68 protein-coding genes and 1 tRNA gene (2 of these 69 only partly in view) are annotated in these 51,312 nt (G+C 70.8%); 40 read left to right on the forward strand and 29 right to left on the reverse strand.

Annotation, left to right across the window (positions count from 1 at the left end):
• A protein-coding gene (locus CJZ98_RS01420; RefSeq protein ID WP_094587744.1) for a glycosyltransferase family 2 protein crosses the window boundary here: on the forward strand, positions 1–1,197 show its 3' portion. The gene continues 810 nt to the left of window position 1, outside the view; 1,197 of the gene's 2,007 nt are visible here — the last part of the coding sequence; its start codon lies beyond the left edge, outside the window; it ends in the stop codon at positions 1,195–1,197.
• A gap of 81 nt (positions 1,198–1,278) precedes the next feature.
• Positions 1,279–1,593 (forward strand): DUF805 domain-containing protein, encoded by a 315-nt coding sequence (locus CJZ98_RS01425; RefSeq protein ID WP_094587745.1) that lies wholly within the window; start codon positions 1,279–1,281, stop codon positions 1,591–1,593.
• Positions 1,594–1,623: 30 nt separating this feature from the next.
• Here CJZ98_RS01425 and CJZ98_RS01430 read toward each other — a convergent pair whose 3' ends face one another.
• The 3 genes from CJZ98_RS01430 to CJZ98_RS01440 all read right to left on the reverse strand — a co-directional run bounded on the left by CJZ98_RS01430 (position 1,624) and on the right by CJZ98_RS01440 (position 4,261).
• The gene (locus CJZ98_RS01430) at positions 1,624–2,439 is read right to left on the reverse strand and encodes an ABC transporter permease (protein WP_094587746.1); all 816 of its coding nucleotides are present in this window, start codon (positions 2,437–2,439) and stop codon (positions 1,624–1,626) included.
• Complete coding sequence (locus CJZ98_RS01435) at positions 2,439–3,191, reverse strand: ABC transporter permease (RefSeq protein WP_094587880.1); 753 nt, start codon at positions 3,189–3,191, stop codon at positions 2,439–2,441. The genes CJZ98_RS01430 and CJZ98_RS01435 overlap by 1 nt, the downstream gene beginning before the upstream one ends.
• 68 nt (positions 3,192–3,259) lie before the next feature.
• Entirely contained in the window at positions 3,260–4,261 is a 1,002-nt protein-coding gene (locus CJZ98_RS01440; protein ID WP_390625467.1) for an ABC transporter ATP-binding protein, read from the reverse strand.
• A 141-nt stretch (positions 4,262–4,402) separates the two neighbouring features.
• On the opposite strand from CJZ98_RS01440, the gene CJZ98_RS01445 reads away from it, so the two are divergent.
• Positions 4,403–4,639, forward strand: coding sequence for a hypothetical protein (locus tag CJZ98_RS01445; protein WP_094587747.1), 237 nt, complete (start codon positions 4,403–4,405; stop codon positions 4,637–4,639).
• Positions 4,640–4,660: 21 nt separating this feature from the next.
• Here the strand turns inward: CJZ98_RS01445 and CJZ98_RS01450 are convergent, their stop codons facing one another.
• Positions 4,661–4,861, reverse strand: a complete 201-nt coding sequence (locus CJZ98_RS01450) for a hypothetical protein (protein ID WP_094587748.1) — start codon at positions 4,859–4,861, stop codon at positions 4,661–4,663.
• Between the two features lie 103 nt (positions 4,862–4,964).
• On the opposite strand from CJZ98_RS01450, the gene CJZ98_RS01455 reads away from it, so the two are divergent.
• Genes CJZ98_RS01455 through CJZ98_RS01470 form a run of 4 tightly spaced genes read left to right on the forward strand, consistent with a single transcriptional unit; the run spans position 4,965 to position 7,713 of the window.
• A complete protein-coding gene (locus CJZ98_RS01455; protein ID WP_094587749.1) occupies positions 4,965–5,189 on the forward strand; it encodes a hypothetical protein in 225 nt (74 codons plus the stop codon).
• Between the two features lie 35 nt (positions 5,190–5,224).
• A complete protein-coding gene (locus CJZ98_RS01460) occupies positions 5,225–6,433 on the forward strand; it encodes a phosphotransferase enzyme family protein (RefSeq protein WP_315855780.1) in 1,209 nt (402 codons plus the stop codon).
• Positions 6,430–6,987, forward strand: a complete 558-nt coding sequence (locus tag CJZ98_RS01465; protein WP_094587751.1) for a DOMON-like domain-containing protein — start codon at positions 6,430–6,432, stop codon at positions 6,985–6,987. The genes CJZ98_RS01460 and CJZ98_RS01465 overlap by 4 nt, the downstream gene beginning before the upstream one ends.
• Before the next feature lie 42 nt (positions 6,988–7,029).
• On the forward strand, positions 7,030–7,713 hold the full coding sequence (locus CJZ98_RS01470) for a hypothetical protein (RefSeq protein WP_094587752.1): 684 nt from the start codon (positions 7,030–7,032) through the stop codon (positions 7,711–7,713).
• 66 nt (positions 7,714–7,779) lie between these two features.
• Here the strand turns inward: CJZ98_RS01470 and CJZ98_RS01475 are convergent, their stop codons facing one another.
• Positions 7,780–8,217 carry a hypothetical protein gene (locus CJZ98_RS01475; protein ID WP_094587753.1) on the reverse strand — a complete coding sequence of 146 codons (438 nt, stop codon included), beginning with the start codon at positions 8,215–8,217 and terminating at the stop codon, positions 7,780–7,782.
• A 97-nt stretch (positions 8,218–8,314) separates the two neighbouring features.
• On the opposite strand from CJZ98_RS01475, the gene CJZ98_RS01480 reads away from it, so the two are divergent.
• The 3 genes from CJZ98_RS01480 to CJZ98_RS01490 all read left to right on the forward strand — a co-directional run bounded on the left by CJZ98_RS01480 (position 8,315) and on the right by CJZ98_RS01490 (position 10,137).
• Positions 8,315–8,749, forward strand: coding sequence for an EamA family transporter (locus CJZ98_RS01480; protein WP_094587754.1), 435 nt, complete (start codon positions 8,315–8,317; stop codon positions 8,747–8,749).
• 183 nt (positions 8,750–8,932) lie between these two features.
• Positions 8,933–9,301 (forward strand): AbrB family transcriptional regulator, encoded by a 369-nt coding sequence (locus CJZ98_RS01485; protein ID WP_094587755.1) that lies wholly within the window; start codon positions 8,933–8,935, stop codon positions 9,299–9,301.
• A gap of 95 nt (positions 9,302–9,396) precedes the next feature.
• Positions 9,397–10,137 (forward strand): DUF6629 family protein, encoded by a 741-nt coding sequence (locus tag CJZ98_RS01490; protein ID WP_094587756.1) that lies wholly within the window; start codon positions 9,397–9,399, stop codon positions 10,135–10,137.
• Here the strand turns inward: CJZ98_RS01490 and CJZ98_RS01495 are convergent.
• On the reverse strand, positions 10,097–10,837 hold the full coding sequence (locus CJZ98_RS01495) for a VIT1/CCC1 transporter family protein (RefSeq protein ID WP_094587757.1): 741 nt from the start codon (positions 10,835–10,837) through the stop codon (positions 10,097–10,099). The two genes, CJZ98_RS01490 and CJZ98_RS01495, sit on opposite strands and share 41 nt — an antisense overlap.
• Positions 10,838–10,952: 115 nt before the next feature.
• On the opposite strand from CJZ98_RS01495, the gene CJZ98_RS01500 reads away from it, so the two are divergent.
• From CJZ98_RS01500 to CJZ98_RS01535, 8 genes are all read left to right on the forward strand, one after another.
• Positions 10,953–12,308, forward strand: a complete 1,356-nt coding sequence (locus tag CJZ98_RS01500; RefSeq protein ID WP_094587758.1) for a type 2 periplasmic-binding domain-containing protein — start codon at positions 10,953–10,955, stop codon at positions 12,306–12,308.
• Complete coding sequence (locus CJZ98_RS01505; protein ID WP_094587759.1) at positions 12,305–13,501, forward strand: mechanosensitive ion channel family protein; 1,197 nt, start codon at positions 12,305–12,307, stop codon at positions 13,499–13,501. The genes CJZ98_RS01500 and CJZ98_RS01505 overlap by 4 nt, the downstream gene beginning before the upstream one ends.
• A gap of 14 nt (positions 13,502–13,515) precedes the next feature.
• On the forward strand, positions 13,516–14,445 hold the full coding sequence (locus tag CJZ98_RS01510; RefSeq protein ID WP_094587760.1) for a PfkB family carbohydrate kinase: 930 nt from the start codon (positions 13,516–13,518) through the stop codon (positions 14,443–14,445).
• 80 nt (positions 14,446–14,525) lie between these two features.
• A complete protein-coding gene (locus tag CJZ98_RS01515) occupies positions 14,526–15,386 on the forward strand; it encodes an acyl-CoA desaturase (RefSeq protein WP_094587761.1) in 861 nt (286 codons plus the stop codon).
• A 50-nt stretch (positions 15,387–15,436) separates the two neighbouring features.
• Positions 15,437–17,047, forward strand: coding sequence for a bifunctional aminoglycoside phosphotransferase/ATP-binding protein (locus CJZ98_RS01520; RefSeq protein ID WP_094587762.1), 1,611 nt, complete (start codon positions 15,437–15,439; stop codon positions 17,045–17,047).
• Positions 17,048–17,067: 20 nt separating this feature from the next.
• Complete coding sequence (locus tag CJZ98_RS01525) at positions 17,068–17,586, forward strand: phycocyanin subunit beta (protein WP_094587763.1); 519 nt, start codon at positions 17,068–17,070, stop codon at positions 17,584–17,586.
• A 99-nt stretch (positions 17,587–17,685) separates the two neighbouring features.
• Entirely contained in the window at positions 17,686–18,063 is a 378-nt protein-coding gene (locus CJZ98_RS01530; protein WP_094587764.1) for a hypothetical protein, read from the forward strand.
• Positions 18,060–18,641: a pyridoxamine 5'-phosphate oxidase family protein gene (locus tag CJZ98_RS01535; protein ID WP_094587765.1), complete on the forward strand. Its 582-nt coding sequence runs from the start codon at positions 18,060–18,062 to the stop codon at positions 18,639–18,641. Before CJZ98_RS01530 ends, CJZ98_RS01535 begins: the two co-directional genes overlap by 4 nt.
• Here the strand turns inward: CJZ98_RS01535 and CJZ98_RS01540 are convergent.
• On the reverse strand, positions 18,631–19,077 hold the full coding sequence (locus CJZ98_RS01540; protein ID WP_094587766.1) for a DUF1499 domain-containing protein: 447 nt from the start codon (positions 19,075–19,077) through the stop codon (positions 18,631–18,633). The genes CJZ98_RS01535 and CJZ98_RS01540 overlap by 11 nt on opposite strands.
• Before the next feature lie 109 nt (positions 19,078–19,186).
• Positions 19,187–19,330, reverse strand: coding sequence for a chlorophyll a/b-binding protein (locus CJZ98_RS01545; protein ID WP_094587767.1), 144 nt, complete (start codon positions 19,328–19,330; stop codon positions 19,187–19,189).
• Between the two features lie 205 nt (positions 19,331–19,535).
• Between CJZ98_RS01545 and CJZ98_RS01550 the strand changes: the two genes are divergently transcribed.
• Together CJZ98_RS01550 and CJZ98_RS01555 are read left to right on the forward strand one after the other, a co-directional pair.
• Positions 19,536–20,090, forward strand: coding sequence for an HPP family protein (locus CJZ98_RS01550; RefSeq protein ID WP_094587768.1), 555 nt, complete (start codon positions 19,536–19,538; stop codon positions 20,088–20,090).
• Between the two features lie 97 nt (positions 20,091–20,187).
• Positions 20,188–20,403 carry a Nif11-like leader peptide family natural product precursor gene (locus CJZ98_RS01555; RefSeq protein ID WP_094587769.1) on the forward strand — a complete coding sequence of 72 codons (216 nt, stop codon included), beginning with the start codon at positions 20,188–20,190 and terminating at the stop codon, positions 20,401–20,403.
• Positions 20,404–20,421: 18 nt separating this feature from the next.
• On the opposite strand, the gene thiD is transcribed toward CJZ98_RS01555, so the two are convergent.
• The 4 genes from thiD to CJZ98_RS18115 form a co-directional block, all read right to left on the reverse strand.
• Positions 20,422–21,291 carry a bifunctional hydroxymethylpyrimidine kinase/phosphomethylpyrimidine kinase gene (thiD, locus tag CJZ98_RS01560; RefSeq protein ID WP_094587770.1) on the reverse strand — a complete coding sequence of 290 codons (870 nt, stop codon included), beginning with the start codon at positions 21,289–21,291 and terminating at the stop codon, positions 20,422–20,424.
• A 71-nt stretch (positions 21,292–21,362) separates the two neighbouring features.
• Positions 21,363–21,680 (reverse strand): TFIIB-type zinc ribbon-containing protein, encoded by a 318-nt coding sequence (locus tag CJZ98_RS01565; protein ID WP_094587771.1) that lies wholly within the window; start codon positions 21,678–21,680, stop codon positions 21,363–21,365.
• A 40-nt stretch (positions 21,681–21,720) separates the two neighbouring features.
• Positions 21,721–22,296, reverse strand: coding sequence for a 2'-5' RNA ligase family protein (locus tag CJZ98_RS01570; protein ID WP_094587772.1), 576 nt, complete (start codon positions 22,294–22,296; stop codon positions 21,721–21,723).
• Entirely contained in the window at positions 22,293–22,469 is a 177-nt protein-coding gene (locus tag CJZ98_RS18115) for a hypothetical protein (RefSeq protein WP_198537411.1), read from the reverse strand. The genes CJZ98_RS01570 and CJZ98_RS18115 overlap by 4 nt, the downstream gene beginning before the upstream one ends.
• Positions 22,470–22,560: 91 nt before the next feature.
• Here CJZ98_RS18115 and CJZ98_RS01575 point away from each other — a divergent pair, with 91 nt between their 5' ends.
• Positions 22,561–23,220, forward strand: coding sequence for a class I SAM-dependent methyltransferase (locus CJZ98_RS01575; protein WP_094587773.1), 660 nt, complete (start codon positions 22,561–22,563; stop codon positions 23,218–23,220).
• 93 nt (positions 23,221–23,313) lie between these two features.
• On the opposite strand, the gene CJZ98_RS01580 is transcribed toward CJZ98_RS01575, so the two are convergent.
• The 4 genes from CJZ98_RS01580 to CJZ98_RS01595 all read right to left on the reverse strand — a co-directional run bounded on the left by CJZ98_RS01580 (position 23,314) and on the right by CJZ98_RS01595 (position 25,762).
• Positions 23,314–23,895 carry a hypothetical protein gene (locus tag CJZ98_RS01580; protein WP_232756100.1) on the reverse strand — a complete coding sequence of 194 codons (582 nt, stop codon included), beginning with the start codon at positions 23,893–23,895 and terminating at the stop codon, positions 23,314–23,316.
• A gap of 89 nt (positions 23,896–23,984) precedes the next feature.
• Positions 23,985–24,650 (reverse strand): PAP/fibrillin family protein, encoded by a 666-nt coding sequence (locus CJZ98_RS01585; RefSeq protein ID WP_094587774.1) that lies wholly within the window; start codon positions 24,648–24,650, stop codon positions 23,985–23,987.
• Positions 24,651–24,813: 163 nt separating this feature from the next.
• Positions 24,814–25,374 carry a DUF924 family protein gene (locus CJZ98_RS01590; protein ID WP_232756101.1) on the reverse strand — a complete coding sequence of 187 codons (561 nt, stop codon included), beginning with the start codon at positions 25,372–25,374 and terminating at the stop codon, positions 24,814–24,816.
• Between the two features lie 85 nt (positions 25,375–25,459).
• Positions 25,460–25,762, reverse strand: a complete 303-nt coding sequence (locus tag CJZ98_RS01595) for a SemiSWEET transporter (protein WP_094587775.1) — start codon at positions 25,760–25,762, stop codon at positions 25,460–25,462.
• Positions 25,763–25,805: 43 nt separating this feature from the next.
• Between CJZ98_RS01595 and CJZ98_RS01600 the strand changes: the two genes are divergently transcribed.
• Positions 25,806–26,102, forward strand: coding sequence for a hypothetical protein (locus CJZ98_RS01600; RefSeq protein ID WP_094587776.1), 297 nt, complete (start codon positions 25,806–25,808; stop codon positions 26,100–26,102).
• A gap of 21 nt (positions 26,103–26,123) precedes the next feature.
• Here the strand turns inward: CJZ98_RS01600 and CJZ98_RS01605 are convergent, their stop codons facing one another.
• The gene (locus CJZ98_RS01605) at positions 26,124–26,339 is read right to left on the reverse strand and encodes a chlorophyll a/b-binding protein (RefSeq protein WP_094587777.1); all 216 of its coding nucleotides are present in this window, start codon (positions 26,337–26,339) and stop codon (positions 26,124–26,126) included.
• A 639-nt stretch (positions 26,340–26,978) separates the two neighbouring features.
• Here CJZ98_RS01605 and CJZ98_RS18680 point away from each other — a divergent pair.
• Positions 26,979–27,128: a tRNA-specific adenosine deaminase gene (locus CJZ98_RS18680; RefSeq protein ID WP_198537412.1), complete on the forward strand. Its 150-nt coding sequence runs from the start codon at positions 26,979–26,981 to the stop codon at positions 27,126–27,128.
• Positions 27,129–27,155: 27 nt separating this feature from the next.
• Positions 27,156–27,428, forward strand: a complete 273-nt coding sequence (locus tag CJZ98_RS19500; RefSeq protein WP_255082212.1) for a hypothetical protein — start codon at positions 27,156–27,158, stop codon at positions 27,426–27,428.
• 496 nt (positions 27,429–27,924) lie between these two features.
• Here the strand turns inward: CJZ98_RS19500 and CJZ98_RS01615 are convergent, their stop codons facing one another.
• Complete coding sequence (locus tag CJZ98_RS01615; protein ID WP_198537414.1) at positions 27,925–28,449, reverse strand: hypothetical protein; 525 nt, start codon at positions 28,447–28,449, stop codon at positions 27,925–27,927.
• Positions 28,450–28,565: 116 nt separating this feature from the next.
• Between CJZ98_RS01615 and CJZ98_RS01620 the strand changes: the two genes are divergently transcribed.
• Genes CJZ98_RS01620 through CJZ98_RS01635 form a run of 4 tightly spaced genes read left to right on the forward strand, consistent with a single transcriptional unit; the run spans position 28,566 to position 31,757 of the window.
• Positions 28,566–29,252 (forward strand): response regulator transcription factor, encoded by a 687-nt coding sequence (locus CJZ98_RS01620; protein WP_094587779.1) that lies wholly within the window; start codon positions 28,566–28,568, stop codon positions 29,250–29,252.
• Positions 29,212–30,540 (forward strand): sensor histidine kinase, encoded by a 1,329-nt coding sequence (locus CJZ98_RS01625; protein WP_094587780.1) that lies wholly within the window; start codon positions 29,212–29,214, stop codon positions 30,538–30,540. The genes CJZ98_RS01620 and CJZ98_RS01625 overlap by 41 nt, the downstream gene beginning before the upstream one ends.
• Positions 30,541–30,561: 21 nt before the next feature.
• Positions 30,562–31,215: a TMEM165/GDT1 family protein gene (locus CJZ98_RS19300; protein WP_094587781.1), complete on the forward strand. Its 654-nt coding sequence runs from the start codon at positions 30,562–30,564 to the stop codon at positions 31,213–31,215.
• An 11-nt stretch (positions 31,216–31,226) separates the two neighbouring features.
• Positions 31,227–31,757: a cytochrome b/b6 domain-containing protein gene (locus tag CJZ98_RS01635; protein ID WP_094587782.1), complete on the forward strand. Its 531-nt coding sequence runs from the start codon at positions 31,227–31,229 to the stop codon at positions 31,755–31,757.
• Here the strand turns inward: CJZ98_RS01635 and CJZ98_RS01640 are convergent.
• Positions 31,741–33,372 carry a phytoene desaturase family protein gene (locus tag CJZ98_RS01640; protein WP_198537415.1) on the reverse strand — a complete coding sequence of 544 codons (1,632 nt, stop codon included), beginning with the start codon at positions 33,370–33,372 and terminating at the stop codon, positions 31,741–31,743. The two genes, CJZ98_RS01635 and CJZ98_RS01640, sit on opposite strands and share 17 nt — an antisense overlap.
• Positions 33,373–33,511: 139 nt before the next feature.
• Between CJZ98_RS01640 and CJZ98_RS01645 the strand changes: the two genes are divergently transcribed.
• The 3 genes from CJZ98_RS01645 (at position 33,512) to CJZ98_RS01655 (ending at position 38,024) form a co-directional block, all read left to right on the forward strand.
• Positions 33,512–35,050 (forward strand): c-type heme family protein, encoded by a 1,539-nt coding sequence (locus tag CJZ98_RS01645; protein ID WP_094587784.1) that lies wholly within the window; start codon positions 33,512–33,514, stop codon positions 35,048–35,050.
• Positions 35,047–36,435 (forward strand): diguanylate cyclase, encoded by a 1,389-nt coding sequence (locus CJZ98_RS01650; protein ID WP_094587888.1) that lies wholly within the window; start codon positions 35,047–35,049, stop codon positions 36,433–36,435. Before CJZ98_RS01645 ends, CJZ98_RS01650 begins: the two co-directional genes overlap by 4 nt.
• A 140-nt stretch (positions 36,436–36,575) precedes the next feature.
• Positions 36,576–38,024, forward strand: a complete 1,449-nt coding sequence (locus CJZ98_RS01655; protein WP_157910830.1) for a GGDEF domain-containing phosphodiesterase — start codon at positions 36,576–36,578, stop codon at positions 38,022–38,024.
• Positions 38,025–38,035: 11 nt separating this feature from the next.
• Here the strand turns inward: CJZ98_RS01655 and CJZ98_RS01660 are convergent, their stop codons facing one another.
• From CJZ98_RS01660 to CJZ98_RS01685, 6 genes are all read right to left on the reverse strand, one after another.
• On the reverse strand, positions 38,036–39,202 hold the full coding sequence (locus CJZ98_RS01660; protein ID WP_094587786.1) for a pentapeptide repeat-containing protein: 1,167 nt from the start codon (positions 39,200–39,202) through the stop codon (positions 38,036–38,038).
• Positions 39,203–39,206: 4 nt separating this feature from the next.
• Positions 39,207–40,337 (reverse strand): calcium/proton exchanger, encoded by a 1,131-nt coding sequence (gene cax, locus CJZ98_RS01665; RefSeq protein ID WP_094587787.1) that lies wholly within the window; start codon positions 40,335–40,337, stop codon positions 39,207–39,209.
• 83 nt (positions 40,338–40,420) lie between these two features.
• Positions 40,421–41,299 (reverse strand): metallophosphoesterase, encoded by an 879-nt coding sequence (locus CJZ98_RS01670; protein WP_094587788.1) that lies wholly within the window; start codon positions 41,297–41,299, stop codon positions 40,421–40,423.
• Positions 41,300–41,403: 104 nt separating this feature from the next.
• A complete protein-coding gene (locus CJZ98_RS01675) occupies positions 41,404–42,057 on the reverse strand; it encodes a helix-turn-helix domain-containing protein (protein ID WP_094587789.1) in 654 nt (217 codons plus the stop codon).
• A 119-nt stretch (positions 42,058–42,176) separates the two neighbouring features.
• Positions 42,177–43,163, reverse strand: coding sequence for an extracellular solute-binding protein (locus CJZ98_RS01680; RefSeq protein WP_198537426.1), 987 nt, complete (start codon positions 43,161–43,163; stop codon positions 42,177–42,179).
• A 286-nt stretch (positions 43,164–43,449) separates the two neighbouring features.
• Entirely contained in the window at positions 43,450–44,001 is a 552-nt protein-coding gene (locus tag CJZ98_RS01685; RefSeq protein WP_232756102.1) for a L,D-transpeptidase, read from the reverse strand.
• A gap of 333 nt (positions 44,002–44,334) precedes the next feature.
• Here CJZ98_RS01685 and CJZ98_RS19305 point away from each other — a divergent pair, with 333 nt between their 5' ends.
• A complete protein-coding gene (locus CJZ98_RS19305; RefSeq protein WP_255082186.1) occupies positions 44,335–44,469 on the forward strand; it encodes a hypothetical protein in 135 nt (44 codons plus the stop codon).
• Between the two features lie 98 nt (positions 44,470–44,567).
• Positions 44,568–44,930, forward strand: coding sequence for a hypothetical protein (locus tag CJZ98_RS01690; RefSeq protein ID WP_157910831.1), 363 nt, complete (start codon positions 44,568–44,570; stop codon positions 44,928–44,930).
• Between the two features lie 88 nt (positions 44,931–45,018).
• On the opposite strand, the gene CJZ98_RS01695 is transcribed toward CJZ98_RS01690, so the two are convergent.
• Positions 45,019–45,102: transfer RNA gene (locus tag CJZ98_RS01695), tRNA-Leu, on the reverse strand.
• Positions 45,103–45,224: 122 nt separating this feature from the next.
• On the opposite strand from CJZ98_RS01695, the gene CJZ98_RS01700 reads away from it, so the two are divergent.
• From CJZ98_RS01700 to CJZ98_RS18690, 5 genes are all read left to right on the forward strand, one after another.
• Positions 45,225–45,461: an NAD(P)H-quinone oxidoreductase subunit L gene (locus tag CJZ98_RS01700; protein WP_094587892.1), complete on the forward strand. Its 237-nt coding sequence runs from the start codon at positions 45,225–45,227 to the stop codon at positions 45,459–45,461.
• A 17-nt stretch (positions 45,462–45,478) separates the two neighbouring features.
• Entirely contained in the window at positions 45,479–45,814 is a 336-nt protein-coding gene (locus tag CJZ98_RS01705) for a DUF3007 family protein (protein WP_094587894.1), read from the forward strand.
• Between the two features lie 142 nt (positions 45,815–45,956).
• On the forward strand, positions 45,957–46,769 hold the full coding sequence (trpA, locus tag CJZ98_RS01710; RefSeq protein ID WP_094587896.1) for a tryptophan synthase subunit alpha: 813 nt from the start codon (positions 45,957–45,959) through the stop codon (positions 46,767–46,769).
• A gap of 50 nt (positions 46,770–46,819) precedes the next feature.
• The gene (locus CJZ98_RS01715) at positions 46,820–47,548 is read left to right on the forward strand and encodes a class I SAM-dependent methyltransferase (protein WP_108723268.1); all 729 of its coding nucleotides are present in this window, start codon (positions 46,820–46,822) and stop codon (positions 47,546–47,548) included.
• A gap of 47 nt (positions 47,549–47,595) precedes the next feature.
• Positions 47,596–47,757 carry a hypothetical protein gene (locus CJZ98_RS18690; protein ID WP_198537416.1) on the forward strand — a complete coding sequence of 54 codons (162 nt, stop codon included), beginning with the start codon at positions 47,596–47,598 and terminating at the stop codon, positions 47,755–47,757.
• Positions 47,758–47,777: 20 nt separating this feature from the next.
• Here the strand turns inward: CJZ98_RS18690 and CJZ98_RS01720 are convergent, their stop codons facing one another.
• Positions 47,778–48,257 (reverse strand): hypothetical protein, encoded by a 480-nt coding sequence (locus CJZ98_RS01720; RefSeq protein ID WP_232756103.1) that lies wholly within the window; start codon positions 48,255–48,257, stop codon positions 47,778–47,780.
• A gap of 133 nt (positions 48,258–48,390) precedes the next feature.
• Here CJZ98_RS01720 and CJZ98_RS01725 point away from each other — a divergent pair, with 133 nt between their 5' ends.
• A complete protein-coding gene (locus tag CJZ98_RS01725) occupies positions 48,391–48,657 on the forward strand; it encodes a YciI family protein (RefSeq protein WP_094587793.1) in 267 nt (88 codons plus the stop codon).
• A 54-nt stretch (positions 48,658–48,711) separates the two neighbouring features.
• Here the strand turns inward: CJZ98_RS01725 and CJZ98_RS01730 are convergent, their stop codons facing one another.
• Together CJZ98_RS01730 and CJZ98_RS01735 are read right to left on the reverse strand one after the other, a co-directional pair.
• Positions 48,712–49,518, reverse strand: coding sequence for an outer membrane protein (locus tag CJZ98_RS01730; RefSeq protein ID WP_094587794.1), 807 nt, complete (start codon positions 49,516–49,518; stop codon positions 48,712–48,714).
• A 250-nt stretch (positions 49,519–49,768) separates the two neighbouring features.
• Entirely contained in the window at positions 49,769–50,206 is a 438-nt protein-coding gene (locus CJZ98_RS01735; protein WP_094587795.1) for a c-type cytochrome, read from the reverse strand.
• A 98-nt stretch (positions 50,207–50,304) separates the two neighbouring features.
• Between CJZ98_RS01735 and CJZ98_RS01740 the strand changes: the two genes are divergently transcribed.
• A protein-coding gene (locus tag CJZ98_RS01740; RefSeq protein ID WP_094587796.1) for a metallophosphoesterase family protein crosses the window boundary here: on the forward strand, positions 50,305–51,312 show its 5' portion. It continues 222 nt past the right edge of the window; the window shows 1,008 of its 1,230 coding nt (coding positions 1–1,008); it begins with the start codon at positions 50,305–50,307; its stop codon lies off the right edge, out of view.

Raw genomic sequence — 51,312 nt, forward strand, 5'->3', positions numbered from 1 at the left:
GCCACCGGCATCCGCCTGGCTGCCGCCGGCTACCGCAACCTGTTCGTGGGCGAGAAGCTCAGCGCCGGCCTGGCCCCCTTCACCCTGGCGGCGATGGCGCGGCAACGCTGCCGCTGGGCGAGCGGCACCCTGCAGACCCTGCGCACCGGCGCCAGTCCGTTCACGATTCCCGGCCTGAAACCACTGCAGCGGCTGGCCTTCCTGGAGGGGATCCTGCACTGGTGCAACGTGCTGCCCCAGCTGCTGTTGCTGCTGATGCCCCTGAGCATCGGCGTGCTGGGGGTGGCCCCGCTGCGGGTGAGTGGCGACGGGCTGCTGCTCTATGCCCTGCCCTTCTATGGAGTGCAACTTCTGCTGGCCCGCTGGTTCAGCGGCCAGGCCCGCACGGCCCTGCTGCCGGAGCTCTACCGCTGGGTGTTCCTGGTGCCCCTGGCCGCCGCGGTGGTGGGCACGCTGCTGGGCAAGCCCCAGCGCTTCCGCGTCACCCCCAAGGCCCCGACCGCCGGCCGCCGGCTCGGAGCCGAACGGCGCCTGCTCCTGCCCCTGCTGGCCCTGCTCAGCCTGCAGCTGGTGAGTGTCCTGAACCTGCTGCCCCGGGGCGGCCTGGCGCTGGCACCGATCTCTACGGCCACCCTGGCCCTGGGGCTGGTGTGGGCCGGCTTCAACGCCGTGCTGCTGCTGCTGGCAATCCGCACCTGCTGGGACCGGGGCGGCGGCGACGGCACGCCCTGGTTTGCCGTGGATCGGCCCGGCGCGCTGCAGGGAGATGGGGGAGATCGTGAGCTGGCGGTGCGGGTGGGGGCGATCAGCGCGGAGGGGGTGGAGCTGGAGCTGGCAGCGGCGGCAGCAGCCCAAGGGCAGCCTCGATCGGCCGAGGGGATCTCCATTGCGCTGCCGGGCCATGCCACACCCCTGCCCCTGCGCCTGGAGGCCCGCCGGGGCCGACGCCTCGGAGCCCACTGGGGCGAGCTCAGTGCCGAGCAGCGGGATCGGCTGGAGCACCAGCTCTACCGGCAGAGCGGACTGTGGCCCCAGCGCCAGGCCCCGTTCGAGCCGCTGGCCCTGCTGGCGGTGCTGCGGCGGCTGCTGCAGCCGATCGCAGCGGAGGGCTGGTTTGCACGCAGCCTGCTGCCCCAGGCCAGTCCCGCTGACCTCGCCCGATCGCCGCACCCGACCCCGGCCAGCGGCGGCCGATAACAAAGCACTCCAGCTGGGATGACAAGCCCAGCTGTGCTGGCAACAGTGCTGTGTCGCCTTTGCCCCCACGGGGATTGCACCATGAACGCCTACATCGAGGCCTGGAAGCGCTCCTTCGACTACACCGGCCGCAGCAGCCGCCCCGACTACTGGCTGTTCGTGCTGGTGAACATCATCGTGATCGTGGTGCTGGCCTTGATCGGGGGCAAGGTGGAGGCGATCCAGCCCCTGGTCACGCTCTACACGGTGGCCCAGATCGTGCCGCACCTGCCCGTGACCGTGCGGCGCCTGCGCGATGCCGGCAAGGAATGGCCCTGGATCTTCATCGGCCTGGTGCCGGTGATCGGTGGCATCTGGCTGATCGTGCTGCTGGCCCTGCCCACCGTTACAGGTTGAGCGGTGCGAGGCTGAGCGGCCCGTGGCCGCTCAGCTGGACGCCGAGGTGTAGAAGCGCAGGGCAAAGCGCCAGAAGGCCCGGCTGAGCAGCAGAAATCCTGCGGCCACACCCAGGCTGGCCAGGGCCCAGGGGCCGCTGACGCGGCCCAGCACCGCCTCGGCCGGCACCGTGGTGAGGAACGCCACCGGCAGCACCAGGGTGAACAGGGTTCGCAGCCCCGCCGGATAGGCCGTGATCGGGTAGCGCCCCGCCGCCAGGGCTGCCCGCAGCACCTCGGTGGCGTTCCAGGTCTTGACGAACCAGATGCTGGTGGTGGCCAGCAGAAACCACAGGGCGTACAGGATCACCGTGCTTGAGAGCAGCAGCACGGCCACCAGCGCCAGGGTCGCCGCATCGAGGCGCGCCCCGACCTTCAGCCCGGCTCCCAGCATCAGCGCCAGTCCCACGGCGATCTCCGGCAACCCCGCCGGGGACACGGTGCGAGCCGAGAGCCAGAACTGGCTGTCGATGGGCTTGAGCAGCACGAAATCCAGGGTGCCCTCCTGCACGTGGGTCACGATGCGGCTGAGGTTGGGGCGCAACAGGGTGCTGGAGACCCCATCCAGCAGGGTGTAGACCCCAAGCACCACCTGGGCCTCCGGCCAGCTCCAGCCCCCCAGGCCAGGGCCGGAGCCACCACTGCCGTTCCCGTAGAACAGCGACAGCACGAACAGGCTGCCGGCCAGGTTGCCGGCCATGGCCAGCAGCTCGATCAGCAGGTTGAGCTGATACTCCAGCTGGCCGGCCAGGGCCGTGCCCCAGAACCGGCGCAGCGTGCGGGTATAACGGCGCCAGTCGCTCGCCATCAGGCCCCCATCGCCGTGTAGCGACGCACGCCGGCGCGCCAGGCCAGAGCCGTGAGCGGCAGCAGCAGCGCGATCCAGCCCGCCATGGCCGCGAAGCTGGAGGCGATCGACACCTCGAGGCCCGCCAGCAGCTGGGCCGGGAAGCCGATCATGTGGGGGAACGGCGTGAAGAAGGCCACCTGCCGCACGCCCGGCGGGAACGCGGCCAGGGGGGCCACCAGGCCCGAGAGAAACAGGTAGGGGATGAACAGCAGCCGTTCAAGGGCCTGGGCCCGCTCGCTCCAGAAGCAGAGGATCGCGATCAGGCTCTGCAGCAGGAAGTGGATCGCAAATGCCAGCCAGATCGCCAGCACCGCCAGCAGAAACCGTCCCGGCGACGGCAGGGCAAAGGCGGCCGGCTGCAACAGGAAGAACAGGGCCGCAATCACCGCCACGAACGGCAGCCGCGTGGCCTGCTCAGCCAGGTGGGCGGCCACATAGCGCCACAGGGGCTGGAGCGGCTGCAGCAGGTAGGGGGAGAGACGGCCCGCCAGGCTGTCTTCCTCAAAGGCCCACACCACCCACACCACGGTGAACTGACGGGCGATGAAGGCCCCCAGGAAGTAGCGGGCCAGCTCGGCCTGACTCAGGCCCAGCCCCAGGCCGGCGTCGTCACCGCCCGCCGCCAGGGCCGCGCTCCACACGCCCAGCATGATGAAGGGCAGCACCCCCGACAGGGCCCAGAGGGCGATCTCGGCCCGGTACTCGAGCATGTAGGCGTATTGCGTCGAGAGCAGCACCCGGGCAATGCGCAGGCCGCGGGCCAGCGAGAGCCGGGTGCTCACGCCACCACCCCCTGGCGGAACAGCCGGCCGATCAGCTCCTCGATCGGCGGATCGCTCACCTCGAGATCCAGCACGGGCAGCTCGTTGAGCAGGCGGGCCACGACCTCAGTGAGCCGTTGCCGCGGAATCAGCAACCGCACCTCGGCGCCGTCCAGGCTCTCCAGCTCGCCGTAGGAGTGGAACGTCTCAGCCGGCAGGGGCTGGGCCAGCTCCAGCCGCACCTGGCGCCAGGGGGCCAGCCGCTCGCTCAGGCCGGCCAGCCGCCCGTCGTAGAAGAGCCGGCCCCCGTGGATCAGCAGCACCCGCGGGCAGAGGGCCGTGATGTCGGCCATGTAGTGGCTGGTGAGCAGCACGGTGGCGCCGGTGCGACGGTTGTAGTCGACCAGGAACTGGCGCACCCGGGCCTGGGCGTTCACATCCAGACCAAGGCTGGGTTCATCGAGAAACAGCACCGCCGGCCGGTGCAGCAGGGCCGCCATCAGCTCGGCCTTCATCCGCTGGCCCAGCGACAGCTTGCGCACCGGCCGGGTCAGCTCCTCCCCCAGTTCCAGCATCTCGGCCAGCTCGTCGATCCGGCGCCGGGCCTCGGTGTCGTCCAGGCCGTAGACGGCGGCATTGACCCGCAGCGAGTCGAGGGGCGGCAAATCCCAGATCAGCTGCTGCTTCTGTCCCATCACCAGGGTGATCGCCTCGAGGAAACCGCGCTGGCGCCGGTGGGGCGTGTGGCCCGCCACCGTGGCCGATCCGGCCGTGGGGTGGATCAGGCCGGTGAGCATCTTCAGGGTGGTGGTCTTGCCGGCGCCATTGGGCCCGAGGAAGCCCACGATCTCGCCGGGCTGGATCGTGAAGCTCACATCGGTCACCGCGGGCACATCGCGGTGGCGGCGGCGCAGGAAATGGCGCAGGGTGCCGCCCAGGCCCGGCTGCTTTTCAGCCACCCGGAAGGTCTTGCAGAGGCCGCGGGCGACCACGATCGGCTCCGAGGGGGTCTGGGGCACGGGCGGGAGCGGTGCTGACGGCACGGGCACCAGCATCCCGCGCCAGCGGGACGAGCCCACGGGCGCACGCGCTGGCGCAGCGGAGGTTCGGCATGGCCGGGAACCCTGCCTAACGTCCAGAGAAGGAGCCAGAACGAACCGATGGAGATCAACCGCCCCAGTGCCAGGCCCCTGACTCCGGAGGAGCAGGTGGTCTTCGAGAAGTTCCGCCAGAAGCTGCATCAGAAGGCCTTGGCGGGTGGCCTCCACGGCGACGACATCCGCCAGTTGGTGGCCGGCATCCGCGCCCACCCCGACGCCAGCGAAGCGATCGTGGACGCCCTGGCCGAGGAGGTGCGCACCCTTGGTCAGCCGCTGGTGGATCTCCACTGGGACTGAGCGGCAGGAGCCGCCCTGGCCTCAGGGGCCCTGGAAGAAGCCCCGGCTGTTGAGCCACGCCAGCACCAGGGCCCCGGGCAGGAACACCGCCGCCAGGATCTGAAGCCGCACCCGCAGACCCGAGCCCGGATCGGCAGTGCTGCCGGGAGTTGCCCGAGGGGCGGGACCGGGCCCGGCGGCTGGCCGTAACCGGACCTTCTTGCGGCGGGCCTTGGCGGCCATGGGCAGGGGGCGATGGAGGACGGGCGTCCAGTGTCCTCCGCCGCGCGCCATCCTGGAGCCACCGCCGAGGCCCTTGGGCCGAGCTGACGCCACCATCACTGCCATGACCGGAAACTTCGCCGCCATCGGCTTCATGGCCAGCTGGGTGCTGGGCTGGGGCATCGGTGGCTCCCTGATCGATGCAGCTCTGATCCAGGCGGGCGTCTACAGCCTGGAAACGGGCCAGCTGGGCACGGCCGCCACCTTCGGCGCCTGGACCCTGGCCTGGGGCAGCTTCGGCTGGTGGCTGTACAACCGCTTCACCCGGCCCAATCCGCCGAGCGCCTGAACCGCTGCCAACATGCAGGCCCCCGCCGCAGCCCCGTGAGCGAGTCCGCTGCCCCCACCGCTCAGGAGGCCCCCATGGGCGCGGTCAGCGATCTGGTGACCATCGCCGAGGGATTCGCGCTGCCGGCCCCGGTGGCCGCGGTGGAACCGCTGGGGCGGGGGAACGTCAACGACACCTATCTGGTGAGCCTGCGGGGCGAAGACCAGCCGCGCTTCGTGCTGCAACGGCTGAACACGCGGGTGTTCCGCCGGCCCAAGCTGGTGATGGGCAACATCAGCGCGGTGGTCCGACACGTGGAGCGGCGCCTGGCCGAGGAGCCCCCCCAGCCCGGACGGCTCCCCTGGCGGGTGCCCCAGGTGGTGCCGGCCCGAGGCGGCAGCACGCCTTGGCTTGTGCGGGGCGAGGCGTTCTGGCGCACCCTCAGCTTCATCGAGGACAGCCGCAGCCATGAAACGATCACGGATCTGGAGCATGCCCGCGAGATCGGCTACGGCCTGGGCCGCTTCCACAGTCTGATCAGCGACCTGCCCGCCTCCGAGCTGGCCGACACCCTGGAGGGCTTTCACATCACCCCGGGCTATCTGGCCGAGTACCGGCGTGTGCTGGCGGAGAGCACGGTGTCGCCCAGCGCCGAGACGGAGCACTGCCTTGCCTTCGTGCAGCAGCGCCAGGACCTGGCCTCGGTGCTGGAGCAGGCCCGCACCGCCGGGCGGCTGCAGCTGCGGCCGATCCACGGCGACCCCAAGATCAACAACCTGCTGATGGCCAGCGGGTCCGTGATTGGCGACGGGGAAGGCCGTGGCAGCCAGACGGGTTGCGGTCAGGCCATCGCCCTGGTGGATCTCGACACGGTCAAGCCCGGCCTGGTGCATTACGACATCGGCGACTGCCTGCGCTCGGCCTGCAACCGCCTCGGCGAGGAGACCCGCGACTGGCCTGAAGTGCAGTTCGACCTGGAACTGGCCGAAGCCCTGCTGGAGGGCTACCTCGGTCAGGCCCGGGCCTTTCTCACGCCCGACGACTTCGCCCACATCCCCGAGGCGATCCGTCTGATTCCCTTTGAGCTGGGCCTGCGCTTCCTCACCGACCACCTGGCGGGCAACGTCTACTTCAAGGTGAGCCATCCGGGCCACAATCTGGAGCGGGCCCTGGTGCAGTTCCAGCTGACCCGCAGCATCGAAGCGCAACTGCCGGCCATCCGGGCGATCGTGGAGCGGCTGCGGGCCACGGAGGTGGCGCCATGACGGAGAGCTTCCGCCTGGTGCCCTTCGATTCCGCCACCGCCCCGGCCAGGGTGCGGCTGGAGGGCGACCTGAGCAGAACCGACGAGCGGTTGCGGCTCCGCTACCGCCTGGCGGATCCTGGCGGCACCCTCCGGATCCCGCCGGCGGCCCCGGCCCCCCGCCGCCGCGACGAGCTCTGGAGCCGCACCTGCCTGGAGCTGTTTCTGGCCGTGCCCGGCAGCGCGGCCTACTGGGAGGTCAACCTTTCACCCAGCGGCGACTGGAACGTCTATCGGCTCAGCGGCTACCGCCAGGGGCTGGCGCCGGAGCCAGCCGTCACGGCCCTGCCCTTTGCCGTGGAGCGCTGCGGCGATGGCCTGGAGCTGAAGCTGGAGTTCCACCTGGCGCCGCTGGTGGCGACCGGTCAACCGCTGCAGCTGGCCGTCACGGCGGTGCTGGAGCACCACGCCCCGCCTGGTGTCAGCGGTGAGGGGCCACTCTCCTACTGGGCCCTGGGCCATCCGGGCCCCGTGGCCGACTTCCACGACCGGGACGGCTTCCTGCTGCGGATCTGAGCCCCACCCCGTACGCTGCCCCCCGACGCAAGCGGCAGCCCTGTGGCGAACGACGAATCCAGCAGAGCAGAGGAACTGAAGGGCCTGGGCTGGTCCGCCGAGGACGTGCGCCGCTACGAGGAGCTCTGGGAGTACCGCCAACGCTGGGGCGCCATCAACCTGGAGCGGGAGGACCGCCTCTTCCTGCGCAAGGCTGAATCGTCCCTGCCCAAGCGCCTCAGCGGCAAAGCAGCCGCCCGCAAGAGCACCCAGGACAAGTCGTACTACCGCTGGCTGCAGCTGTTCCTGGACGCCATGGTGGCCGGGCCTGAAACAGAGCTGGCCGCCGGTGAGATCGGCGCCTGGCGCCTCGTGCTGGAGGAGGAGCTGCGCGCCCTCGACTACTACGAGCCGGTGCTGGGACTGCCCGACACCCTCAAGGCCAAGGCCTTCGGCCCCAGCCGCGAGGCCTGGATCCAAGAGGCCGCCGCCCAGGGCCGCACGCTCCACTTCGACTTCGCCGCCGTGCTGGAGCAGCACAAGGCCAAGCAGACGAGCAACTGGAAGCCCCTGCGCGAGTCGGCCCCGGATGACACCAGCTATCCGGTGCTGGAGGGTGCCGCAGCCGAAGCCTTCCGCACCAAGGTGCGCCAGGCAGTGCTCGCGCTCACCCGCGGCACCTTCCCCTCCCTGGCGGAGACGGACAAGCCCGCCCCCGCCGATGACTGGCAGCGGGAGCGGGGCTGAGGCCTGACAGCATCAGACCTCCGGCCCCGAGGGCTGGGGTCCAGGGTGCCGATCGCAACGCCGCGTTCAGGCCCCCCGTTCGCCCGCCAGAAGCAGGTCACGGGCGGCATTGATGGCCTGCATGGTGCCGTGGTGGCCGCCGCGGTCGGGATGGTGCTCGGCCGCCGCCTGCTTCCAGGCCCGGTTCACCGCCAGCGGGCTGAGCCGGCCCGCCAGGGCCAGGCCGAGCCGGTGGCGGGCCTGGATCGCCTCCAGGTCGGGGCTGCGGCCCAGGGGCCCGCGATCGGCGGCCGTCAGGCCCGTGCCGCGGCGCTTGCGACCCCGTCCCTGCCCCTTGCCCACGGCCTTGCCGAAGCCGCGGCTGGCAGCTTCGGCCCCGTCCGGCTGGCGGCGGGAGTTCGCGGCGGGTGGCGGAGCCACCAGGCCCGCCACCCGCTCAGGGGCCAGGTCCCTGGGGCAGTCCGCCAGGCGATCGAGGGGGCGGTGCTGGAGGGTCTTGCTCATCACATCGGGGCCGCGGGCATCTCCCCAGCCTCTCCCATGGCCGACAGGGGCCATCACGATGGCGAGGCCCCTCCCCTGGCCTTGCGCCCCTCCACCCATGCCCAACCTCTGGTCCGGCTGGCCGATCTGGGCCGTACTGGCAGCCCTGTTCGCGGCCGTCACCGCCCTATTCGCCAAGCTGGGGGTGGAGGGCATCAACAGCAACCTGGCCACCCTGCTGCGCACCGTGGTGGTGCTGGCGCTGCTGGCCGGCATCGTGGCGGTGCGGGGCGAATGGGAGCCCCTGACGGAATTGCCGCGGCGCAGCCTGGTGTTTCTGCTGCTCTCGGGCCTGGCCACCGGCGTGTCGTGGCTCTGCTACTTCCGGGCCCTGACCCTGGGGCCCGTCTCCCGGGTGGCCCCGATCGACAAGATCAGCGTGGTGATCGTGGCGGTGCTGGGGGTGCTGCTGCTGGGCGAATCCCTGGATCCCCGCCACTGGCTGGGGGTGGCGTTGATGGCGGTGGGGGCTGTGCTGCTGGCGCTGCAATGAGGGCGCCGTGACGGCCATCCCTATCCCCCAGCAACGGCCCAGGTGGGCGAGCATGAGCTACAGAGCAACCCTGGAATCAGGGCAGCCGACAGCAGCCGTTGATTGCTTCTTGCAGCGCCCCGGGTCCTCAGCAATTGGGGGCGATTCGATAGGCTCTGCCAGTCAGTCATTCCACTGCGATCCATGCTCACAGGCTCCGATCTGCTCGCCAAGGTGAAGGATTTGGGCGATGCCAGCAAAAGCGAGCTCGTGCGCAGCTGCGGCTACGTGTCCACCAAGAAAGACGGCAGCGAACGGCTGAACTTCACGGCCTTCTATGAGGCTCTGCTCGAAGCCAAGGGCCTCAGCCTCGGGGGCGATGGCGCCAGCCGCGGCAAGGGCGGCCGCAAGCTCAGCTATGTGGCCACGGTGCAGGGCAACGGCAACCTGCTGATCGGCAAGGCCTACACAGCCCTGCTGGATCTCAAGCCCGGCGATGAATTCGAAATCAAGCTGGGCCGCAAACAGATCCGCCTGATCCCCGCCGGCAGCACCGAAGACGAGGAGGAGTGATCCGCCGCCACGGCGGGCCGTGTCGCCACCGGTGGGGCCACCAGACTGGACGCTGAGCCCGTCGGCACCTCCGGCGCTCCCCAAGGCCACCACCCATGTGCTTCTCCAGCACCGCCAGCTTCACGGCGGCGGTGGCCCTTGTACCCCTGGGCCTGCTGGCCGTCCGCCAGGCCCAGCGCAGCGGCCAGCAGGGGCGCCTGCCCCTGGCCCTGACCCCCTGGCTGTTCGCCCTGCAGCAGGCCAGCGAGGGCGTGGTGTGGCTGGGGCTGGACGACCCCGGCGGCAACGGGACCACCGCACCCCTCACCCGGGCCGCGGCCCTGCTGTTCCTGTTCTTTGCCTGCGCGCTCTGGCCGGCCTGGATGCCCTGGCTGGCCCTGCGCTTCGGCAACACCTTGCTGGCGCCCTGGCGCCGCCGCCTGATTCGGCTACTGGCCCTGCTGGGGCTGGCCTTCGGCCTGGGGCTGTGGCTGCCGTTGCCGTTGGATTCCGATCGACTCCAGATCGTTGTGGTGGGCGGCTCGATCCACTACGCCACAACCTTCCTGGGCAGTGGGGTGATCAACCACACCCTGGGCAGCGGCCTCTACGCCCTGCTGGTGGGTCTGCCGCTGCTGCTGGTGCCCTCAGGACGCCTGCGCCTGTTCGGCCTGCTGATGCTGCTGGCCTTCACTCTGGCCCAGCTCGCCTACCTGCACGCCTTCACCTCCGTGTGGTGCTACTTCGCGGCGGTGCTCTCGGCCCTGACGGTGTGGGTCGTGTCGGAACCGCCCAGACCACCGCTCAGATCACTGCTCAGACCACCGCCCCGAACAGCCGGCCCACCGCCGCCGTGATGCCCATGGCGATCGCGCCCCAGATCAGCAGCCGCAGCGAGGCCCGCAGCACGGAGGCCCCGCCGGCCCGGGCCGAGAGGGCACCGAACAGAGCCAGGGCCAGCAGGGCACTCACGGTGGTGCTGCGAGCCAGGTGCTGGGGGCTGGCCACCAGCAGCGTGGCCAGGGGCACACAGGCCCCCACCGCAAAGCTCGCTGCCGAGGCCAGGGCCGCCTGCACCGGCCGGGCCCGCAGGATCTCGGTGAGGCCCAGTTCATCGCGGGCATGGGCCGCCAGGGCATCGTGCTGGCTGAGCTGCTCGGCCACCGCCACCGCCAGGTCGTGGTCGAGGCCGCGGGCTTCGTAGATCTCCACCAGCTCCGCCAGCTCCCCCGCCGGATCGGTGGCGAGCTCATGCCGTTCCTTGGCCAGGTCTGCCCCCTCCGTGTCGGCCTGCGACTGCACCGACACGTATTCTCCCGCGGCCATCGACAGGGCGCCGGCGACCGTGGCGGCGATAGCCGAGATCAGCACCGCGTCGCGGCTGGCACCGGAGGCGGCGATGCCCACCACCAGGCTGGACACGGAGATGGTGCCATCGTTGGCCCCCAGCACCGCAGCCCGCAGCCAGCCGACCCGGTGGCTGTTGTGACGCTCGGCATGGCGCGCGGCCAGGCGGCGGCGGCGGCGGCGGTCGGGGAGATCGCTGCTCACGGGCATGGCAGGGGTCGGAGGCCTGGCGACCCCATCGTGACGCGACCCAGGGCACCGGCCTCCCCGCGCGGCGCGGCGTCGCCCGCTGGCTGGCGGCCTTGGTCGTCCCTAGCCTGCGGCGGTGAAGTTCCCCGACCGGCCGTCACCGTCGCTGCCGCTCCTGGCCGGCGCCGTGGTCCTGGTGGGCCTGCTGGCCGCGGGGCTGGCGCGCTGCAGGGCTCCTGGTGGCCCCCATGGACAGCCCACCGGGCACCAAATCCAACCGCACACCGCCCTGTCCCCGGCCGCCGATCCGGCGGGCGCCACAGCGCCGCAGGGCGAGCTGCGCGGCACGCTGTTTCTGGCGATCGGCGTCGACACCGCCCAGGGCGTGACCAGCGCGATGCTCCAGGAGCAGAAGCGCCAGAGCACGGCGCTGGTGCAGGCGTTCCGCCAGCTCCATCCGGGCGTCACGGTCACGGTGGCCGTGTACCGGGAGGACCAGCTGGATCGGGAACTGGGCGCGCGCCACGCCGCCGGATTCGGGCCCGATCTGCTGCTGGTGAATGGCAGCACGGCCATCAACCTGGAGAGCCTTGGCCTGGTGCAGCCCATGCGCTTCCCGAGCCCGGTGACGGCCCAGCTGTTCCCGGCGGTGCTGCGGCGGGCCCAGCGGCCGGATGGGTCCCTGGTGGCCATGCCGGTGTTCCTGCAGCCCCAGCTGGCCTGCTTCAACCGCCGCCGCCTACGCACCAGCCCCAGCGATCTGGCCGGACTGCTGCAGGCCAGCACCCAGGACGTGGAAGTGGGCCTGGCCCTGACCCCCGGCGAGCTGTTCTGGACCGCCGGCAGCCTCGGCGCCGCCCAGTCCCTGGCGCGGGCCGCCGAGGGCCAGCCGCTCCGCAGCGACGATCGCCGCGCCATCCTCGGCTGGCTGCGCTGGCTGCAGGCGGCCAACCTGCTGGAACGGGTCAACTTCTTCCCCGACGATGAGACCCTGATCCGGGGCATGGTCGCCGAGCGCCTCGACTGGATCCCCTGCCGCAGCGCCAGCCTGTCGCGGCTGCGCCACAGCCTGGGCGACCAGCTGGGGGTGGCGTCCCTGCCCGGCGGTCCCGGCGGCCCAGCGACGCCGATCAACCGCCTGCGGATGCTGGCCTTCGGGGTGGATTCCAGCCCCGGGCAGCGCCGCCTCGCCGAGGCCCTGGCCCGCTTCAGCATCAACCCCCTGATCCAGCGCAACCTCACGGTCTCCACCCAGGAGCTGTTGCCCGTGAACCGCTACGTGCCGGCACCGGTGGCCAGCTCGGCGGTGCTCGGTGCCCTGGTGGCGGCCCTGCGCCAGGGGGAGTCGAGCAACCGGATCGCCCGCGAGCTGGCGGCCAGTGATCCCCGCTTTCCGCAGCTGCAGCGGGAACTGGTGCGGCTGGTGTTCGGCGAGGTCACCCCCGAGCAGGCCAGCGACGCGCTGATCGCCCTGCTGAGGCCGACGCCATGATCGAGCTGCTGCAACGGATCCTGGGCTGGTTCGGCTACCTGCAGCGGGGGCCGGTGCTGCTGCAGCTGCTGGTGGTGCTCCTGCCGTTGCTGGTGGGCACCCGGCTGCGCCGGCCGAGGAGCCGCTGGGCCGCCCTGCTGCCCCTGGCGGCGATCGGGCTGGGCATCGGCGCCCTGGCCCTGGCGCGCCAGCCGGTGGGGCTGGCGCTGTTCCTGGCGGAGCTGGTGGCCGGCTGGCAGGCCCTGGGGCTGCTGCACCGGCTGCTGGGGCGGGTGATCGAACCGCGGGCGCTGGGGCTGCTGGAGAGCCGTCTGATCCGCCCGGGTTTCCTGCTGGTGGCGGTGCTGGCCCTGATCGAACAGATCGACAACCTCGCCGACCTGGGGGTGATCCCCGTGGGGCGCTGGTTCGGGGCCGAGGTGAACCTGGGCGACCTGGGCGGTGCCCTGCTGATCGTCTACGTGCTGGTGATGGGATCGGGGCCACCGGCGGCGGGGGCGGCCTGGCTGGTGCAGCAGGGCGTGGGCCTGAGCGACGGCAGCCGCCGCGCCCTGCAGCTGATGCTCCGCTACGTGGTGATCGGCCTGGGCATCCTCTGGGCCCTCGATCACATCGGCTTCAACACCACGGCGATCCTGGCGGTGGCCGGCGGCCTGTCGGTGGGCCTGGGCTTCGGCATCAAGGAGGTGTTCTCCAACTTCATCAGCGGCCTGTGGCTGCTGTTCGAGGGCTCGGTGCGACCGGGGGAGGTGCTGTTCATCGACGGCGATCCCTGTGAAGTGCGCAGCCTGGGGCTGCGGGCCGCCGTGCTCTGGCGCGACCGCGACAACGCCGAGCTGGTGATCCCCAACCAGACCTTCTTCACCGCCACCACCACCACCTACACCGGTAGCGACAGGCTGCGGCGCAGCCAGGTCACAGTGGGGGCCTCGTACCGCCACGACCCCAAGCAGGTGATGGCGCTCTTGGAGGCCACGGCGCTGGCCACGCCGCGGGTGCTGGCCGAACCGGCCCCGAAGGCGCTGCTGCTGAGCTATGGCGATTCGGCAGTGGAGTACGCCCTGCGCTTCTGGATCGCCAACCCGATGGACAACGTCTCGATCTGCAGTGACGTGCATGCCGCGGTGTGGCACGCCTTCGCCGAGCAGGACATCGAAATGCCCTACCCCCAGCGGGTGATTCACCAGGCCTGAGCACACCCACGCCGATGCCGCCGAACCCTGACCAAGCCACTCCCGCGCGCAGCGATGGCCAGCGCAGGGATCCCGAGCCGCTGCCCTGCCGGTCCCTGGCGGAGCTGCCGGCCCTGCCGCCCCTGCGGCTGGCGGTGGTGGGACACGTGGAGGTGGTGAGCTTCGTGGGGGTTCCCGCGCTGCCAGCGGCGGGCGAGATCCAGCGGGCCAGCTGGTTTCTGGAGCAGGCGGCCGGCGGCGGGGCCGTGGTGGCGGCCCAGATGGCCAAGCTCACCGGCCAGCGGGTGCCCTTCTTCACCGCCCTGGGCCGCGACGCCCTTGGCGAGCGGGCCGCCGCCGAACTGGAGGCGCTGGGGCTGGAGCTGCATGTGGCCTGGCGCGAGGCCCCCACACGGCGGGGCGTGAGCTTCGTGGACGCGGCCGGGGAGCGCACGATCACGGTGATCGGCGAGCGGCTGGCGCCGGCGGCGGCTGATCCGCTGCCCTGGCAGCGGCTGGCGGACTGCGATGGGGTCTTCGTGACCGCGAGTGATGCCGAGGGCCTGCGCCTGGCCCGGCGGACGCGGCGGCTGGCGGCCACACCGCGGGTGCGCCTGTCGCTACTGCGCGACTCCGGCGTGCGGCTGGATGCCCTGATCGGCAGCGACCTCGATCCTGCGGAGCGGGTGGCGCCGGGCGACCTGACGGTGGCGCCAGCCCTGCGCATCGCCACCGCGGGCGCCGCCGGCGGGCTGGTGGAGCCGGGCGGGCCCTTCCTGGCCCCGGCGCTGACCGCGCCAGCCCTGGATGCCTACGGCGCCGGCGACTCCTTCGCGGCTGGCGTGACCGCCGGGCTCTCCGCCGGCTGGAACCTGGTGGACAGCCTCAGTCTCGGCTGCCATTGCGGCGCCGCCTGCGTGACGGCCCGGGGCGCCTACGCCGGCCAGCTGCGGCTCAACCCGTGAGCGGGCCTTCAATCAGGAGACTGATCGGACGGCTAACCGGCCGGCGCTCGAGCCGCGCCCGATTAGCTTCATAGTTCGAAATGGAGCAGATTCTGCCCGTCCTTCGCCGCTGTCTCTACGCCCTCGGGCCCGTTCTGATCATCCTCAGTCACCTGGGCTGCCTGCTGCTGCTGCGCACCGGCCTGCCGCTCGGCGCCGCCCTCTGGGCCCTGGGCCTCTACCTGGTGCGCATGCTGGCCACCACGGCCATCTACCACCGCCTGATCACCCACGGCAGCTACCAGGCACCGCGGCTGGTGTGGTGGATTGGCTCACTGGTGGGGGCCTCGGCCGGCCAGATGGGCCCGAGCTGGTGGAAGGCACACCACCAGCAGCACCACCGCCACGTGGAGACCGAGCGGGATCCCCACACACCCCTGGCGCCGGTGGGGGGCTGGCGCGGCTTCTGGCGCTCCCAGGCCGGCTGGCTGCTGGCGCCCAGCTTCTATCCCGAAAGCCTGCCGGCCGATGTGGAGGCCGATCCGGTGCTGCGCGCCATCGACCGCCTGCACTTCCTGCCGGTGCTGGCGCTGGCGGCCCTCTCCTGGCAGCTGGGTGGGCTGGCCTGGCTGGGGGCCTTCTGCCTGAGCACCACGCTGCTGTTCCACGGGGTGGCGAGCGTGAACTCGGTGGCCCACCTGCTGGGGGATCAGCCCTTCGCCACGGGCGATGCCAGCCGCAACAACGGCTGGGTGGCCCTGATCACCCTGGGCGAGGGCTGGCACAACCTGCACCACGCCTTCCAGGGCTCGGTGCGCCAGGGCATCACCGTGGAAGGCGGAAGCCTGCGGCTGCTGCCGGATCCCACCTACCGCTTCATCCGGCTGCTGCAGGGGCTGGGCCTGGCCTCCAAGCTGCGGATTCCCTCCCAGCGGGCGCTGCTGGCCCGGGCCGCCTCCTAACGGCCGCCCCACAGTGGGGGTGCCAGCCGTTCCCGCCTGGAGCGCCCGCCATGGACCCGATGATTGCGGCCCTGCTGCGGCCCGAGGCCTACGGCCATCCCGTGGAAGCACTGGAGCTGCTGGAGACCCACGCCTCCTGGGTGATCCTCACCGGTCCCTATGCCTACAAGCTCAAGAAGCCGGTGAACTTCGGCTTCCTCGACTTCTCCAGCTCCGAGCAGCGGCTGCACTGCTGCCGCGAGGAGCTGCGCCTGAACCGGCGCCTCTCGCCGGAGCTCTACCTGGGCCTGGAGCCCGTGCACGGCCCCGCCGAGCGGGCCAGCTTCCAGGGCGATGGGCCGGTGATCGAGCACGCGGTGCGTATGCGCCAGTTCCCCCAATCCGACCTGCTGCCCGCCGCCCTGGCCCGGGGAGCCGTGGGGGCCGCCGCGTTCGACGCCTTCGCCGAGGACCTGGCCCGCTTCCAGGCCAGCGCCGCCGTGGCCCAACCGGGCAGCAGCTTCGGCACGCCCGAGGCGGTGCGGGCCCCCGTGGACGCCAACCTGCGGGCCCTGGCGGCCGTGCCCACGGCCCAGCCGGCCCTGGCACAGCTGGCGCCCTGGGTGGAGGCGGAGTTCGAGCGCTTGACCCCGCTGCTGGCGCAGCGCCTGCGGCAGGGCTGGATCCGCGAGGGCCACGGCGATCTGCACCTGGGCAACCTGCTGCTGGATGGCGGCCGCATCGCCGCCTTCGACTGTCTGGAGTTCAGCCCCCAGCTGCGCTGGATCGACACGATCAGCGAACTGGCCTTCCTGGCCATGGACCTGGCCGAGCGGGGCCGACCGGATCTGGCCCACCGCCTGCGGGATCGCCTGCTGGAGCTCACGGGCGATCGCCAGGGCCTGGAGCTGTGGCGCTGGTACACGGTGTACCGGGCCACCGTGCGCGCCAAGGTGGCGGCCCTGCGCGGCGACCAGCCGGGGCTGGACGCGAGCGAACGGATGGCCCAGCGGAGCGACCTCAAGGCCTACCTGGAGCTGGCCCTGGCGAGCACCCGCACCGGCCCGGTGGCGCTGGTGCTCACCCACGGGCCCTCGGGGTCGGGCAAATCGTGGCTGAGCCAGGAGCTGGTGGAGCGGCTGGGGGCGATCCGGCTGCGCTCGGATGTGGAGCGGAAGCGACCCTTCGGCCTGTGGGGCATCCCGGCGGTGCGCGAACGCCAGGGGGACCCCTACGCCCCGGCCGTGAGTGAGGAGCTGTTCGCCCAGTGGCTCCCTGCCCTGGCCCGCCAGCTGCTGACGGCGGGCTGCCTCACGGTGGTGGACGCCACCTTCGGCCTGCGCCGGGCCCGCAGGCCCTTGGAGGAGCTGGCGCACGAGCTGGGGGTGCCGCTGCTGATCCTGGAGCTGCAGACGCCGCCCGAGCTGGCGCGCTCCCGGATCCAGGCGCGGCGGCGGCGGGGGCTCGATCCCTCCGATGCGGACCTGGCGGTGCTGGAGCAGCAGCTGCGGAACTGGGAGCCCCTGGAGGGGGACGAGCGGGGCTGGACCCTGCGCGTGCCGACCACGGCCGCCGGCGAGAGCGATGGCGCAGCCACCGCGGCCCTGCTTCTTGAGACCCTCAGCGCCGCAGAGCCGGCGGCGCCGCTCGCGCCAGCCCAGGGCAGGCCCCTAGATTTCTGAGGACGCCCTCACACTTCTCAATGTTTGACGCCTTCACCAAGGTCGTGGCCCAGGCCGATGCCCGCGGCGCGTACCTCAACGGCGGCCAGCTCGACGCCCTGGCGGCCCTGGTGGCCGACGGCAACAAGCGGCTGGACACGGTGAACCGCATCACCTCCAATGCCTCGAAGATCGTCACCGGCGCCGCGCGCGACCTGTTCGACCAGCAGCCCGCCCTGATCGCCCCCGGCGGCAACGCCTACACCCATCGCCGCATGGCCGCCTGTCTGCGCGACATGGAGATCGTGCTGCGCTACATCACCTACGCGATCTTCGTGGGCGATGCCTCCGTGCTTGAGGACCGCTGCCTCAACGGCCTGCGCGAGACCTACCTGGCCCTGGGCGTGCCCGGCGCCTCCGTGGCCGAAGGCATCCGCAAGATGAAGGAGAGTGCCCTGGCCATCGCCGGCGACCGCAACGGCATCACCCCCGGCGACTGCTCGGCCTTGCTGAGCGAAGTGGGCACCTACTTCGATCGCGCCGCCGCGGCTGTTGCCTGATCAGCTGCCGGAATCGGTGGCCAGAGCCTCCGCTTTCGTACCCCCGGTCCGCCGGCAGCCCGTCCAGGGCCTGCCGGCGGGTTTTTGTCTGTGAACCCCATGGCAGCCCTGCTGAGCCTGATCACCGCCCTGCTGCTGGGGCTGGCGCCCCTGGCCGCCCAGGCGGCGATGCCCCTGGCGCTGCCCGCGCTCGAGGGCGCGCCGTACCGCTGTGACGGTGAGCCGCTGGTGGCCCTGTACGACAACGGCGCGGTGGATGCTGCAGACATCCCGAACACCAGCGCCGGCACCGTGCCGGGGGCCGTGGTGGTGCTGCAATGGCGCGACCAGACCCTGGCGCTGCCGCGCACCAACAACGCCGGCCCGCCGAGCTACACGGATGGACGCTGGTGGTGGAGCCCGGCCGATCCGGATCACCCGCAGTTCAAGCAGCGCCGTGGCGCCATCGTCAGCTACGCCTGCGAGCGGGAGCCATGAGCCAGCCGGAGGTGTCCCAGGATCTGCCCCCGTGGCGGCCTCTGCTGAAGGCCGCCCGCCAGCGGGAGGGCCGGGCACCCCAGGCCCGCTGGCTGCAGCTGGCCACGGTGGCCACCGATGGCAGCCCTCGGCTGCGCACGCTGGTGTTCCGGGGCTGGGCCGGTCCTGCCCAGCTGGATCTGCTCACCGATGGCCGCAGCAGCAAGGCATCGCAGCTACAGGCGGACCCTCGCGTCGAGCTGTGCTGGTTGCTGCCGAAGGCCCGCAGTCAGTTCCGGCTGCGGGGCCGGCGCCTGGAGCTGGAAGCCAAGGCCCTGGAGGCCGCCCGCCGGCGGCACTGGCAGCAACTGACGCCCAGCGGCCGGGCCCTGTGGGGCTGGCCGGCGCCGGGGACGTCGCTGCAGCCCGAGACGGCCTTCCCGTTGGAACTCGCCGACGACACGCCGATGCCCAAGCACTTCGAGCTGTTGCGGATCGATCTGAGCCAGGTGGAGTTGCTGGAGCTGAGCGGATCCCCCCACCGGCGCCGGCGCTGGCGGGCTGCAGAGGGGTGGATCGGGGAAGAGCTCAATCCCTGAGGGCGGCCTGCAGCATCTCCAGCCGGCGGGCGTTCACCCCCAGATCGGAATCGCCGAGCCGAGACACCGAACGGGCCTGGATCTGCTGGTCACCGGCATCGGCATAGAGCTCCAGGTCATCCACAAAGCCGAACAGGCGGCTGGTGGCGGTGGCATGGAGATAGGTGGGCGTGCGCTCGACGATGCGGGTGCCCTCCAGGGACGCGGCGGCCTGGGCAAGCTGGTCCAGGGCAGCGGCGGGATCGGCACTGGGCCAGTTGGCGCGGGCGCAGTGGGCCGGGGTGGCGCAGGGGGCGAGGGCTCCCTCGCGAACGCCCAGATCCTCGGGAACGGGCCCCTCCAGATGCAGCAGAGAAGCCCGGGCGGGAACCGGCGCGGAGACGAGCACGAGCCAGGCCAGGGCCAGCGACAACAGGAGGCGGCGCAGCGGAATCATGGGGTGCGGGACAGGACGTCGTACAGCAAAGCCGCCCCTGCCGGCAGCTGGGGCCAGGCGGGGGCGGCGAGCGGTTTCAGGCGGGAACGCGACCCCAGGGGGCGCGGACTCAGCCGAGGCCGACCTGGGAGAGGATGCCCTGGCCGGTGAGCAGCTCGGTGGCGAGACCGATCACGAAGCCGAGCATGGCCAGACGGCCATTCCAGGTCTCGGCGAAGGCCACGAAACCAAAGCGGGAATCGGAGGAAGCCATGGGTGGCGAAAGCTGGTGGACTGCAGGAGTGTAACGAGTTCTGAAGGGATCTTGCGGAATCTTGCGACACCGCGGCGCCGGGCTTGACCGGGGATCTGGGGCTGTCGGCAGCTCCAGAACCTGACGACGGCTCCTGGGGCGGGATCCAAGGGTTGATTTCGGCGGCAGCGCGGCAGCGCACTGTTCGAATTGATACAGTTTTGCCATGGCCTGGCCCCGGCGCTGCCGACGCTTCGTCTCCCGTCTGCGGCGGCGCATCCAGCGGGAGCGGGCCCGGGGCCGCGCCTACCAGCCCCGGTTCCACCCCGCGCAGACCCTGGCCTCCTGGGCCAGCGCACTCGTGGCCATCGCCAGCATGGCGCTGATCAGCGGCTGGAGCCACTACCCCCTGGTGACGGCGCCGTTCGGGGCCTCGGCCGTGCTGCTGTTCGGGCACCCCACCAGCCCCCTGGCCCAGCCCCGCAACATCGTGGCGGGCAACACCCTGGCGGCGTTGGTGAGCGTGGCCTGTGTCGCCGCCCTGGGGAAAACGCCCTGGGCGATGGGCCTGGCGGTCGGGGTCACGATCGGCCTGGGCCAGCGGCTGCGCTGCCTGCATCCACCCTCCGGAGCCGTGGCCCTGCTCGGGGTGCTGCTGGGCGCCAATCCGTCCTTTGTACTGACGCCGATCCTGACGGGCTCGCTGCTGCTCGTGGCGATGGCCTCCCTGTTCAGTCGCCAGGGACCCTGGCCGACGGCCTACCCCCAGCACTGGCTCTGACGCCGCAGGAGCGCGGGACGGGCGGCGAACGACGGGGCCGCGGCAGCAGGGGCCTGGGAGACTGGCGCCACGTCCCCGTGGTTCGCCGCTTCAGCCCATGTCCCGCGAACAACTCCACGCCTTCCTGGCCCGGGTGCAGGATGACCCGGCCCTGCGCCTCACGGTGCAGGCGGCCGCCACCGCCGACGACGTGGCCCAGCTGGCGCTGGCGATGGGCTTTGAATTCTCCGGAGACGAACTGCTGCGGGCCTCCGGCCAGCGCATCGGCCGGGTGACCGTGACCAAGAACGACATCCCCGGGGAATACAACTGAGCCAGGCCACGGGCCGCCTCAGCCGGGCGGATCGTCCGGCTCCAGCTGCTGACTCCAATGGCACAGGGGCCCCTGGCCTCCGCCGATCGCCAGCGCATGGCGCAGGCTTCGCTCCACGTAGGTCTTGGCGGCTCCGACGGCCTCCAGCAGGCCCTTGCCCCTGGCCAGCTCCGCCGTGATCGCCGCCCCCAGGGTGCAGCCACTGCCGTGGCTGTGGGGCGTGTCGACCCAGGCACCCCGGAGCCAGTGCAGCTCCGTGCCGTCCCAGAGCAGGTCGACGCCCTGGAACCCCGGCAGGCCGCCACCCTTGAGCAGCACCGCCCGGGGCCCCAGGGCCGCCAGGGCCAGAACCGCCGCCTCCATGCCAGTCGCATCCGCCACCGCCAGGCCGGAGAGCAGGCGGGCCTCGTGGATGTTGGGGGTGAGCAGGTCGGCGGCGGGCAGCAGCAGCTCGACGTAGGCCGCCACCGCCTCAGGCTCGAGCAGCACCGCCCCGGCCCGCGACACCATCACCGGATCGATCAGCCGGGGCACGGCGGCCGGCAGCTGGGCCAGGGCGCCGGCGGTGGCGACGATCAGCGACCGGTTGAGCAGCATGCCGCTCTTGAGGGCCGCCACCGGCAGATCGTCCAGCACCGCCGCCACCTGGGCGGCCACGGCCTCGGGCGGCAGGGCATCGACCCGCTCCACACCGCGGGTGTTCTGGGCCGTGACGCAGGTGATCGCCGAGCAGCCGTGCACCTGCAGGGCTGCGAAGGTCTTGAGGTCGGCCTGGATGCCGGCGCCTCCACCCGAATCGCTGCCGCCGATCGTGAGGGCCACCGGGGGCGTGAGCGGCCGGGCAGGCCATGGCTCCCGGGCCGGGGATGCGGGAAAAGACGGGGCCATGGCGGGGAGCGAAGGGGATCCAGCCTGAACAACCGAGGGTGGCCGGCTGACTGGGCCGAGCCTGGCCCGCCTCAGATCCTGGGCAGCCCGGCAGGGGGCTGGGACCAACCCCCAGGGGGCCCCGCTGGAACCGGCGCCTGGCGCTGAACCACCGGCTCCAGCGCCGCCAATGCCGCCCCGAAGCCCAACAGCACCAGCAGCCAGCCCAGGGGCCGACCCGGACGCCAGGCACCCAGCCTCGACAGCCCCAGGGGGCGGCGCCCACCCCGCAGGCGCGAGTTCCCCGGCGGCCGGGTGCCCAGGGGCAACCCACAGCGCCCGCACACCATGCGCCCGCCCAGGCTGCGGTCGGCCTTCACCGACCAGCTACCGCAGTTCGGACAGGCCATGCAGAACGACGCCCAGTGTGAATGGGCATCCTGGCCCCCCTCAGCCCGCCAGGGGACGGCGGGCCTGGATCCGGAACAGGCGCTCGCGGCGATCCAGCGTCCAGGTGTAGAGGGCAATCTCGCTGAAGCTGACGGGCCCGCTGGGCAGGGGCGCGGCCGCCATCCAGCGGGCCAGCGGCTGCCGCAGCCGCTGGCCATCGCGGCGGCGGGGGCGCATCAGGGTCACGTGGGGCAGGGGCGCGCGCCGTTCGGCAGGCCGACCCGCCGCCGCCAGGGCCAGCGGGCCCCAACAGGCCAGCATCACCGCCAGCTCGGCAGCACCCAGGTCCAGGCCCAGGGCATAGGCGGAGGGGGCAGCCGCCGGCCCCATGGCGCGCCAGGCGCCAGCCGTGGCGGTGATCTCCCCATGCCGCAGCGGTGCCACGGCCTCCCAGGCCGCCAGGGCCGCCGCCTCGCCGCAGGGTCCGAGGAAGGCCACCGTGAGATGCAGATCGAGCGGATCGAAGCGGCGCAGCTCCGGCGGAGCGCCAAGGGCCGAGCGCTCCCAGCCGCAGCCCGGCGGCAGGGGCAGCGCCAGGAACCAGTTCGCCGCCGGCTGGGCGGAGCTGGGCGTCACGACGCCAGGCGCCAGAGGGCCAGACCACCCCCACGGCCGCGGGCGGCCAGCCAGGCGACAGCAGGCTCCGCCAGCGGAGTGCCAGCGGCCTGGCCTTCGGAGCGGCAGGCGACCACCAGCACACCCAGGCGCACCGGTTGCGCGAGGCGCAGCGGCCCGGGAGCGGGGGCCAAGGCCGGGCCGGCCGATGGGGGAGACACGGGCATCGGCGCGGTGGCCGCAGCGGCCCTCCAGCATGGGCGCACCGCCGCACCAGTGACAGCCATGGCCCAGTCGCCCTCCACCCTGCGCCTGCTGAGCGAGGAGCAGCGCCGCAAGCGCGACGAGAGCGACGACGCCCTCTTCTACGCCCAGCCCCGCTTCGTGCACCACCTGGACGGCGCCTTCCGCAGCCGTCTCACCCGGCTCTACCGCGAGCGGCTGAAGCCGGGAGCCGTGCTGCTGGATCTGATGAGCAGCTGGGTGAGCCACCTGCCAGGCGACGTGGTCTACGGCGAGGTGATCGGCCATGGGCTCAACGCCGAGGAGCTGGCCGCCAATCCGCGCCTGAATCGCCACTGGGTCCAGAACCTCAACCGCGACCCCCAGCTGCCCCTGGCGGATCGCAGCGTGGACGCCGCCCTGATCGTGGCCGGCTGGCAGTACCTGCAGCAGCCCGAGGCCGTGGCGGCGGAGCTGCGCCGGGTGCTGCGCCCCGAGGGCCAGCTGATCGTGGCCTTCAGCAACCGCATGTTTTCCACCAAGGCCCCGCGCATCTGGCTGGAGGGGTCCGACCGCGACCATCTGGCCTACGTGGCACGGGTGCTGCTCGGCCAGGGCTGGCGCGTGGAGCCCCTGATCGCCGAAGGCACCCGGGCCGAGGGACCCCTGGGCTGGATCGGCGGCCAGGGCGATCCGTTCTTCGCCGTAATCGCCAGGCCCTGATCACCAGGCCGTGGGCGACAGTCCGTGAGCGACAGTCCGGAGCCCAGCGGCCAGCGGCGGCGCCAGCACCCAGCTGGTTGCCGCCGCCGAGGATCATGGCCGGGCCAGACGCCAGAGGGCCAGACCACCACCCCGCCCCCGGGCCGCCAACCAGGCGGCGGCAGGCCCTGGATCGGGGTCAAGGCCAGGCGCCGCAGCGGGGCGGGAGGCGCCGATCAGGGCAAAAAACGGCAGCCGGCGGGGCTCCACAGGCCCCAGCCGCCGCGCCAGCAGCAGGGTCGATCCGAGTCGCAGCTCCAGCTGCTCAAACCAGAACTCCAGCAGCGGCCTTGCTCCCCGCAGCCGACCGGCACCCGTGAAGCGCAACTCCAGGGCGCCCAGGCGCACGCTGTTCTCGATCCGTAGCGGGCCAGCCCCATCGCCCGCGCCAGGCCGGATCGCCAGCTGCGCCCCCAGGCCGCGCAGAAGCACACCGCTGAAGCGCTGGGGCTGGGGACTGCCCTTGGGCCAGACCTGCTCCAGGCGCCACTCCCCCTGCAGCTCCTGGATCGTGAGCCCGCTGCCCAGGCGCCGGGCACGCTGCTCCAGTTGCAGCAGCTCCGGCCCATCCGGTACGGCAGTGGCTGGGGCCGGGACTGGACGATCGGGCTCAGGTGTGAACGCAGGCAAGGCCATCGGCGCGGTGGCCGCAGGGGTCGTCCCAGCATGGTCACGTCCAGCGCCTGGATGCGCTCCGCAATCGGCCGTCTCAGTCCGTGCGGTTGTCAGTCCGTGCCGTTGAGCTGGTCGCTGGCCGGCCTGGGGTCCAGCGCCTGCTCCGCTGGCAGCAGCAGGGCCTGCAGGGAGAGGTCGGGACGGCGGAGCAGGGCGAACAGGGTGCCGGCATTGCCGCGGCAGATCCGCAGCTCGGCATCGAGGACGGTGATGTCCAGCCAGGCGGGAAAGGACTGCCGCACCTTGCGCAGCAGCTGCAGCCGCCCCGTGCCCAGCGCTGGGCCCAGCCAGCCGCCACGCCGAAAGCGCACCTGCACCCGCTGCCGAGGGGCTGGTCCGCTGCTCTCCACCCCGATGGAGGCCTCCACGGCAATGCCGGCCAGGGGTCCCAGGGGCCCGGGCAAGCGCAACAGGTTCATGCCCCGTCCCTGGGACGGCGCCAGCAACTGCAGGTTCTCCAGCCAGGGGCCCACCGCCAGGTAGGGCTGGCGACCGCTGCTCCAACGCAGCTCCCAGACCCCCTCCAGCAGATCCAGGCTCCCCGCTGCCGCGAGATCGGCCGGCATGGACCGCTCCAGGGCGACGATCAGGGCGACGAGCCGCTGCTCCTCCCGCTGGGCTGCACCGCGAGGCTCCAGGCGCAGCAGGTCGAGCAGGGCCTGGCGTTGCCGGCCAGGGTCCTGGGGGATCAGGGTGGCTGGATCAGCCTGGAGCATCGGGGTGGGGGGCGTTGCGGCCAGGCTCTGGGGCCGGACGTTTGAAGAGACCACTGTCGCCGGAGATTGACGCTAGGACCGATGCGGCCGCCATCGACTTCAGCTCCCATGACCGCGCAGCAGCTGCGCGGCAATCGGCCTGCTGCAATGGGATGCCCTCCGATCAGAAGCCCGAGCCGGGTGTCTGCAGGAAGGTCAGTTCCGTGGCGCTGCTGCAACGGCCCAGGGCGGCATTGCGGTGGGGGAAGCGGCCAAAGCGGGCGATCACATCGCGATGGCGCCGGGCGAACTCGGTAATGCGTGGATCGGTGAAGGCCTCAAACAGCGGCAGCGCCGCGTCCTGAATCGCGAGGTCTTCCGCGTGCATCTGGGGCATCAGCCAGAACTGACGGTGCGCCGGATCGGGGTCCGACTCCAGCCAGCCCTGGCGAACCGCCCGCAGACTCAGGGCCAGCGCCGGGCCGTCCCCGGCATAGGCCAGGGCGGTGTCACGCCAGATCTGGCGGGGAAACTGATCCAGCAGCAGCACCAGAGCCAAGGCACTCGACGCGCTCCCATGCCAGGCGGGCAGCTCTGCGGCGATCGCCGCACGGGTCAGGTCGCTGAACCGCTCGCGCACCCGCTGGTCAAAGGCGGGGTCCTTGCCAAACCACTGGCGCGGGCTGGTCTCCTCAAACCAGAAGCGCATCACCGCCCCTGGCTCGGTATCCGCAGCGCTGGTCACGGCAGCCTCCAGGCAGAGCCCCCAGCCTGGCTGACGCAAGGGCGGGGTTCATCCCAGGTCCGGTTCCCAGGGCCAGCCTCCCAGTTCAGGCTCGGGGCGTGATTCCGCGGTGACGATCAGCGCAGTAAGCCCGCCACTTGCGATCCAGGATCAGCCCCGCGCTGACCAGGGTGATCGCATTGGCGACGATCAGGGGGCCATCACCGGTGAGCAGGCCGTAGAGCCCCCAGAGGGCGATGCCGCTGGTGAACAGGGCATACATGCGCAGCGAGATGCCGCTGGTGTCGCCAGTGCGCAGGGTCTTCACCACCTGGGGGATGAAGCTCACCGTGGTGAGGCTGGCGGCCAGGTAGCCGAGGACGGCGATGGAGGACGAGTGGGCGCTCATGGAGAGGATCATCCGCCAGAGTGAACCCCCGTGAAGCGCCCCCATGTCCCCCAGCCGTGAGCAGATCCTGGCCGCCTCCGCCGGCTGGGTGGCGGCGGTGCTGAATGTGGTTCCCGGCCTGGGGGCCGGCTACCTCTACCAGCGGCGCTGGAAGGCCTACTGGATCACCTCGGCCCTGGCCACATCCTGGTTTGTCGTCGGCGCGGTTCTCGCTCAGAACGCCGATGCCCGTGCGGAGGCCCAGAACCAGCTGGTGGGCCTGATCGGGCTGCTGGTGCTGGCGGCGGTGACGGCGACGGAAGCCGGCCTGGCGGTGAAGCGCGTACGGCAGAGCAGCTGAGGCGCAACCCGCCACGCACCATCAGCGCAGATACCACCGCAGCAGCGCCAGCAGCTGACCGGCCGGCCCATGGCCGCTGAACCATTCCCCGACCAGGGCTGCGGCAAAGCCGAGCATGGCGACGCGGCCATTCAGCCGCTCAACCCCGGCCAGCGCGGCGGTATTCCAGGGCCTGCGGGTGGTGAGACCCTCGCCAAAGCGCTCCAGCGGCTCGTACTGAAAGGAATCGTCGGGCACGGGGAAGACGCAGCGGCCCTGAGCCTATGGGGCCCGCAGCGCCGGGGGAGGGCGGGAGCCCCAAACCACCCAGCCTGCTCCGGGTCGGGGGCCGGGGCAATGCGTGGAACGACCGATTGCCCAGACCCGCCAGAGGCCTGATGCTGAACCCATCAACCCAGGAGGCGCCCACGATGGACGACACGCCACCCCGCCAGGCACCGGAAGCACGCTGACTGCCGGCCCCTGCTCCAACAGTCTCCACCCAACCGTGGGCCCATCGTTCCGCTGGGCAAGAGGATCCTCCTCGACCTGTCCGCCTGACGGCTGTCCGCCTGACGATTGACTCTCCACCTGCATCGCCTGAGGTGCCCCTGGAGTGCGCTCGGCCCCACCCCTGGATTGCCTGGCCCCAGGCGCCTGTACCAGCAGCTTCTACCCAACCGTCGATGCCGCGACACCACCAACCCCCGGGGAGTCCCCGGGGGTTGGTCTGTATCAGCTGAGCCCGACCCACGCAGCCGCCCCCGGATCCCTATCGGAGCGGCCTTACGGAATCCTCTGGACTGGTTTGCCACAACAACCAGCCGATCGAGAGCGTTGCAGGACGCGCATAGGCGAGCCCGGGGGCAGTCATGCCGCCCCAGCACTCTTCAAGCCATGACGTCCCCAGATACTGAAAGCGTCGAGTACAAGAAGCAGTTTCTCCACGAAGCCACACGCCTGGCCATTGAATCCATTGACAAGGGGTGGGGCGGTCCCTTCGGCGCCGTCATAGTCAAGGATGGAAAGATCATCGGACGGGGCTAGAATCGCTTTCTACTCACTGGAATACCCATCTATCACGCAGAAGTGACGGCCATCATTGATACCTGCTTCGGGATCAACAGGATGGCCCTTCTTGGTTCGGAGGTCTACGCAGGCAATCTGACAATGATCCCACGCCCCGAAGGCTCTCCCGATCCCGTTCCAGAGAGGGCAAAGATGCTGAAGGGCTGCGATCTCTACGTCAATGGCGCTTCCTGTCCGATGTGCATGAGTGCCATCTACTGGGCTCGCATCAATCGAGTGCCCTTAGGCACACGACTGGAAGACACCATCAAGCAGTGATTCGATAACGAATTCCAGTACGTCGATGTCCGGCTCCCTTGGGAACAGCGCAAGGCGATTCAGTGTTGTCCTGACTTTGCGCGAGACTTTGCTCTGCAGGCCTGTCAGGCCTGGATCAACAAACAGGACCGGCACCCCTATTGATGGCGCTGCGGCTCAATGGGGGGGGGTGGCATGGACGATGGGGATGATCCCGCCCAAGACAGGCCGACCATGGAGTGGCCTGAGGCCTGCATCCAGCGGCTGCAGCCGTTCACGTTAGGCAGCCATATCGGCAAGGCCGATTTCGTACGCCGACCAGCCACGGCGGAGGAAGCCTATCGCCCTGACTGTTGGACTCGCCTGGCCGACTGGCGATCTGTTCATGATTCCAATCGACTCTGCTTCGACTGGTCCGAAGACCTGCTCGATGATGACGGCGCCGCCACCCACGTGGACAGATCGGATAGACCCCGGTGTCGTGCTGAGGATGGGACATCACCGACACGACAGTGGTTCAGGGAGATGGTTGGGCCTGCGGTGACGTGCAGGCGGCGCTGAGCTGGGGCGCCAGATCATCGGCCGCACGCGCCAGCCGCGCACCCTCAGCTGTGTAGAACAAAAACTTCTGCTGGTTCCTGTAGAGAACGGGCCGGGTGCGCCCCAACAGCCGTTCCGCCTGCTCGCGGCAGCGGATGTAAGCCCCGATATCGAGGGGAGCCACCAGGGCGCTGTCCGCGGGGGCCTTGTCGATGGCGTTGGCCTGCTCCGCCAGGGCCTCCTCGCGAGGGCAGAGGCGCCGACGGATCGTCTGCACCAGGGCAATTTCGGCCTGCATCGCCCGGGTGGCGAACTGATCGCGTTGTTCCTGCAGGGCCCGGCAGGCGGGAGCGGCCCGCAGGCTCTGGGGAATCAGCAGGAACGACAGCAGGGCGATGGGCAGCTGTCGGGCCCAGGCCGGCGACGCGACGGCAGGCCGCTTACGGATCCCAGGGCGATCGAGCATCACGACTACATCTCCCACGCCCCCACCCTGGCCCATGCCGATGGAGACGTCAGACTCGGCCCAGCGCAGTGCTGAGCGATGCCGGCCCAAGCGAGACGCCGCACCCAGGAAGACAGCGGCGGGTTGCGACTGGGCTGGGGCGCCGAGCAGCGATGAAGCTCCTGGTGGTGGAGGACGACCCGACCCTGCAGGCGGCGCTGCTACGCCTGCTGGGCCAGTGGGGCTATGGCACCGAAGCGGCGGCGAGCGGCTGGGAGGCCCTGGCCTGGCTGGATCGGGAGGTCTTCGATCTGGTGCTGCTCGATCTCGGCCTGCCCGACACCGATGGCCATGCGGTCTGCCGCCAGCTGCGTCAACGGGCGCACCATCAGCCCCTGGTGCTGATGCTCACGGCACGCGACAGTCGCGGCGACAAATTGCAGGGCTTTGCGGGTGGAGCCGATGACTACGTCGTCAAACCCTTCGATCCCGACCTCCTGCGCGCCCGCCTCGCGGCCCTGCTGCGCCGCGCTGACCGGCCGCTGCAGAACCAGCTGAGCTGGGGACCGCTGCTGCTTCAGCCGGGGCAGACCACCCTGCAGGTGTCCGGCCAGCCGCTGGAGCTCACCCGCAAGGAAGCGCTGCTGCTTGAACTCCTGCTGCGGGCCCAGGGATCCAGCTGCAGCAAGGCCCAGCTGCTGCACGGCAGCGGCGATGGCCGCCGCGAGGTGGGGGAGGACAGCCTGCGCGCCCACATCCGCAGCCTTCGCTGCAAACTCACCGCAGCCGGTTGTGCCCCCGGGCTGATTGAAACGGTCTATGGCCTCGGCTACCGGCTCGCCCTCACCCCTGCCGCCTGATCCGCTGCGGCTCAAGCAGCGGCTGCTGCTCCAGGGAGGGGGCTTCGCGCTGCTGCTGCTGACCGCCTTTTCCGGGTCGCTCTACTGGGGGATCGTGCAGCAGCGGGAGGACGACCAGCGCACGGAACTGGGGCAGATCGCCGCGGGGGCTGCCGCCCAGCTGCCCCTGGTGCTGCACGAGGCCAAGGAGGTGGAGAGTCCGCTCAAGTTTCGAAGCACGCCCACGAGCCTGGCCATTGCGGGGCTGGATCAGCAGCGGCTGCAGTGGTTCGACCGGGCGGGGCGACTGCAGGGCGAGCAGGGACACCTGGCCCTGCCGCCCCTGCGCCGGCCGGGGGACAGGTGGCGCTCGGAGGCCCAGTGGCAGCGCTGGCCCGGTGGGCTGAGCCTGTGGCAACCGGTGGTGACGCGGAACACCGCCGGCCCAACCGCCACAGCGTCCCTCAGCGGCTACGTGCGGGTGGCCCGCTCCGACCAGGCCAGCCGGCGCGATCTGCAACGGCTGCAGAAGGGGGTCTTGCTGGGCTGGGTGGTGACCGTGCTGGCGGCGCTGCTGGTGGGTCGGCGCATGCTCCGCTCCGCCTTTGCCCCCCTGCAACAGCAGCTGGAGGCCCTGCAGCGGTTCACGGCCGATGCCTCCCACGAGCTGCGCCATCCCCTCACCGCCATGCGCACCCTGCTGGCCGCCGTGCCCGAGCCCGAGCGGCAGCGCCCGCCCTTCCCCTGGCAGGAACTCGACAGGCTCAGCCGCGCCATGGGCGAACAACTCGATGACCTGCTGCTGCTCGCCCGACAGGAGCAGGGAGAAGGCTCCCAGCACTTCGATCTGCTGGAGCTGCTGGAGGACCTGATCGATCGCTATGGGCCCCAGGCGGCGCAGCGCAGCATCCGACTCCGTCTCAGTCCGGACCCCGCCAGCAGCAAGCTGCCGATCAGCGGCCACCCCGAGCAGCTGCAGCGGCTGTTCACCAACCTGCTGCTCAACGCCATCCGCCACAGCCCCGAGGGCGGCACCGTGTCCGTGGAGGTGACCCCATCACCCCAGCGCCTGCGGGTCGCCGTGGTGGATGGGGGGCCGGGGATCGCGGCTGGAGAGCGGGAGCGGGTGTTTGAGCGGTACTGGCGGGGCAGCGATCAGGGCGGGCACAGCGGGCTGGGGCTGGCGATCGCCCGCTCCATCGCCCAGCGCCACGGCGGGGAACTGCGGCTGGGGGAGAGCCAGCCGGGCCGCTGTGTGCTGCTCGTGGAGCTGCCCACCGCCCGCGCCAACTTCATGACTTTTTCATGACCAGCGGCGCAAACTTCATCCATGGCGACTCCCCTGACCGCCGATCCAGGCCTGGCGGCCTTCGGCTCCAGCCTCACGGCGATCACCCTGGCCGAGCTGGGTGACAAGACCTTCTTCATGGCCCTGATCCTGGCGGCCCGCCACCGGGGTCGGGATGTGTTCCTCGGAGCTTTCGCGGCCCTGGCGGCGGTCACCCTGATCTCCCTGGGGCTGGGCTACGGCCTCCGCGAACTGCTGCCGGCGGCGGTGGTCCCCTGGCTGGCGGCCGTGCTGTTCCTGGGCTTTGGCATCAAGCTGATCGTCGATGCCCAGGGCCTGGCCGACGACGAAGCCCAGGAGGAAGAGAAGGAGGCCGAGGAGGTCATCAACCAGGCCGAGAGCCGCGGCCCGATCAACGCCAGCTACGCCGTGATCTGGGAGGCGTTCATGCTGGTGTTCATCGCCGAGCTGGGGGATCGCACCCAGTTCACCACCATCTTCCTGGCCACGGCCCCGGCCTTCACGTTCACCGGCCTGCTGGCCGGCGCCCTCGCCGGCCATGCCATCGTCACCGCGCTCGCCGTGGGCGCGGGCCAGTGGATCGGAACCCGCATCAGCGAGAAGCTGCTCTATCGCCTCAGCGGCGGTCTGTTCATCGCCTTCGGGCTGTTCGCCCTCCACCAAGCCACCAGCTGAGAAGGATCGCCATGCCCCGTCCTTACCAACCCTCCCTGCTGCGGATCCTGCACGGCGCCGTGGGCCTGCTGGTGGCGGCGGCCTGGCTCAGCGGCCTGATCGTGTATTCCCTGCACGATGGGCGCTGGGGCCGTCTGCCCTGGCAGCCCGCCGGCAACTGGATCGACATCCACGGCAGCCTCGGGGTGCTGCTCTGGCCCCTGGCCATCGCGTTCGGGCTCTACGCCCTGACTCTGGGTCGCTCCCGCCTGCGCCAACCGGAGAACACCGCCGCGCTGCTGGGCCTGGCCCTGGCCGTGGGCAGTGGCAAGCTGATGGAAGAAGACTGGCTGCGGCAGGGCGATCTCAACCAGCTGGTGTATGTGATCCACCTGCTGGCCTGGCTGCTGATCGGCGCCGCAGTGGTCTGGCACGTCAAGGCCGTTCTGGGGCGGGGTGGCCTGCCGCTGGCCCGCTCGATGGTGAGCCTCCAGACGCGGTCCAACGATCTGCCCCACCACTGGCCTGGGCAGATTCGTCGGTTCTTCAGGCGTTCGGGCTGAGCGGGCCAGCCGCCAGCCCCAGCTCCTCCAGGAGGGCCCGCTGCGCTGCCGCCGGCACGAAACTGTGGGCGGCCGCCGCGCCGCTCACGGCCACCGGCGGCACGCCGATGCCAGGGAAGGTGCCGGCACCGCACAGCACCAGGCCCTCGATCGGGGTGGTGCCGCCGGGGAACGGCCCCTGATCAGCGCCGAGGGCGGGGCCGTAGCTGCCCCGCTGCACCCGCAGATAGCGCTGGTGGGTTCTGGGGGTGCCGTGGAGTTCGACCACCACCCGATCGGCCAGATCCGGCACCAGCTCCTCCATCACTTGGCGGAAGATGCCGCAGCGCTCGGCCTTCAGGGCCTCGTAGGCCACCGTGCCGGGCTCCAGGTCGCGCCACAGATCCCAGGGCTCATTGGCGGGGGTGTAGCCGTGCAGCACCTGGTGCCCCGCGGGAGCCAGGGAGGGATCGAGCCGCGAAGGCATCGACAGCACCACCATGTTGCGCTCGGCGCTGATGCCGCGCTTCCAGTCGCCTACCCAGACATGGTGGATGGGCAGGTGCTCCAGCCCCTCGCCGCGCAGGCCCACGTGCCAGTGCAGGAAGCTGGCGCAGGCAGGGGTGGCCGCCCGCTGCTGGCGCCAGCGGGGCGGCAGGGCCTGCGCGCCGATCAGCTCCAGGGTGTCCCAGGGGCTGGCGTTGCTGACCACGCCGCGGCGCGCCCGCAGCACCCGGCCATCCTCCAGGCGCACGCCGCTGGCCCGTCCGTCCTCCACCAGGATCTCGGCCACGGCGCTGCGACAGCGAAGCTGGCCGCCGTGGCGCTCCAGACCCCGCACCAGGGCCGCCACCACGGCGGGGGACCCGCCCAGGGGGTAGTCGAGGCAGGCGCCGGGCTCGAACCACTCGCCGAACAGGGTGGCCATAGCGGCGGCGCTGGTCTGATCCAGGGGCAGACCCGAGATCAGGAAACTCAGCATCTCCACCCAGTGGAGCAGGAAGGGGTCGCGCAGATGGCGCCGGGCCAGGGGGCCGAAGGCGCCGCCGAGGGCCGCCAGCCGCGGGGCATGGCGCAGCAGGGCGCTGGCCCCGCGCACCCCCAGCACCCCCGCCATCCCCAGGCCTGGCCGCAGGGCCAGCAGCGGCAGGGCGGCGGTGGCACGGCAGTAGGGCTCCAGGGCGTCCATGAAGGCGGCCCACTCGTTGGCCACCGCCTGCCCGCGCAGCTGGAGCACCACCTCCAGGAACGGCGCGGCGCCAACTCCCACCGTGAGCCGTCCCTCCGGTAACAGCAACCCCCAGTCGCTGTAGCTGACCACCGGCACGCTCTCGCCCACCGCCCGGAGCACCTGGGCCAGGGGGTTGGTGCTGGGCCAGCGGCCCAGGCCGCTCCAGAGTGAGGGGCCCGATTCGAACTGAAAGCCGCGGCGCTCGAAGCCGTGGGCCGCACCGCCGGCCCGGTCATGGGCCTCCAGCACCAGCACCTCCAGTCCATGGCGGGCAGCCAGGGCGCCACAGCAGAGGCCGCCCAGGCCACTGCCGATCACCACCAGGTCGCAGTCGCAGGAGGCGGAACTCAACGGGAGAAGGGCGAGGCGCAACTCCGATGATGCAGGACCGGCACCGGGCCCCATTGCCCGAAGCTGCCGACTCAGGTAAAAACAGACCAACTTATCCCCCCACCCCGTTGGTCCGTTCAGGCTCCCCGCGCCAGCTCCGATCGGCCGATCGGAACCGCCGGGCGTCCGGCGCACCCCGACAGCGCTACCGCTGATGGCTCCCCACCAGCGAGGCGTCAGCGGACGATCGACTGCCGCACCCGCCCCATCCGGCGGGGTTCAGCCCTCCACTCCAATCCGACTGCTGCGGGGGCTGTGGCGGCGGATCACCCAGCCGACAGCGGTGCTGGGTCTGCTGATTCTCAGCCTGCTGGCCCTGCCCTTCGCCATGGCCTCCACCCTCTCGGGGGCCATGGCCGCCCAGATGGAGGTGCAGGCCGATGAGATCTCCACCCTGGCCAGCAGCATCCGCAGCTACTACGCCGACAACATCATCTCCCGTCTGCAGGCCTCAGGCGGGCAGGCGGTGTTCTCCGAGAATTACCACCAGATCCCGGGCGGCATTCCAATCCCGGCCACCCTGGCCATCGAGCTTGGCGACCTGTTCGACAGCGCCAATGCCGATCGCCGCATCTCCTACAGCTTCATCTCCGACTACCCCTTCGCCAAGCGGGTGAGCCCTCCCCTCGATGGCTTTGAGATGGAGGCGATCAAGGCCTTTCGCTCCAACCCGGAGCTCGATCGCTACACCAGGCTGAAGCAGAGCTGGCTCGGGCAACCCTCCTTCCGGGTGGCCACGCCGGTGCTGATGCGCAAGGCCTGTGTCAGCTGCCACAACGTCCACCCCGATTCCCCCAAGCGCGACTGGAAGGTCGGCGACGTCCGCGGCATCCAGGAGGTGACGGTGCGGGGGCTGGATATCAAGGGCCTGGGCCGCTTCGGCTACCTGATGGCCTACATGGGGCTGGTGGGGCTGGTGTCGGTCGGGGCCGCGGCCGCCTTCCAGCGCCAGGCCAGTGCCCTCGAACGCATCAACCGCCGCCTGCAGGACTCCAATGAACGGGAGAGCGAGATGGGCGACCAGCTTCGCTCCCAGGTGGAGGAACTGCGGCTGCTGAGCGCGGTGGCCGAACATGCCACCTTCGGCGTTTCGATCGCCGACATGCGGCAGGATGACTACCCTCTGATCTACGTCAACGAGGCCTTCAGCCACATCACGGGCTATCCGCGTGACAAGGCCACCGGCTTCAACTGCCGCTTCCTGCGCGGTCCGGACACCGATCCCCAGGTGGTGGCCGCCATCATCTCGGCAATCCGCGAAGGCAAGCCCTTCCACGGTGAACTGGTCAACTACCGCATGGACGGGACCCGGTTCTGGAACCGCCTGACCCTCTACCCGGTGGGCGGCAGCACCGGCAAACCCGACTTTTACGTGGGCAACCAGATGGATGTGACGGCGCTGCACAGCGCCCGCGAGCTGAACCTGGACCAACTGATCCAGCTCGGCGCGCCAACTGCCGCTGCCCAGGGCAGCCTCGACGAGCTGCTCGCCCACCAGTCAGCCCTGCAGACCTCCCTCAGGAGCCAGGGTCTGCTCACGGTCGAACTGGAGACGTTCTTCGCCGCGGAGCGCCGCACCCTGGAGACACTCCAGGCCCGGTTGCAGACCACCCGCAACGTGATCCAGCAGATCCGTCCGGAGCAGCATCCGCCAGGGAGAGGCGTCTCCAACCAGGAGGAGCGGCTCCCATGATCAAGCCACCCAGCCCGGGGCATGCGCTGCGCACTGACCTAGCCCGCGAGTCCAACGAACGGGTGGTGGAGATCCTTGTGCAATGGGGGCTGGTCTGCGTGGGGGTGCTGGCACTGCTGGCGGCCGGTCTGGGGGTGGTGGCGGCCAATCGCGATGCCCAGCACCAGAGCGAGGAATTCCGGTCCCTGGCCTCGGCGCTGGTGGAGTCCAAAGCCAGTCCAGAGGATCGCCAGCGCATCCTGCTCAGCTACCAGAACAGCCGATTTGAAGACGACCGGGAGGGGATCCTCTCGCTGCTGCTCGTCGATGAGGCGGGGCGCATCGCCCTGAGCAGCCGCCCGAATTGGCTTGGCCGCCCCCTGGAGCCCTCACTGCTGAACGGCTCAGGTGCCCGTAACCCCGAGCTGCTCAGCATCGCCAGCTGCCTGGAGCGCCAGAGCAGCGATCCCAGCAAGTGTTTCGTCGCCAGGCAGGGCCGCTACCTGCCCTGGACCAAGACGCTCACCGTGGCCCATCCCTTCTCTATCTACGACCGGCGGGCCGGGCTGAAGCCCCGCCACTACCTGCTGGTGGTGAGCTTCGATCCGGGAACGTTCACCGCCAGCCTGCTAGCGGAAGTGAGCCTGGCGGTGCTGGCCTCCACTCTGCTGGTAGTGGTTCTGGTGACGTTGCTGGGGCACCAGCTGCAGCGCGGCCTGCTGCCCAATCTGCGCCAGTTCGCCGAGACCGATGGCCTGACGGGCCTGATGAACCGCTCGGCCTTCATGGACCTGGCCGTCCAGATGCTCGCCCAGGGGCAGCGCCAGAACCTGCCCTATGTGCTCGGCGTCATTGACATCGACCACTTCAAGGCGATCAACGACGGCCATGGCCATGTCTGCGGCGATGAGGTGCTGCAGAAACTCGCGCGTGTGCTGGAGGGCAGCCTGCGCGATAACGACCTGGTGACCCGGCTCGGCGGAGAGGAATTCGCCGTGCTGCTGCAGTGCACGACGGCCCGGGGTGAAACGCTGATGGAGCGGCTGCGCAACCAGGTGGAGGTCTGTCGGCTGAGCTTTGAGGGCAGGCCGCTGAGGGCCACGGTGAGCCTCGGCGGCGCCTGCACCGAGCAGCTGGGCTACAACCTCGACTACCTCTATTCCGCCGCCGACAGCGCCCTTTACCGGGCCAAGCGGGAGGGGCGCAACCGGGTGCACTGGGCGAACACCAGGCGCGAGCCGGTGGCGCGGGATGGTTGGTCACCCGGGGAGGCCTGGCGCCAGACATTTCAGAACGCCAGACCGGGACCAGGCGCAGGACCAGCTGGCAATCCGGTCCCCGGCGACGGCCATGGCGCCGTCCCGTCCCCCATAACTGCGCCAGAGCCCCCGAGGCCGCAGCCGTGATCCCCGCACCGCACCCTGAGGACGGGGCCGATCGAACCGCCCCAGACCAGGAGCAGCCATCGAAGGTCCCTGGCCCCAAGCCGAATCAAGCCGGGGCAACCGACTCCCTGGCCCTTCCTGGCCCCTGGCCGGGCTCCGCCGTGGGCCAGCCCCCGCCGAGCAGGGCGGATCGGCCCGGCCCCGCCGAGCCTCACCAGCGGGGCTCCCTGGATTCCCTGCTCAGCCGCAGTCGCTTCACGCAGCAGCTCGCCGAGCTGGTGGGAGCCGAGGCCGAGGGGCACTTCGCAGTCATGCGCTGCCGCTTCAAGGAATACGAACGTGTGAGCGCCACCCTGGGCGGCAAGGCCGCCGAGGCCCTGATCGACGAGGGGGCGAGGCGGCTCTTGAACACGATCCCGCGTTCGGCCTCCGCAGCCCGCTTGTCGGACTCCGACCTGATCACGGTGATTCCGGAGCTGATCGAAGCACCGAGGATTTCCTCCATCGCCCAGCGTCTGATCGATCTCTGCGCGGTGCCCTACCGGATCGACGACCAGCGCCGGCCATTGAACGTGGCCATCGGCATCGTGATCAGCCGCGGCAACTACGCGGACCTGGAGGCGATCCTCTCGGACGCGAGCATGGCCCAGCGGATCGCCAGCCGGCACAACCAGAGCCAGTACCGCTTCATCGACCTGGAGACCCGCAACCAGGCCCGCCGCAGCTACGAGCTTGAGGCCGACTTCCGCGAGGCTCTGCAGCAGGGCCTCTTCCTGCCCTTCTTCCAGCCGATCGCGGAGCTGCGCAGCGGCGAGCCGGTGGGTTTTGAGGTGCTGGCGCGCTGGCCGCGCCCGGACGGCAGCTTCGTGACACCGGATCGCTTCCTGCCGATCGCCCGGGAGACCGCCCTCACCGGCGAGCTGGATCTGCAGATCATTGAGAAGGCCCTGCTGGCGGTAGGCGATCTGGCCCGGGAGGTGCCCTGGCGCTCGATGCTGCTCAGCGTGAACGTCTCGGCCAACCTGCTTGAGGACAGCGGCCTGCGCGAGCGGCTGCTCGAGCTGATCGTGGAATCACCCCTGCCCCCGGGCTGGTGGCTGCAGGTGGAGCTGATCGAGGAGGCCCTGCAGGACACCAGCTCCGCCTTCGACACCTTTCTGGCGCGGCTAAGCGAACTGAAGGTGACGATCGCGATCGACGACTTCGGCACCGGTTATTCCTCCCTGGCCAGGCTCCACAGCCTGCCGATCGACAGCTTCAAGATCGACAAGAGCTTCGTCGACAAGATCGACGACACCGAGGCCTCCAGCAAGAAGCTGCTGCTGACCATGGGCGCCCTGGCCTCGGACCTCAGCCTCAGCTCCACCGTCGAGGGGGTGGAGACCGAAGCCCAGCGCCAGTGGCTGCTGCAGAGCGGCTTCCGTACCAGCCAGGGCTACCTGTTCGGCCGGCCCCTGCCCCTGGATGAGGCGGTGGTGGAGCTGCGCCGCCACAACCTGCGACCGCCCGCCATCGCCGCGGAGCTGGACGACGAGGCCCAAAAGGACGACGCCCCCCGTCTGGGACTGCGCCAGCGCCTGCGGCGGCGGCTGCGCTGGCTGCTGGGCTGACGCGCAGGCCTTCAGCGCTCCAGCTTGCTGGGAATCCCCTTTCCCGCTCCAGCCAGGGTCTGGCGGGAGCGGGTTCCACTCCAGGAGGCCAGGTAGACGCGGGCTTCGGCCCCCAGCCCCCTCAAGTCCTCCAGATTGGCGTTCTCCACCACGGCACCGCTGCCGGCGCCGCTGCTCCCATCCCAGATCCGCTCCGGCCCGGCCGGGCTGGCGGTATCAACGTCTCCCCAGAAGAAGCGGGTGCCCTCCAGCCGGGCACCGCTGAGGTTGGCTCCGGAGAGGTTGGTGCCGGCGAGGTTCGCCTCACTGAGGTCGACATCCTGGAGATCGGCGCCCCGCAGATCGGCCCCGTTGAAGTCGATGCCGCGCAGGTCGGTGCCGGCGAGGTCGGCGCCCCGCAGCACCTGGTGCAGACGGATCACCGGCAGGCCGTCCAGCCGGTCCTCCTCGTAACTGCCATTGCCATCGAGGATGGCCCGACCCAGGCGGCTGTCGCGCCGCAGGGGGGTGAGCAGGCGGGCATGGGAGAGGAAGCGCAGCACCTTGGCCTTGCCGTCGGCATCGATGCTGCCCAGCACCGCCGCCAGCCGCCCCTCGGCCAGCATCCGCTCCAGGGGCCAGTCCTCGAGCATGCCCTCCTCGTCGGCAATCAGGTCGGTGATGCCCTGGATAAAGCTGTCGACGGTCTGGGCCTGGGTGATGCGGTTCTGCTGGGTGGTGAGCCGCTGATCCACCTGGAACTGGCGCCAGGCGATCATCAGGGCCACGAAGGCCACCAGGATCTGGCCGAAGGCACCGATCACCCCCTCGCCCAGGGCGCCGATCGCCTCCCAGTTGCCACTGGCATAGATCGCCAACAGCGGCTCCCACCAGCCCAGCAGCAGCGTGATGCTGAGCAGGGCCAGGCAGGCGGCCAGCAGGGCCAGGGTCTGAAGGGTTGCGGGCTCCTCCAGGCGTAGCTTCAAGACCAGCCACAGGGGCGGCAGCAGCTGGAGCAGGGCCAGCACCAGGGTTAGGAGGGTCGCGGCCCAGGCCAGGGGCGGCCAGCCCAGCAGCAGGGCGACCAGGGTGAGGGCGGAGGCCAGCAGCAGCTGCAGGGCGGGCTGCTGGCGCACGCGCACCCATAGGGCATGGCTGCGGAAGGGCAGCACCGGACGATCGTCGAGCGAGACGGCCACAGGCTCAGCCCCCCTGGAAGTAGAAGCCCGCCGCCAGGATCAGGTAGGCGGCCAACAGCAGCACGCCCTCCAACCAGTCGGAGCGACCATCGAGGCTCACCAGATTGCTCACCAGCACGGCAGTGGCCACGGCGACCAGTTCGTAGACATCGAAGCTCAGATCCAGGGGATGGCCCAGCAGCGGGCCCACCAGCACCAGCACCGGCACCACCAGCAGGGCCACCAGCAGGGTGGAGCCCAGGGCCACGGCCACCGCCAGGTCCATCTTGTCCTTGCGGGCCATCGTCACGGCGGTGAGGTATTCGGCGGTGCCCCCCAGCAGCGGCAGCAGCACCACGCCCGTGAACAGGGCCGAGAGGCCAAAGCCCTCGGTCACGGTCTCCACCACGCCCACGAACAGCTCGGACTCCACCGCCACGCCAGCGGTGGCCGCCAGCAGCACCATCAGCCAGGGCAGCAGCGGTGGGCGGTGCTGGGGGAGCGCGGCCTGCACCGGCTCGTCGTCAGGGGCAATTCCATACTCCGCCTCGGCCACGGCGTAGAGGGCACGGTGCGTGCGCAGTGAGAAGAGAAGCGTCAGGCCGTAGACCGCCAGCAGTACCCAGGCCACGAAGTGGGAAAAGGCGAGGTTGCCGGCCGCCACGTCGCGGCCGGAGGCCAGGGCCAGGCTCGGAATCAGGATCGCCAGCACCGCCAGGGTCATGGCCGAGCCGTTGACCCGTGCCACCACCGGCTGGAAACGCTGTTCCTGGCGCCCCAGTCCCCCCAGCGCCATGGAGAGTCCCAGGGCAAGCAGCAGGTTGGCCATCACGGTGCCGGTGATGCTGGCCTTGACGATGTCCACCAGGCCGGCCCGCAGCGCCACCAGGGCGATGATCAGCTCGGTGGCGTTGCCAAACAGGGCATTGAGCAGGGCCCCGATCGAGGGCCCCAGGGCCAGGGACAGCTCCTCGGTGGCCGTGCTCAGCCAGATCGCCAGGGGCAGGATCGCCAGGGCCGAGCTGAAGAACACCGGGAGGTCGCCCCAGTGCCACCAGGCGGCGGCCCAGGAGAGGGGCAGTGCCGCCAGCAGCCCGGTGGCAGCCAACTGGCGCAGTGTGGGCGTGCGGCTCGACTGCTCGTGCGTGGACACCATGGGAATCGCTATCGCCCGGCCCGATGGCGGCATTCTGCTCGGATTGGCCATCAGCGCCCAACCCATCGGATCCGGCACCAGGCTCAGGAGTTGGGCCGCTCCGCCAGCACCGCCCGGTCGATCTCCTTGCCCTGGCTGTCCCAGGCCCTGAGACTGAGGCGCTCGGGGCTGGCCTCCAGCTCCGCGAAGCTGAAGGTGCTGAGGGCCCGGGCGCTCTGGGGCCCGGGAATCACCGGGCGCAGGCTGGCGCCGCCGCCGCCCACGATCAGGTAGGTGATGCCGTCGATCGGACGGCTGCGCTCGTAGTGGTGCTCGTGGCCGTTGATGTAGAGCGCAACGCCATAGCGACGCAGCAGCGGAACCAGCCGCGCCTGGGCCCCCGGATCATTGCCATAGAAGCCCGAGGACACGATGGGGTGGTGCCCCACCACCACCTTCCAGGGGGCGGTGCTGGCCTCCAGCACGGTGCGCAGCCAGCTCAGCTGGCGCTGGCGGTCGGCGTTGCCGTTGGTGTCGAGAAAGAAGAACTCCACAGGCCCGCGGCGCAGGTTGTACCAGCGGCCCGCCATGCCGAAGGGCCTGTAGGCCAGTTGGGGGTCGCCGTTGGCGGTGCGGATGTCGTGGTTGCCCAGCACGGCGTGGAAGGGCACGCCGGCCGCCAGCAGCTCGGCATACGGCCGGCGGAACGTGGCCTCGATCAGGGCCATGTCTCCGGACGGGTAGATGTTGTCACCGCCGAGCACCACCAGGTCCACCGGCCGCTGGCGGTGCACCGCTGCCATCTGCCGGCCGACGGCCCGCTGGTTGGAATCACCGCTGCCGGTGTCGGCCACGGCAAGGAAACGCAGGGGGCGCTGGACGCTCTGGGCCCTGGCATCCCCCAGGCCCGGCAACAGCAGCCCCGCCCCCACGACGCCCGCCGCCAGGAGGGGGACCAGCTTGAGGAAGGCGCGGCGCTGCATGGGAGCGGTGGGATGCGACCCCCAGGCTGCCGCATGTGCCCCTGCGCTGGCGATCCAGATCCGGTGCATGCCGACCCGCCGCGATCCGGGCAGTCCGAGCGGCCTCAGCTGGCCGCCAGCGGCGCCGACTCCACCAGCTCCGGCGCCAGGCGCAGGCCGCCCTGGCCAGCCGGCACCACCAGCAGCTGGGCCTGGCGAATACGCGACAGCAGCCGGGTGGTGGTGACGCGGGTGGCGCCGATCAGCTCGCCGATGCGCTCATGGGTGAGGCGGAAGGGCAGGTCGCACCAGGGGCCGCAGCGGCGACCCAGGCGCCGCACCAGCAGGGCCAGCAGGGCATGGAGGCGCTGCTCAGCGCTGCCCAGGTGGCGGATGCGCAGCAGCTGCAGGGTCCACTCGTTCACTGGGTCGAAGCCGTCGCCGCGGCCAGGTTCGCCATCGCAGCGGAACTGGAGGGGCGTGAGGGCCTCCACGCAGATGCCCTCGCTGCAGAGGCGATCGGTGCGCAGCTGATCTCCCTTCTGAAGAAAGGCGAGGGTCATGCCGGCGGTCTCCTCGCAGGGGCAGTAGACGCGGGCCACCCCCTCCAGCACCTCGATGCAACCGCCCTCGCCGCGCAGGCCGGGATCGAGCAGCACGCTCTGGCCGATGGGAACCCGCACGGGTAGGGCGCAGGGGGAGGCGACAGCAGCCGTGGCGGCACCAGCAGTGGCGGCAGCGGAGGAGGCGGCAGGGGAGGAGGGGAAGCGGAGACCCATGGACGGGAGCGGCCGCTTGGCGACCTATTGCGAATGACTCGCAAGATAAACAACCCGCCGCCCTTTTGCAAGCGATTCTCAGTAACAACTGGATGTTGCGAGGCTGGCGCCCCAGCGGCTCACTTCCAGCCGCTGGCCTCCATCAGCCGCACCGCCGCCCGGTTCTTGGCGCCCATCTGCTCGGCCGAGACCCGATCAGGCGTGAAGGCGCCGAAGCCCTTGAGGATCGCGTTGTCGCCGTAGCCCTTGAGCGGGTACTCGTGGTTGGCCTCGGCGTAGCCCTTGCCGCCGCTGGGGGAGGCAAGAAACTCGATCAGCTTCAGGGCCGCCTGGGGATTGCGCGAATGGGCCGTCACCCCGGCGCCGCTGAGGTTCACATGGGCCGGCTTGGGAAAGACCGGCCGCAGACGGCGGGCCAGGGCCTGGTCGGCCGCCCCGCTCTCGCCCGAGAGCATGCGGGCCACGTAGTAGGTGTTCACCAGCCCGGCGCCGCACTGGCCGCTGGCGACCGCCCGTGCCAGCGGCGTGTCGGAGGTGAAGTAGGGCTGGCTCACATTGGCGGTCATCGCCTTCACCCAGGCCGTGGCCGCGGCCTCGCCCCGCAGGATCAGCTGGTCGGCCACCAGCGACTGGTTGTAGACGCTCTTGCGATCCCGCAGGCACAGCTTTCCCTTGAGGGCCGGATCGGCCAGGTCGGCGTAGGTGCGGATGCTGGCGGGATTCACCAGCTTCGGGTTCACCACCACCATGCGCACACGGCGGGTGAGGCCATACCAGCGCCCCTTGGAATCGCGCAGGTCGAGGGGAACATCCCGCAGCAAAGCGGCCGAACGCGTCGGCCGGAACAGGCCCAGGTCGGCGGCCTTGTCGAGGCGGGCCGCATCCACCAGCACCAGCACGTCGGCGGGGCTGTTCCTGCCCTCGTTGCGCAGGCGCTCGATCAGGGCGTCATCCTTGGCCTCCAGCAGCTTGACCTTGATGCCGGTGCGGGCCGTGAAGCGGCGGTAGAGCTCCTGGTCGGTGTTGTAGTGGCGACCGGAATAGACGCCGATCTCCCCGGCAGCAGCCGGCGCGCCGCCAGCCTGCTGGGCCCTGGCCGCCAGCATCGCCGCGCTGAAACTGATCGTCAGCAGGGCCGTTCCCGCCAGGCGCACGGGCGAGAAAACCGCCCGCAGACCCTCAGGCCCCCGGGACTTGGACGGAGTGTCGTTCAACGGAGAACAGCAATCAAGAGGGGACATGGTTGGGGAAGCAGGCCGGATCACAACGCCTGAGGGGACCCTAAAAACCGCATGGCTCGGCCCCGCAACACCGATGGCGCAGCTCGATGTGACGATTGCTACAGCTGCGCCCCCAGCCGCGCTGCTCAGCCGGGCCGCTGAGGGGCGAACCTCAGTCGCGCACTTCCAGCTCGCGCATGCCGCTGCGACGCACCAGATCCACCAGGGTCACCAGGTCGTTGCCCTGGATCAGACCGATGCAGCCATCGGTACCGCTGCGGCGGCCCAGGCCGGCGCTGGGATCGTGGTGAATCCCCAGGCCCCGGCGGGCCGTGGCGAACTGCGGCTCCAGCCCGATCCAGTGCAGCCGGCCTAGCTCCGGATTGTCACCGGTCTCGATCGCACTCACCTCGCTGATCCGGTAGCGGCCCTTGGGCAGGGGCGCCTGGCTGCCGAGTTTGTCGCGATCGGCCGCCTGGCGGGCCGCCCGCCCCACCAGGGCGTCAAAGCGGCGCGTGGGCTGGCCGGGGATCAGCAGGGCCAGTTCCCAGACGGGATCTCCCGTGCCATCCATGTGCCGCTCGGTGCGGCTGAGACTGATCAGACCGGAGCTGGCTGCGGGGGGCGGATCAGCCAGCACCGGCGGGGTCAGGACAGCAGGGGCCAGCAGCAGGGCCGCCAGCACCGGCAGCGGCGAACGCCGGGCAATCGGGGAACGGTCCACAGCCGACTGGCGAGTGGCCCGGTGTTAGCGCGGAGCCGCTTCTGGCACCAGGCCCTATATTCAATCAATCCGGCGGTCGCGGCGGGCCCCATGGCCCACCCGGCGAGAACCCACAAGCCAACGCCGGAATCCAGCACCGATTGAGTGACCGGACGCCCTTCTTCTTGGAAGTCGTCCAGTTCCGAGACAGACACGGCCCCCGCGACCCGGGCCGACCCACCAGCCCCAGGGCTGGATTGAGACCCCTCCTCCCCAGAGCGCCCAGCGGCTGGCGAGAGGGTCTCGGTGCGACATCCATATCCACATCCCATCCCCAATCCAGGGGACATCTCCATGACCCGACAGATTCCCAGGCCTGCCCATGGCAGCCAGACCCCTGTGCGCAGCGGCGCGCGCCAGCAGCACCGGCCGGCCCACCCCGTGCCCGCGGCTCCCCCCAGCTGGGAGGACCTGCTGGGCCGCCGTTGAACAGGCCCCAGACCGAGGCCCATTCCCTGCCTACCCTGGGCCCAGGACCACCACGGCCCTCCATGCCCCCTTCACACTCTCCCAAGCCCCCTGGCCCGTTGACGACCACGATGCTGGCCGGTGCCCTGCTGGCCGGTGCCCTGCTGGCAATGGGCCCCGCCGCCCAGGCCCAGACGTTGCTGGATGCCACCGGCGCCAGCGCCATCCAGGGCACCCTCAACAGCACCGCCACCCCGCAGTACGGCGGCACACTCCAACAGGTGAGGAACAGCCTGGGCAAAGCCGAGAGCCAGGGCTCGCAGGGCATAAGCCCAAACAACTTGAACCCGTCGGGCGGCTCCTCGCCCGGGGGATCGGCGAGCACCGGTCCCGGCACCTATGTGAACGGCCACCTTGTGGCCGTGTGCTCCCACGGCGGCCTCTGCCTGGGGCAACTGCGGCGGGCCATGCGGCGGCCCTGATCAGCCATCCAATCGCGTCAATCGCGCGGCCCATGGGCGGGCGATCGACTGGCTTGGGCGATCAAGCAGGGCAGTGGATGCAGAGAGATGGGGGCAGGGGGACTTGAACCCCCACAACGTCGCCGTCTACCGATTTTAAGTCGGTTGCGTCTACCACTTCCGCCATGCCCCCGGGCCAGGCGCGCCCCTCCGCCGGCCCGGCCATCCTAGATTCATGCTCAGAACTACGCCGCCAGCCCCGTGCCCCTGCCTGGGATCCTGAGCCCCCTGGCCGCCCTTCCCTCTCTCGGCGCCTTGGCGGACCAGGTGGGATCCGAGTCTTTGCTGGTGCTCGCCGCCGTTGTCGCCCTGGCCGGGACCTATCTGGTGGTAGCGCCGCTGGCCCTGTTCTGGTGGATGAACCGCCGCTGGATGGTGATGGGCAAGCTGGAGCGCACGGCCGTCTACGGGCTGGTGTTCCTGTTCTTCCCGGGCCTGATCCTGTTCGCCCCCTTCCTCAACCTGCGCATGGCGGGCCAGGGCGACCTCTGATGCCCGCTCCCTCTGGCATCAGCCGCGGCACGGCCCTCCTGGCCGGCCTGGCTGTCTTTGCGATCGGCGGCCTCGGCTACTGGGGGTTCCAGGCCGCGGGCTTCGAAGGCTTTTCGGCCGGCATCGCCGCCCAGGCGGTGCTGGTGGTGATCGTGCTCGGCTGGACGGGCTCCTACCTGCTGCGGGTCGTGACGGGCAACATGACCTACATGGAGCAGCGCCGCCGCTACCGCGACCTCTACGACACGGCCACGGACGACGTCCTGCAACAGCGTTTCGATGCCCTCAGCCCCACCGAGCAGGCCCAGCTGCTGCGCGAGCTGGGCCAGCTGGAAGACACGGCGGATCTCTGAGCCCCGCCCGCTGTTCCCAATACCCCGCCCCCCGACCCCATAGGCTCACAGGCACCGCGCCCACCGGCCCATCAGCGCTGCCGCGACGACTGCCGCCGTGACCACTGCCGCCGCAACGACTGCCGACGTGACCCACGCTGCCGTGACCAACGCCTCCCCAATCCAGCTGCGCTTCGCCCAGCTGCGCGACCAGGGGCGCTGCGCCCTGATGCCCTTCCTGATGGCGGGTGACCCGGAGCTGGACGTCACCCGCTCCTCGCTTCTGGCCCTCGAGGCCGCCGGCGCGGACCTGATCGAGCTGGGCATCCCCTACAGCGACCCCTTGGCCGACGGCCCGGTGATCCAGGCAGCCGCCAGCCGCGCCCTGGCCGCAGCCACCACGCCCGGCCGGGTGCTGGAGATGCTGCGCAGCCTGCAGGGCGAGCTCACGATCCCGGTGATCCTGTTCACCTACAGCAACCCGCTGCTCAACCGCGGGATGGAGGCGTTCTGCCGTGAAGCCGCCGCCGCCGGCGCCGCCGGCCTGGTGGTGCCCGATCTGCCGCTGGAGGAGGCCGAGACCCTCTCCGCCATCGCCGCCGGCCACGGCCTGGATCTGGTGCTGCTGGTGGCTCCCACCACCCCGCCCGAGCGCATGGCCCGCATCGCCGCCAGCAGCCGCGGCTTCACCTACCTGGTGAGTGTCACCGGGGTGACGGGGGTGCGCACCACGATCGAATCGCGGGTGGCCGATCTGGTGCGGCAGCTCAAGGCCCTGGGCCCCACGCCGGTGGCGGTGGGCTTCGGCATCTCGGGCCCCGAGCAGGCCCGCCAGGTGCGGGACTGGGGCGCCGACGGCGCCATCGTGGGCAGCGCCCTCGTGAAGGTGATGGCGGAGGCCGGTGCCACAGGCCAGGACGGGGCCTCCGCCGCCGGACGCTTCTGCGGCGAGCTGCGCGCCGCCCTGGACGCCTGAGCCGCCCGGACGCGCCGCCACCGTCTCGGCCGGCGGCCCTGTTCGGGGCCGTGGCCGCGGAGTACGCCGCCTTCCGGCCCACCTACCCGCCCGCCTTCTTCGCCGCCTTCGCCCGCCACTGCGCCGCCCCCAACGTGGTGTGGGACTGCGGTTGCGGCAACGGCCAGGCCGCCCTCGATCTGGCCGCCCAGTTCGCCCGGGTGGAGGCCAGCGACGCCAGCGCGGCCCAGCTGGCCCAGGCCGTACGTCACCCCCGCATCCGCTACCGCCAGGCCCCGGCCCATGCCAGCGGCCTGGCAGGCGCCAGCGTGGATGGGGTGCTGGTGGCCGCCGCGATCCACTGGTTCGCCGGCGCCGACTTCAGCGCGGAAGTGAGGCGGGTGGCCCGGCCGGGAGCCGCCATGGCCTGGATCGGCTACCTGCCACTCCAGCTGGACTGCGCCCCGCTGCAGGCGCTGCTCGATCGCTTCTACAACGAGGATCTCGCCCCCTGGTGGCCGCCCCAACGGCAGCTGGTGGATCGCGCCTACGCCGATCTGGAGTTCCCCGGCCGGGAGTGCCCCTTTCCCCGGGGACTCTGGATCGAGCGCCAGTGGGATCTGGCCCGGCTTCTCGGCTATCTGGGCACCTGGTCCGCCGTACAGGCGGCTCGGGAACAGGGCGTGGAACAACCGCTGGCGGAGCTGGGCCGGGAGCTGGCCGGCCATTGGCCGGAGCAGGGGGCCACGCCCCTGCTGCTGCGCTGGCCGTTCATGGGCCGCTGGGGCCGGATCGGCTGACAAGTGCCCATCCCGTTTCTACGGTTCGGGAACCACGGGAGCCAGCCATGCACACCCACGACATGGAGAACCACGACAACCTCTACGCCGATGAGGTAGCCATGGTGGCCGGCGAAACCCGCGCCGACGCCAACCAGCACGCCTACTGGGCCGTGGCCGTGATCGCGGCGATGATCACCCTGCTGGGCATCGGCCTCAGCATCAGCTGAGCGGGCTCCGTCAGAGACCCTCAACGGGCGACCCGGGGAGCGCGGCACCAACGCCAGCTCTCCAGGTTGATCAGCAGCCCAAGCAACACCATCACCCCCATCAGCACGACCTGGTCAAGCCGGGAATCGGGGATCAGGATGTCCACCACCATGTGGACGATGTTGGTGGCGGAATACAGCAGTCCCAACCCCAGGTGAAACCAGCGCCAGCGGCGCCAAGCCCTGGGGCTGGTTTCCGCATAGGCGATCACCACCAGGGCCGCCAGGGGCACCAGGAAGTAGCCGAGCATGGCTGCGAACACCGCCGGCAGCTGCGCCGGGTCCACATGACTCTCGATCTCCGGTGACAGCCCATGGAACAGGGGCATCAGGCCGAGGTCGGTGTGAAACAGCATCGCCAGAAACCAGGCGATCCACAGGGTCCGCAGCCGCAGCGCCGGGCCACCCGCCGGGGGTGGGGCCGGCTCCTGCGGCGGAGGCGGGGTGAACAGGGGGTCCATGGGGCATCCGTCGGGAAGGGCCAGAGTGATGGTGCTGCCGCCAGGCCGTCAGCGGAACCCCAGGAGCGACCCTGGATCCCAGGCCCGAGAGCCAGCCAGCGCCTAGGGTCGGGCCTGAAAGACGCCAGCCGCCATGCGTTTCGTGCTCTGGGGCACCTACTGCGACGATGCCCTCACCAAGCGCGCCCCCTACCGGGAGGAGCACCTGGCGGGGCTGCAGCGCCAGAAGGAGGCCGGCCTCCTGGTGACGCTGGGCCCCACCGAGGACAGCAGCCACGTGTTCGGCATCTACGAGGCCGAGAGCCGCGAGCAGGTGGAGGAGCTGGTCCATGGCGACATCTACTGGCGCCATGGCATCTGGACCGACCTTCAGGTGTACCCCTGGATCCAGGCCTTCTGATCGCGGCTTTCTCAGCGCCCAGGCTCAGACCCTCGCGCGCGGCAGCCGCCCCTCTCACCACAGGCCGCGGATGGGCGCAGGGGCCGGAGCAGGCTCAGGAGCCTGGGCCGGAGGGGTGTAGCGGGGCGCGGGGACAGGAACCGCCATCGGCTCGGCCACCGGACGCTGGGCGAAGCGATAGCGGAAGCCGAGCTTGGCGCCCCAGCTGTTGAAGGAGCCGAAATCCACGGCGTTGACGGTTTGGCCTGTGGCGCCCTGGTAAACACCTTCAAGGAAGATGTCGGTGTTGTAGCTGGCGATGTAGCTCACACCCAGCTTGGCCTGATAGCCAAAGGCGCCGTAGTTGCCACCCCCCGTATTGATGCCGCCAACCCTGATGTTGGGTGTGCCGATGTTGGAGTAGCCGATGCCGCCGCCCACATAGGGTGACCAGCGAGAGCCGGTGGGGATGTCCCAGTAGGCACTCAGCAGCACATCGTTCTTGTCCACATTGCCCGAGGCCCCCACCCGGGCGCTGCCAAAGCGGTTGGTGCTGATGTTGATGTCATTGATGCTGGAGCGGCTATAGCCGTAGGTGAGCTCGGTGCGGATGGCGCCGAAGTCGTAGCCGAGGCCGATGTCACCAGAAAAGCCGCCGCCACTGTTCACATCCCCGTCGATGCCGGTGTTGTTGATGTCGAAGCTGCGGTGCTGGGGCCACTGGGCGCCCAGGCCGATCGTGGCGTAGAAGCCCTTGCCCTGCTCGTAGGGCACAGGCTCCGGCACAGAGCCCTGGGCGACCCTCACGTTGGCCTGGGCCAGCTGCTGATCGCTCTGGGCGGCCTGGGCGATCGGCGCTTCAGCCGCCCTGCTCTGGGCCACGGCAGCCTCTGCCCGGGTCGGCGGCACCTGGCCGAGCGCAACCTCAGCAGCCCGGACGGGACCGGCGCCGAAACCCGTGGCGCCGAGCGCAGCCCCAGCACCAAGCAAGAGGGCAGGAAAAAGGGTGTTAGCCATGGGAGGGGGTATCCAAACGATCTCCCTTCTCTGTAGGCATCGTCACAGACACCGGGACAACAGCATGCCCGGAATGATTCCTGGCACAGGCAGGGTGCACCAAGGGCCTGCCCCCTCAGCCCCGGGGCCAGCCGGCCTGGGCCTGCTGCCAGACCCAGCCGGCCACCGCCTCGGGGCCCCCATCCCCCAGCACCGCTGCGTAGCCCCCCATCTGGCCCACGCCGGCGGCGGCGATGGTGGCGATCACCGCGGGGTCGGCGCGGCCGTAGCGCTCCAGTGCGGCCAGCTTCAGGGTCTTGCCGCGGCGCAGGATGTTGCCGCCATTCACATGGCAGCCGGCGCAGTGCTGCTCAAACAGCTGGGCGCCCCTGGCCACCTGGGGGCCATCGCCTGCCGGAACCGCGTCGGACACCCCCCAGGCGGGCCGGGGCCAGAGCAACAGCAGCAGCAGGGCCCCCAGCACCAGCAGCCGCAGCCACCAGCGCGGCCGAAGTCCAGCCGATGCCACGACCCCCGCGGCGGTTTCAGCAGAGCCGGGCAGGACAGCGGCCATCGGCACAGAGCGACACCCATCCAGTCTGTCGGTCAGCCCGGGCGCACCGGAGCACCCGCCAGGCGCTGGAATGGGCATCCGCTGGATCGGGCCGCCCCATGCCGTTGTTTCTGCACAGCGCCGACTGGCAGATCGGCAAGCCCTACGCCCGGGTCCACGATCCCGACAAGCGGGCCCGCCTGCGCCAGGTGCGCCTGGAGGCCATCGATCGGATCGGGGCCGCCGCCCGGGCCCATGGCGCCAGCTTCCTGGTGGTGGCGGGCGACCTGTTCGACTCCCCCACCCCCAGCAGCAGCGACGTGAGTGCCGTCTGTCAGGCCATCGGTCGGCTGGAGATCCCCGTGCTGGTTATCCCCGGCAACCACGACCACGGCGCCCCGGGCAGCGTCTGGCACGGGGGGTTCTTCCAGACGGAGCGGCAGCGGCGGGCCCCCAACCTGCGGCTGCTGCTGGAGCGGCAACCGCTGGAGCTGGAGCAGGCGGTGCTATTGCCCTGCCCGCTGCTGCGCCGCAGCGAGGCGGAGGATCCCTGCGGCTGGGTGCGCCAGCTCGACTGGGCCTCCCTGCCGGCCGGCAAAGCGCGCATCCTGCTGGCCCACGGCTCGGTGCACGGCTTCGGCGGCGCCGACCTGGACGCCGATGAGGAGAACCCAGCCGCCAGCGGCAATCGCCTGCACCTGGGGGCCAGCCTGCTGGAGCAGGTCGACTACGTGGCCCTGGGCGACTGGCACGGCCTCAAGCAGGTCAATGCCAAGAGCTGGTATGCCGGCACCCCCGAGCCCGACCGCTTTCCGCGCAGCTCCGACTACCAGGGCGGCCAGGTGCTGCTGGTGGAGGCCGAGCGGGGCGCGCCGCCGCGGGTCGAGCCGCTGCCCACCGGCCAGCTGCGCTGGCTGCCGCTGCGGGTCCACTTCACGGGCGACGGCGATCTGGAGCGCTTCGAGGGGCAGCTCGAGCAGCTGCTGGGCGATGCCCTCCGCCAGGACCTGCTGCTGCTGGAGGAGAGTGGGGGCCTGAGCCTGGAGGGTCACCAGCGCTACGAAGCCCTGCTGGAGCGGCTGGAGGCCCAGCTGCTACGGCTCAAGCGCCGGGGACGCTGCGTCGAG

The sequence above is a fragment of the Vulcanococcus limneticus LL genome, from assembly GCF_002252705.1.
GTDB classification, from domain to species: Bacteria; Cyanobacteriota; Cyanobacteriia; order PCC-6307; family Cyanobiaceae; genus Vulcanococcus; species Vulcanococcus limneticus.

Excerpts from the sequence above, each read along its gene's own strand:
- CJZ98_RS01425 (WP_094587745.1), top strand. The coding sequence starts at position 1,279 with ATGAACGCCTACATCGAGGCCTGGAAGCGCTCCTTCGACTACACCGGC.
- CJZ98_RS01430 (WP_094587746.1), bottom strand. The coding sequence starts at position 2,439 with ATGGCGAGCGACTGGCGCCGTTATACCCGCACGCTGCGCCGGTTCTGG.
- CJZ98_RS01435 (WP_094587880.1), bottom strand. The coding sequence starts at position 3,191 with ATGCTCGAGTACCGGGCCGAGATCGCCCTCTGGGCCCTGTCGGGGGTG.
- CJZ98_RS01445 (WP_094587747.1), top strand. The coding sequence starts at position 4,403 with ATGGAGATCAACCGCCCCAGTGCCAGGCCCCTGACTCCGGAGGAGCAG.
- CJZ98_RS01450 (WP_094587748.1), bottom strand. The coding sequence starts at position 4,861 with ATGGCCGCCAAGGCCCGCCGCAAGAAGGTCCGGTTACGGCCAGCCGCC.
- CJZ98_RS01455 (WP_094587749.1), top strand. The coding sequence starts at position 4,965 with ATGACCGGAAACTTCGCCGCCATCGGCTTCATGGCCAGCTGGGTGCTG.
- CJZ98_RS01465 (WP_094587751.1), top strand. The coding sequence starts at position 6,430 with ATGACGGAGAGCTTCCGCCTGGTGCCCTTCGATTCCGCCACCGCCCCG.
- CJZ98_RS01475 (WP_094587753.1), bottom strand. The coding sequence starts at position 8,217 with ATGAGCAAGACCCTCCAGCACCGCCCCCTCGATCGCCTGGCGGACTGC.
- CJZ98_RS01480 (WP_094587754.1), top strand. The coding sequence starts at position 8,315 with ATGCCCAACCTCTGGTCCGGCTGGCCGATCTGGGCCGTACTGGCAGCC.
- CJZ98_RS01485 (WP_094587755.1), top strand. The coding sequence starts at position 8,933 with ATGCTCACAGGCTCCGATCTGCTCGCCAAGGTGAAGGATTTGGGCGAT.
- CJZ98_RS01490 (WP_094587756.1), top strand. The coding sequence starts at position 9,397 with ATGTGCTTCTCCAGCACCGCCAGCTTCACGGCGGCGGTGGCCCTTGTA.
- CJZ98_RS01495 (WP_094587757.1), bottom strand. The coding sequence starts at position 10,837 with ATGCCCGTGAGCAGCGATCTCCCCGACCGCCGCCGCCGCCGCCGCCTG.
- CJZ98_RS01505 (WP_094587759.1), top strand. The coding sequence starts at position 12,305 with ATGATCGAGCTGCTGCAACGGATCCTGGGCTGGTTCGGCTACCTGCAG.
- CJZ98_RS01510 (WP_094587760.1), top strand. The coding sequence starts at position 13,516 with ATGCCGCCGAACCCTGACCAAGCCACTCCCGCGCGCAGCGATGGCCAG.
- CJZ98_RS01515 (WP_094587761.1), top strand. The coding sequence starts at position 14,526 with ATGGAGCAGATTCTGCCCGTCCTTCGCCGCTGTCTCTACGCCCTCGGG.
- CJZ98_RS01520 (WP_094587762.1), top strand. The coding sequence starts at position 15,437 with ATGGACCCGATGATTGCGGCCCTGCTGCGGCCCGAGGCCTACGGCCAT.
- CJZ98_RS01525 (WP_094587763.1), top strand. The coding sequence starts at position 17,068 with ATGTTTGACGCCTTCACCAAGGTCGTGGCCCAGGCCGATGCCCGCGGC.
- CJZ98_RS01530 (WP_094587764.1), top strand. The coding sequence starts at position 17,686 with ATGGCAGCCCTGCTGAGCCTGATCACCGCCCTGCTGCTGGGGCTGGCG.
- CJZ98_RS01535 (WP_094587765.1), top strand. The coding sequence starts at position 18,060 with ATGAGCCAGCCGGAGGTGTCCCAGGATCTGCCCCCGTGGCGGCCTCTG.
- CJZ98_RS01540 (WP_094587766.1), bottom strand. The coding sequence starts at position 19,077 with ATGATTCCGCTGCGCCGCCTCCTGTTGTCGCTGGCCCTGGCCTGGCTC.
- CJZ98_RS01545 (WP_094587767.1), bottom strand. The coding sequence starts at position 19,330 with ATGGCTTCCTCCGATTCCCGCTTTGGTTTCGTGGCCTTCGCCGAGACC.
- CJZ98_RS01550 (WP_094587768.1), top strand. The coding sequence starts at position 19,536 with ATGGCCTGGCCCCGGCGCTGCCGACGCTTCGTCTCCCGTCTGCGGCGG.
- CJZ98_RS01555 (WP_094587769.1), top strand. The coding sequence starts at position 20,188 with ATGTCCCGCGAACAACTCCACGCCTTCCTGGCCCGGGTGCAGGATGAC.
- thiD (WP_094587770.1), bottom strand. The coding sequence starts at position 21,291 with ATGGCCCCGTCTTTTCCCGCATCCCCGGCCCGGGAGCCATGGCCTGCC.
- CJZ98_RS01565 (WP_094587771.1), bottom strand. The coding sequence starts at position 21,680 with ATGGCCTGTCCGAACTGCGGTAGCTGGTCGGTGAAGGCCGACCGCAGC.
- CJZ98_RS01575 (WP_094587773.1), top strand. The coding sequence starts at position 22,561 with ATGGCCCAGTCGCCCTCCACCCTGCGCCTGCTGAGCGAGGAGCAGCGC.
- CJZ98_RS01580 (WP_232756100.1), bottom strand. The coding sequence starts at position 23,895 with ATGGCCTTGCCTGCGTTCACACCTGAGCCCGATCGTCCAGTCCCGGCC.
- CJZ98_RS01585 (WP_094587774.1), bottom strand. The coding sequence starts at position 24,650 with ATGCTCCAGGCTGATCCAGCCACCCTGATCCCCCAGGACCCTGGCCGG.
- CJZ98_RS01595 (WP_094587775.1), bottom strand. The coding sequence starts at position 25,762 with ATGAGCGCCCACTCGTCCTCCATCGCCGTCCTCGGCTACCTGGCCGCC.
- CJZ98_RS01600 (WP_094587776.1), top strand. The coding sequence starts at position 25,806 with ATGTCCCCCAGCCGTGAGCAGATCCTGGCCGCCTCCGCCGGCTGGGTG.
- CJZ98_RS18680 (WP_198537412.1), top strand. The coding sequence starts at position 26,979 with ATGACGTCCCCAGATACTGAAAGCGTCGAGTACAAGAAGCAGTTTCTC.
- CJZ98_RS01615 (WP_198537414.1), bottom strand. The coding sequence starts at position 28,449 with ATGGGCCAGGGTGGGGGCGTGGGAGATGTAGTCGTGATGCTCGATCGC.
- CJZ98_RS01620 (WP_094587779.1), top strand. The coding sequence starts at position 28,566 with ATGAAGCTCCTGGTGGTGGAGGACGACCCGACCCTGCAGGCGGCGCTG.
- CJZ98_RS01625 (WP_094587780.1), top strand. The coding sequence starts at position 29,212 with ATGGCCTCGGCTACCGGCTCGCCCTCACCCCTGCCGCCTGATCCGCTG.
- CJZ98_RS19300 (WP_094587781.1), top strand. The coding sequence starts at position 30,562 with ATGGCGACTCCCCTGACCGCCGATCCAGGCCTGGCGGCCTTCGGCTCC.
- CJZ98_RS01635 (WP_094587782.1), top strand. The coding sequence starts at position 31,227 with ATGCCCCGTCCTTACCAACCCTCCCTGCTGCGGATCCTGCACGGCGCC.
- CJZ98_RS01640 (WP_198537415.1), bottom strand. The coding sequence starts at position 33,372 with ATGGGGCCCGGTGCCGGTCCTGCATCATCGGAGTTGCGCCTCGCCCTT.
- CJZ98_RS01645 (WP_094587784.1), top strand. The coding sequence starts at position 33,512 with ATGGCTCCCCACCAGCGAGGCGTCAGCGGACGATCGACTGCCGCACCC.
- CJZ98_RS01650 (WP_094587888.1), top strand. The coding sequence starts at position 35,047 with ATGATCAAGCCACCCAGCCCGGGGCATGCGCTGCGCACTGACCTAGCC.
- cax (WP_094587787.1), bottom strand. The coding sequence starts at position 40,337 with ATGGTGTCCACGCACGAGCAGTCGAGCCGCACGCCCACACTGCGCCAG.
- CJZ98_RS01670 (WP_094587788.1), bottom strand. The coding sequence starts at position 41,299 with ATGCAGCGCCGCGCCTTCCTCAAGCTGGTCCCCCTCCTGGCGGCGGGC.
- CJZ98_RS01675 (WP_094587789.1), bottom strand. The coding sequence starts at position 42,057 with ATGGGTCTCCGCTTCCCCTCCTCCCCTGCCGCCTCCTCCGCTGCCGCC.
- CJZ98_RS01680 (WP_198537426.1), bottom strand. The coding sequence starts at position 43,163 with ATGCTGGCGGCCAGGGCCCAGCAGGCTGGCGGCGCGCCGGCTGCTGCC.
- CJZ98_RS19305 (WP_255082186.1), top strand. The coding sequence starts at position 44,335 with ATGACCCGACAGATTCCCAGGCCTGCCCATGGCAGCCAGACCCCTGTG.
- CJZ98_RS18690 (WP_198537416.1), top strand. The coding sequence starts at position 47,596 with ATGCACACCCACGACATGGAGAACCACGACAACCTCTACGCCGATGAG.
- CJZ98_RS01720 (WP_232756103.1), bottom strand. The coding sequence starts at position 48,257 with ATGGACCCCCTGTTCACCCCGCCTCCGCCGCAGGAGCCGGCCCCACCC.
- CJZ98_RS01725 (WP_094587793.1), top strand. The coding sequence starts at position 48,391 with ATGCGTTTCGTGCTCTGGGGCACCTACTGCGACGATGCCCTCACCAAG.
- CJZ98_RS01735 (WP_094587795.1), bottom strand. The coding sequence starts at position 50,206 with ATGGCCGCTGTCCTGCCCGGCTCTGCTGAAACCGCCGCGGGGGTCGTG.